Source organism: Bradyrhizobium ottawaense (assembly GCF_002278135.3).
GTDB classification, from domain to species: domain Bacteria; phylum Pseudomonadota; class Alphaproteobacteria; order Rhizobiales; family Xanthobacteraceae; genus Bradyrhizobium; species Bradyrhizobium ottawaense.
Genome location: NZ_CP029425.2, coordinates 3,317,189 through 3,373,286 on the forward strand (window position 1 = coordinate 3,317,189; position 56,098 = coordinate 3,373,286).

The window sequence follows — 56,098 nt, forward strand, 5'->3', positions numbered from 1 at the left end:
TCATCCTAGTCAAACCAGTTGTGATTGGCCAGTTGCTGCGTCCCGTCTAAGGTCGCGGCAGGATCTGCGAAAAAGGAGAAAAAGGATGCGGATGCTGATGGTGGGAGCGGCGCTCGTCATGATGACATCTGCTGCCATGATATCTCCAGTCATGGCGGATGACGACGATGCGAAGGGCGCGCAGAAGCTCGCCATGCAGGGCCGCGACGATTACTGGCATTGCCTGGCGCGGGAATATTCGCGCGACAGCAATCGGGGAATGACGGAACAGGATTTTGGCCGCTCGGTCGCGGGCGCCTGTTCGTCGGAGCGGCAATATTACCGAGTGGCGCTGCTCGACTATCTCACCACGCAGTACCCGAGCATCGATGCCGGCGCCCATCTCGCTACCGCGAACAGGGCAGTGGAGGCCGCGCAGAAGGACATCGTGACGGCCTTCGTCAAGCAGAGGCCGCCAGCGAAGTAGGCAACGGCTAATAGCGAGCAGGGCAGAAGCCTGGACCGCCTCATCAGCCATTCGCCTCACGGCAGCCCTTCCGGCTCCGCGCGCATCCGTGATATCACGGGGCGTATCTGGAACGGGGATGGGTTTCCATGGCGTCTGAGTCGGTAGGGGGCATTTTGGGCGTGATCGCTGCCGCGATCGTGCTTGCAGTCGCCGTCGTGTTCGGGCCGATTGGCCAGTACGGCAAGCCGCCTAAGCCGGCGAAAGTCGAGCCGGCGCCGGCTGCCGCACCCGCGGCTCCCGCCGCGCCGGCGCCGCGCGGGCCGATCATCCGGGAAGTGCCCAACCAATAAGGCACGAAAATCGTCCTTTTCGCCCCTTGCGAAGCGGTCTTGTCATTCCTATCTAGCTTTTAACGGCGCCGTTGAGCGAAAACTCCGGCGTTGGAACGACCTTGGAATAGCTTGGGCTCGCGCCGGATGTACGCGCGGCCCGCCGTTCCGGGGTCGTTGGCATTTTAGGGCCTCTTTTGGCCAAATTCCCTTGGAAACCCCGGCTTGGCAGCGCAGGACGCGGCGGATATACGCTGCCGTCATGAATGAAGCGATCAGACCGGGCTCCGACAATCCGCTGCAGGCTCAAGCAGGGCCGGAACTGTCGGTCATCGTCCCGACCTTCAATGAGCGCGACAATGTCACGGTGCTGTACCGGCGGCTGGAGGCGGTGCTCGCCAACGTCGCCTGGGAAGTCGTGTTCGTCGACGACAATTCACCTGATGGCACCTGGGACGTCGTGCGCGCGCTGGCGCAGCAGGACAGCCGCGTGCGCTGTATCCGCCGCATCGGCCGCCGCGGCCTGTCGGGCGCCTGCATCGAGGGCATCCTGGCGTCCAGCGCGCCCTTTGTGGCCGTGATCGACGCCGACCTCCAGCACGACGAGACGCAACTGCCGAAGATGCTGTTGCTGCTCGCAAGCGACGAGGCCGACCTCGTGGTCGGCAGCCGCTACATCGAGGGCTACAAGAGCGAGGGCTTCAACAAGCAGCGCGCCGGCGCCAGCGCGCTGGCAACCGAGTTCGCCAGGAAGATGCTGCGGGTCGAGATCGCCGATCCCATGAGCGGCTTCTTCATGATCCGCCGCGATCGTTTCGAGCAGCTCGCGCCGAAGCTCTCCGTGCACGGCTTCAAGATCCTGCTCGACGTCGTCGCGACCGCGCACGGCGGCTTGCGGGCGGTCGAGATTCCCTACACTTTCGGCGCCCGTCAGCACGGCGAAAGCAAGCTCGATTCCATGGTCGCGCTCGATTTCCTCGGCCTCGTGCTGGCCAAGCTGAGCAACGACATCGTCTCGCTGCGCTTCATCCTGTTCGCGATGGTCGGCGGCATCGGCCTCGTGGTGCATCTCACCACGCTGTTCATCGGACTTCAGCTGTTCAAGGTGCCGTTCGCGGAGGCGCAGGCCGCCGGCGCCATCGTCGCCATGACCAGCAATTTCATCCTCAACAACTTCCTCACCTATCGCGACCAGCGGCTGAAGGGCTTTGCGCTGCTGCGCGGCCTGATCGCCTTTTACATCGTGTGCAGCGTCGGCCTGCTCGCCAATGTCGGCGTCGCCTTCTCGGTCTACGACCAGGAGCCGATCTGGTGGCTGGCCGGCATGGCCGGTGCGCTGATGGGTGTGGTGTGGAACTACGCGATGTCAGGCCTGTTCGTCTGGCGCAAGAAATAACCCACGATGGGCGGGGCTGACGCGCGGATCGTCCGCAATACCGTGCTGCTGATTCTGGCGCTGGTGGCCCTGCGGCTCGTCGCGGCCGCGTTCACGCCGATCACCTTCGACGAAGCCTATTACTGGATGTGGTCGAACAACCTCGCCGGGGGCTATTACGACCATCCGCCGATGGTCGCCTATGTCATCCGCGCCGGCACCATGATCGCCGGCGATACCGAACTCGGCGTCCGCCTCGTCTCGATCCTGCTCGCACTGCCGATGAGCTATGCGATCTACCGCTCCGCTGCGATCCTGTTCGGCGGCGCGCGCGTGGCGGCGACCAGCGCCGTCCTGCTCAACGTAACCATGATGGCCTCCGTCGGCACGCTGATCGTGACGCCGGATGCGCCGCTCCTGGTCGCATCCAGCTTCGTGCTGTTCTTCCTCGCAAAAGTACTGGAGACCGGCCGCGGCGTCTGGTGGCTTGCGGTCGGCGCGGCCGTCGGTGCGGCACTGCTGTCGAAATACACGGCGATGTTCTTTGGCGCCGGGATCCTGATCTGGCTCGCTTGCGTGCCGAAGCTCAGGCGCTGGTTCCTCTCGCCCTGGCCCTATCTCGGCGGTCTCGTTGCGCTGGCGCTGTTCTCGCCGGTGATCCTCTGGAATGCGGACCATCAATGGGTCTCGTTCGCAAAGCAGCTCGGGCGCGCGAAGATCGAGGACTTCCGACCCGTCTTCATCGCCGAGCTGATCCCCACCCAGATCGCGTTCGCAACCCCGCTGGTCTTCATCCTCGGCGCGATGGGTCTGCACGCGCTGACCTTGCGCCGGGCCGGCGCACTGGCCTCGCGTGTGCTGATCGAGGCGATGTTCTGGACCATCGTCGCCTATTTCGTCTGGCATTCGCTGCATGCCCGCGTCGAGGCCAACTGGTTCGCACCGGTGTATCCGCCCTTCGTCGTCGCCGCGGCCGCTGCCGCCAACCTCGTGCAATGGAAGCCGCGCCAGCGCCGCCTGGTGGATTTCTGCCTGCGCTGGGCCGCGCCTGTCGGCATCGTGATGTTTGCAGCGCTCATCGTGCAGGCCAACACCGGCTGGCTCTCGGGTTATCGCCGCGATGCCACCGTGCGCAGCGTCGGTGTCGGCTGGCGCGAGCTCGCTGCCGAAATCGAAGCCGTGCGCGCGCGCCATGGCGCGACCTGCGTGCTCGCGCAGGACTACGGCACCACGGGCTGGCTGGCCTTTTACTTGCCCCGCGGCACCTGCGTGGTGCAGCAGAACCAGCGCATCCGCTGGGTCAACATGGGCGAGCCCGATCCAAAGCTGCTCGCGGGCAAGCTGCTCTATGTCGACGAGCTGCGCCCGGACGGTCATCCCGTCCTCAACGACCTCTTTGCGAAGGTGACGCAGGTCGCGCAATTGCAGCGCAAGCGCGGGCCCCTCGTGGTCGAGACCTACAGCGTCGATCTGCTGGAGGGCGCCAAGGGCGACGTTCTCGACCGCTCGCCGCCGCCGGAAGCGCGGTAGTAGGCCGCAATGCTTCCACAGCGTCGTCCCCGCGAACGCGGGGACCCATACCCCCAGGGAGCAGTTTGGCGAAGACTGTTCGTGGGCGATCTTTCAGTTGGTATGGCCAGCTGTGCTCATCGACAGATCACGCGGTATGGGTCCTGGCGTTCGCGGGGACGACAGCCGAGTGCTGGGTCGATAGCAACGACTATCAGTCGATCATCTCAGCCTTTGTCGCACCCTGGCCCGGCCCACTGTGATCCCGCCAGAACCACACGGTCACGACGCCGGAGCGGCCACGGACCTGGGCGAGCAGGGGGCCCGACAGGACGCCGTCGGGAGCCCCGTGGAAGTCGGCCGTATCCAGCAGCGTATTGCTCAGGGCGAGTCGTGCATCGTTCTGGACGGCGACTTCCATCAGCCGGCTCGCGACGTTGACCGTGTCGCCTGTCGCCGTGATGTGCTGGTGACTTTCGCCGAGGCGGGAGGCGACGATCTCGCCGAAATGCGCGCCGATCTTGAAGCCGAGCTGACCGCCGATCGCTGACGGCAGCGAGGCGATCCAGTGTTCGACACCGCGATGCAGGTCGATCGCGCATTTGAGCGCGCGCGCGGCGTCATCGGGCATCGCGGCCGGCAGACCGAACAGGATCATGGCGCCGTCGCCGAGAAAGCCGGTGATCATGCCGCCGCAATCGACCGCGGCCTTGTCGATCCGCGCGTGAAACGCCTGCAGGATCTCCTGAAGCGCGTCCGGATCGATCCGTTCGCTCAAGGAAGTGAAGCCGGAGAGATCGATGAAGACGATCGCGGCGTCTTGCCGGACCGGTTTGGACAGGAAATTCGGATCGCGCGCCAGCCATTCCTGCACGGCCGGTGCCTGGAATTGTGCGAGAGACCTGCTCTTGGCGGCGAGATATTGCGTGCGGCGGCCTCCGGCCCACAGCTGCACACCGGCAAAGATCGCAACCGGCGGCACCGCGGCGGCGAGCGTGGTTGCCGCATTCAGCCAGACGCCATGCGTGAACGCGAAGGCATTGAGGCCGGCCCAGGCGATCATCACCGCGGCCGCCGCCATGATGCCGAGCGCGCTACGCCGCCAGGCCAGCAAGCCGACCAGCAGCATCGGCAGCAGGATCGCAGCGAGCGCGTCGGCGATATGGACCCTATGGTCGCGCACGATGCCGTCGCCGGAAACGAGGTGGGTGATCGCGGTCGAGACCACCTCGACGCCGGGCATCAGGGAATCGAACGGTGTCGGGTAGAAGTCGCCGCCGCCGGCGACCGAGGCGCCGATCACGACGATCCGGTTCTCGATCGCGGCGCGATTGAGCGTGCCGTCGAAAATGCTCTGCGCGCTCACGGTGCGGATGGTGCGGCGGGGACCGTAATAGGTGATCGGCAGCGCGAAATCGGTGTCGGTCGGCACCGCGCGATCGCCGAGCATGAGGTGATCCGGCGCGATCGTCAGCGGCTTATCGAGCGCGCGCGTCGCGACGCGCAACGGGAACGACAGCTCGACCTTGTCGCGGGTCCGGAACAGCATCGGTACCGAGAGCGGCGATCCCGATTGTCCGGTCGCGACATTGACGATGCCGACCTCGGCGTGGTCGGCGAACGCTGGCAGCGGCAGCAGGAAACGTTCGGCTTGCGGCAGCACGGCGAGGGGACCTGCACTGCCGGGCGCCACGTTCTCGCTGGCGGAGGGGAAGATCGCGGCGGCGGCGAGCACCATGGGGCCGGTGGCGAGCGTGTTTGCGAGCGTGGCGTCGCCGATCGCAGCGCTGCGGTCGACGAGCAGGAGATCGATCGCGACGACCTTCGGCTTGAACTGCACGATGGTGTCGACGACGCGGGCGAGATCGGCGCGCGGCAGCGGATAGCTGCCGCCGCGCTTCACCACGGTGTCGTCGATCGCGACGATGGTGACGAGATCGGGCGGACGCTGCACCCCGCGGACCTGTGTTCGCCAATCGGTCAGCGTTGCTTCGAGGCGGTCGAGAAAGCGCAGATGGCCGCCTGCGTGCGCGGCAAAGATGCCCGCGCCCCACAGCGCGGTGAGGGCGAGTGCCACCAGGATCTGAACGCGTCTCGTCATTACGTCGTACTGCAATCTTCTTTTTCTTCGGCCCTGTGGGCCGAGGTCTATTGACCAAGTCTTATTGACCAAGTCTTGCCATGAGAGCGTCGATGCGCGGCTGGCCCCACTGCTTCACTGTCAAAGGTCCGGTCGCTTCCACGTCGACGCCTTGGCCGGGGCCCAGCACGACGCCGCGCCCACGAGCCCTGCGGCTGACGTCGACACGGCCGTCGGCGACGAAGACGGAGGTCTTGGCCTCAGCGACGTCGACGGCCCATCTGGTGCCGCGCACCGCGGCAATCGCCTGCGGCGTCAGCACCTTGAAGGGATTGCCGCCCGGCTTCCTGGGCACTTCGACCAGCAGGGCTTTGCTGCTCAACTCGACGGAGTCAATATGTCCGTCGCGGTTGGCGTCCTTTAGTTCAAATCTGGCGCCGTTTTCTGCAACGATGGTGATGCCGTTGTCGCAGCGCCAGGTCTGCGTGCCGGCGGCCGAGGCCGACGATGTGCAAGCTGCATTGGCAGGCTGCGCGGCCGCGTATCCCATCAACAACGACGACGCCAGAGCAAGATATCCGGCGCGCGCGAACCTTCTCATGCCAGCCTCCGTTTGCATGCCCGGCACAATTCAAGGCGATGTTGATACGGTACCGTATCACACGCAGAGGCTGCTGAAAAGTGCCGCTTTACGAGCTATTTTCTTGCCGAGGCCTTTTCCAGAGCGGTGCGATCAACTTTCGGTCAGGGCGCGGTCGCCGTGTGGGCGGTCCGAGCGCTGTGTGATGTGCGTGATCTTGCCCGCCGTTCTCGTGTCACCCACGCGCCGGCGGGAAGGCCGGCGCACCAGCCTCGCGCAACGCTTCCCCGCTATCTTCCGGGTATCGAAGGCCACGAAAACGACTTGGTTGGGTGGCCCTAGAGAGGCGGCGGGAGACGATCGCTGAATGCGCCGCTCCTGCCGAGAATTATAGTTAACAGACGCGGCTAAGTCCGTGGTTCTGCGGGCTTTTTTCTCGAAATGGGACGACGCTAACGAGCTGCCGCACATCTGCCCGAACTTAATCCGCATTTAACTAAAAGTCGCCTTAATGACGCTCCGACCCTCTGCGAGATGCTGTTCCCGGATCGTGACCAGCGGCACTTCGAAGGGGGACTGAGTGACACCGTCCTGGACGCAAGGCGAATGAGTAAGAGTATCGCTGCGCAGAGTAACGCGGCACGGAAGTCCAAGAATTCTCTTCGGAAGTCTTCCCGGAAAATGACCACGACCAATTGGCTTGGCGCCGCGGCCATCGGCTGCGTCGTGATGGGTGCCGGCTGGACTATCTACAGCAACGTCTTCGGCGCGAGCGTCTATCCGACCGTCGGCGGCATTGGCTACGACGAGCCGGTGATCAAGCGTGCGCCCAAGGTCGCGCTGCGCGAGGCCGGCGACGCCATCAAGGAAGCTTTTGCGCTCCTGCCTGACCGGTTGCAGGTCGCCGCCCCGATCTCGCGTGAGATGTTCAACGAGCGCTTTGCTGCCGCTGCGACCCAAGGCGTGGCATCGAACGCGGCCAGCGCGGCGCCAGCGACCCAGGTTGCGGTGGCCAAGGACGCGCCGAAGCAGAGCGTGATCGCGAAGGTCGCGGAAGCACTGAAGCCGTCGGCCCCGGCCAAAATTGCTGAGAAGTCCGCTGACAAGACCGGGGACAAGGCCAAGCGCGCTCCGGATGCCCAGATGCAACTCGCCTCGGCCGATCCGGCCCAGATCGTGCCGGCACCGGAAGCGAAGAAGTCGTTCGCCGATCGCGCCAAGGCCGCGGTGATGTCGATCACCGGTCCGCGGCAGTCGATGGTCGAAAAACTCTGGGGCAAGCGCGAGCCGTCCGGCGGGCTGCTGGCCTACGCCTCGGCCGATGCCAGCGTGACCGCGTCGATCGCGCCGAAGGAGCAGAACCCGATGTTCGGCGGCGCGCCGCCCTATGAGCGTGACACCGCGGTCTACGACATCACTGCCAAGACGGTGTATCTGCCCGACGGCACCAAGCTCGAGGCGCATTCCGGCCTCGGCTCCAGTCTCGACGATCCGCGCTCCCAGCGCACGCGCATGCGCGGCGTGACGCCGCCGCACATCTACACGCTGAAGCCGCGCGAAGCGCTGTTCCACGGCGTGCCCGCGTTGCGCCTGACCCCGATCGGCGGCGAGAGCGCGATCTACGGCCGTGACGGCCTGCTTGCGCACACCTTCATGCTCGGGCCGAACGGCGATTCCAACGGCTGCGTGTCGTTCAAGGACTATTACGCGTTCCTCGACGCCTACCGCAACAAGGGCATCCGCAAGCTCGCGGTGCTGGCGCGGGTGGAGTGAGGCGCAGCGCGCCTCACTCTTTCTGCACGATCAGCGCTTGACGAAGACCAGGTTGCAGGCGCGCGCCTCGTTGCGCTTGCCGGTGCCGCGGGTGCGATCGAACTGCGCGTCGACCGTAAAGGCGTAAGGCGAGCCGGGCGCAAGGTTGTTGAGCGTGTACGCGCTTGCCCCCGTTGTGCCGCGCGCGCTCAACGTCGTCTTGCCGTCGGCCTGGATTTGGCCGTCGATCTCCAGGCGGTTGACGCCGTCCTTGCTCTGAGCCTCGGCGTGAAACACGCCGTTGGTCACGGTGCCGGCGAGGGGCCTGGTGAAGCCCTGCGCCTTGCCGGAAGCCGGGCAGTTCAGCGTCACGTCCCAAGTGCCGTCGAAGTCCTTGCTGCCGCCGGCGCGGGTATTGGTCGCAGGCGCCAGCGCCACCTTCTGCTTCAGGCCCTCGATCCGCGCCTTGGCGAGATTGGCGAAGCTGCAACTGGAAAATCGCGTCAGATGGTCCTCGAAGGCGCTGACGGTGCCGATGGTGTCGGCAGCCTTCCAGTGCGCCTCCGCGGATGCGCACGGGTCGGCCCGCGGCGCGGCCTGCGGAGCTGCGGGTGCGATCGTGACCGACACCGGTCCGTTCAGGTAGAACTTGCCGATGATCGATAGCGACAGCTCCGGGAGCTGCGTCTTGCCGCTGGCATCATAGACGTCGCTGCTGATGTCGCGAAACACATCGCCGATCTCCTGCGGCTCTTCGATGTGCTTGAGGAACGCGGCCGTGTAGGGGCTGTTGCGGCCGACGCCGTCCGCCGCGGTCTGCCCCGATTGCGTCGAGAACGACACGATCGTGCCGCGCGGAGCTTCGACCTTCGACAGGCCGCGCCCGATCGAGGCGGCCCGCGTCGCCGAGCGCTTGAGAGTTTCCGCCAGCGGATTGTCGCGGCAGGAATCGAGCACCAGGATGCGGAGGTTCTTGGCTTGCTGCAGATCGTTCACGATGTCGTCGACCCGCACGAAGCGCTTCAGGTCGGCCTCATCGGTGAGCGTGGCGTCGACAGGCATCAAATAGTTCACGCCGTTGTACTGCATCGCATGGCCGCTGTAATAGAATATGGCAACGTCAGCTCTGCTCGCGGCGCGCGCGAAGCGGATGGTCAGATCCTGCATGTCGGCCTGGCGCAGGTCGATGCCCTGGATCACCTCGAAGCCGCTGCGCTTGAGTGAGGCTGCGACGTCCTCGGCATCGTGTGACGGGTTGGGCAGCTGCGCCGTCGATGTATAGGCGCCGTTGCCGATCACCAATGCCACGCGCGTGTCCGCAGATGCAGTATCGGGAGACAGCCAGCCGGCGAGGAGGCCCAGGCAAAATAAAGATGAGGACAATCTGGAAAGAGCACGCATGAATGCCTTCCAAGAAAATATCGAAAAATATCCCTCCAGATTAGCGTAAGCCGCGCCGACTTCAATGCCCTCGCCGGGAAAACGATCAGATTTCGCGACCGTGATGTCGGGTCACGCTGCCATCGCCTTGCGCAGGGCCATTTCGGTCGCGATCGCTTCCCGCACGGCCGGCCGCGCCTGCATGCGCCCGAGATAGGCTGACAGAGACGGCCATTGCGCGATGTCGACGCCTGCGGGACGGAGCAGCAGCAAGGCCCAGGTGAGGTGGGCATCCGCGACGGTGAAGCCGTCACCCACGAGGAATTCGCGCTCCGCCAGATGCGCCGACGGCACCGACAATGTCTGCGTGATTCTGACGCGCGGCTTGGCGAGCGAGCCATCGTCCTTGTACCAGAAGGCCGGAAACAGAAACGCCTTGTGGATCTCGGCGCCGATGAAGCTCAGCCACTCCTGCAGGCGATAGCGATCGGGATCCCCGAACGCCGGCGCAAGGCCCGCCGTCGGCTTCACGTCTGCGATGTATTGCAGCACTGCCGCGCTCTCGGTCAGCCGTTCGCCGTTCTCCAGCGCCAGGACCGGCACCGCGCCCTTCGGCGACACGCCGAGGAAATCGCTGCCGTCGTCCACGACCTGCTTGGTCCAGATATGGGCGAGGTGATACTGCGCCTCGATACCGGCCTCCATCAGCGCGATGCGACTCGAGAGCGAGCAGGCCATCGGAAAGAAATAGAGTTGCAGCATCGGATGCTCCGTCAAATCAGCGCATCGCTGCGCGCGATGATCGCGAAGCGGTCCGAGAGCTCGGCCAGCGCGACCTCGTGAATCGTCCGGGCGTCCAGTGTGCCGCCGCGGCCATCCGGCAGGTCACGGGTGGCGCAGGCATCGGCCGCGATCGTCGTCCGCAGGCCGAGGTCGAGCGCGGCGCGGGCGGTCGAGGAGATGCACATGTGGGTCATGAAGCCGGCCAGCACGATGTTCTTGCATCCGGTCGCGGCAAGCCGGGCTTGCAGATCGGTGCCGGCGAATGAGTTCGGCAGCGCTTTCTCGATCACGGGCTCGCCTGCTTGCGGCGTCAGGCGATCGACGATCGCGCCGCGCGCCGCCTCGCGATCGAACAGGCTGCCGGCGCGGCCCTTGTGCGCGACATGGATGATCGCAGCGCCGCTCTCCCGTGCCCGCGCCAGCAGGCGCGCCGCCGCGGCGATCGCCGGCTGTGCATCGGGAAGGGCCAACGGGCCGGCGCAATATTCGTTCTGGATGTCGATCAGCACGAGGCAGGCCTCGTTGAGCTTCGGCGGATTGAGATCGGCGCCGGCGAGTTCGAGCAGGGTCTTGGGAGCGGTCATGCTGGTCAGGCCTTCCAGGGAGATCGGATGGCGTCACATTAGCGCAGCATGGGCCTGCTATTGTGCAGGACTATTGCAGCTAATGGCTGCAGATTTGCAGGACGCGGCATCGCCTGCTAGGCTCGCCCGGATGAACTGGGACGATCTGCGCATCATTGCCGCGGTGAGGGACGAGGGCACCTATGCCGGCGCCAGCGCGCGGCTGCGCATCGACGAGACCACCGTCGGCCGCCGGCTCGCACGCATTCAGCGCGATCTCGGCGTGCTGCTGTTCGATGCCGTGGACGGCCAGCGCCGTCCGACGCGCCATTGCGAGGCGGTGCTCGAGCATGTCGGCGCGATGGCCGTCCATGTCGCGGCGATCGACCGCATCAAGGAGAGCCAGCCCGGCCCGGTCGGCCGCCTGCGCATCGCCTCGACCAACGCGGTCGCCGAAGAGTTGCTGGCGCCGCACGCGAGCAGCTTCCTGCGCGATCATCCCGGCCTGACCCTGCAATTCCTGACGTCCAGCGGCAACGTCAAATTCTCGCGCTGGCAGGCCGACCTCGCCATTCGCCTGCGCAAGCCGGAGAAGGGCGACTTCACCATCTCCAAGCTCGGCGATGTCAGGCTGTATTTCTTCGAGCCCGCCGACCGCGCCGGCGGCGAGCCGGTCGCCTGCATCTATCCCGATGAGCTCGACACCATTCCCGAACAGCAGTTCTTGCGCGCGAAGCGGCTGACGAACGTTCGCTGCATCACCGACAATGTCCGCATCATCAGGACCTTGATCCAGTCGCATCAGGCCGTCGGCGTGCTGCCCGAGCACAGCTGCGAAGGCCTGTTCGCCGACCGCAGCCTGCGCGCGACGCTGCTGCCGAGGCGGCGCGACGTCTGGCTCTTGGTGCAGAACCATCTCAAGCGCGATCCCGCGACGCGCGTGACGATCGACTGGGTGAGGGCGTGTTTCCAGGAAACTTCGCGCCCTTGACGCACATGGCGCTGTGATCCTCGCGTCACACTGCGCAAGCTGTGTCGAAAAATCTTCGAGCTCCCCCTTGCAACCCGAACGTGCCTGGTCTATTAGCCCGCTCCTTCGCTAGGCCATGTGTCCGGGCTCTCTGAGATCCCGGCTGGCGCGAGCCGGTCTCCGGTTTCGTGTTCCGCCGAATGAAGACGCAGGATGTAGCTCATGGAGAGCGCCGGAGTAAAATTCGGAGGCATCGGTTCGATTCCGATTTCTTGTACCAACCAAAGGATAGCTCAGTGGTAGAGCAGATGACGTTTAATCATCGTGACGCGGGTTCGAATCCCGCTCCAGCGCTACGGGTCAGCCTGAAAAACTGACACCTCTGACGAGGACCGGACGCGCGCTTCAGTCGCAGTCCGGCCGTTTTGCCGCAAGGCTTTCCGTCCGAACCTAGACACTGTGAGACCGGCTTTGCGCCGCGGGTAGATACCGCTTGCGTTGATGCCGGGTGGCTCCGCTCGGCCGCGCGACATCCGTCGCGCGATCGCGCGCGTGCGCCCGTCGTCATGCGAGCTCAAGCCTCGGTCCGTCGATCTCTCAGGAAGCGTCGTCCGCGTCCTCAAATCCTTTGCAAACGAAACCTGTTGTCCGGCATCCGGCCGGACGCAAAACGATGGAGGCGTGCCATGACTTCGAACAAGGGCTGGCATTTGCTGATGCTGAACGTGACGGTCAAGGATGGCGAGCGTGCGCTGCTCACGCGCAACGGGCAGCTCGTGCGCGTGCTCGCGCCCGGCAGGCATCGTCTGTTCGATCCCCTGCACGAGCTCAAGGCCGAGGTGCTCGATGTGGTCCGCAGCGAATTCTCTGCGGATCGCTACGCGGTGCTGAAGGCCGCACGGCCTGATCTCGCCGCCGAACTGTTCGAGGCGGTCGAGACCAAGGCGGACGAGATCGCCATCGTCAGCCTCGACGGCCGGCCCGTGCATCTGATGACGCCCTGGCAGGTGCGCGTCTACTGGAAGGTCGCAACGAGCGTCGATGTCGAGCGCATCGACGTGTCCAGCGATGTCAGGGTCGGCGCGCGGCATCTGGCCATGATCGAGCGTAACCGCTCGGCCGTGACGTCGGAGACGGTGGTCGAGAACCACGAGGCGGGCCTGCTCTATGTCGAGGGCCGGCTCGTCGAGCGGCTCGTGCCCGGTCGGCACGCCTTCTGGACCGTCGGCCGCAAGATCGAGGTGAAGCGCCTCGACCTGCGGCCCCAGGCGGTCGAGATCACCGCGCAGGAGATGCTGACCAAGGATCGCATCGCGCTGCGGGTGACGCTGACGGCGTTCCGTAAGGTGGTCGATCCCGAGCGGACGGTTGCGACCGTGCCCGACGTGGATGCGTGGCTGTACCGTTTGGTGCAGTTCGCGATCCGCGAGGCGGTTGCGGGCCGGACGCTGGACGAGGTGCTGTCTGCGAAGGCGGCGCTGGATGCGGAGCTGCGCGACTATGTGCGGGCACGCGTCGCGGAGTCCGGTGTCGAGGTCACCGAGCTCGGCGTCAAGGACGTGATCCTGCCCGGCGAGATCCGGGAGTTGGTGAACAAGGTGGTGGAGGCGGAGCGGGTCGCCAAGGCGAACCTGATCCGCCGGCAGGAGGAGACCGCGGCGACGCGTTCGCTTCTGAACACCGCCCGCCTGATGGAGGAGAACCCCCTGCTGCTGCGGCTCAAGGAGCTGGAGTCGCTGGAGCGGCTGGTCGAGAAGGTCGGCCGCATCGACCTCCACGCCGGCAACGGCGAGGGCCTCGATGCCCTTCTGACCCGGCTCGTGCGCCTGAAGGCCCCCGAGAGTGCGTAAAACCGAAGGGCCGCCCACGGGCGGCCCTTCACTTATCCGTCGTCGTCGCTTGCAATGAACGCCGAACCGCGCCTGTGCGACCAAAATCACGGAGCCGGGATTGCGCGCGCGCGAAGGTTGCGTAATCTCGCGAAGACCACGGGTTTGATCAGGGCAGGCGCATGACGATTCTTCAGGACTCCATCCGGCCGTCGCGAGCGCAATCGCGGGAATGGAAGGTGATCGTCATCCTGATCCTGCTGGTCCCGGTGCTGTGGTCCCCGCTGATCCTGTTTCGCTTCGTCCTCTATCAGCCGTTCAGCATCCCCTCCAATTCGATGGCGCCGACGCTGATGGTCGGTGACTACGTCTTCGCCGCCAAATATGCCTATGGCTACGGCCGGTATTCATTGCCGTTCGCGTCGTCCTGGATCTCGGGTCGCGTCTTCGCCGCCGACCCGGAATACGGCGACATCGTCGTGTTCCGGACCGCAAAGGACAGCTCGGTCGACTACGTCAAACGCGTGGTCGGGCTGCCCGGCGACCGCATCCAGATGCGGCAGGGCCAGTTCATCCTCAACGACCGGCCGGTGACGCGCGTCGCGCTCGAGGACGGGCTCGCCGACAACGCCTGCGGTGGGGATGGCGGCGTCAGGGTCAAGCGTTGGCGCGAGACGCTGCCGAGCGGCGCGTCCTATGTCACCAACGACTGCCTCGACAACGGTTTCCTGGACAACACCAACGTCTTCACGGTGCCCCCGGGCCATTTCTTCGTGCTCGGCGACAACCGCGACAATTCCACCGACAGCCGCATGCTGTCGACGTTCGGTTTCGTGCCGATGGACAATCTCGTCGGCAAGGTGACGCGCATCTTCTGGTCGCTCGACGAAGACGGCGAGCCGCACATGGAGCGGCTGGGCAAGGTAGAGTGAGGGCCGTCGTCATTCCGGGGCGCGCGAAGCGCGAGCCCGGAATCCATAACCACAGGCGGATGGAATGGCCTATTACGTCTACATCCTCGCGAGTAAGAAGCATGGCACGCTCTACATCGGCGTGACCAACGACCTCGTGCGCCGTGTATACGAGCACAAGACGAAAGCCGTCCCCGGCTTCACGACGAAGTACGGCGTCGACAAGCTCGTCTTGTTCGAAATCTACGACGATCCTACGACGGCGATCGCCCGCGAGAAAGAACTCAAGAAGTGGCGGCGGGATTGGAAGACGCGCCTGATCGAAGAGCAAAACCCGAATTGGGATGATCTCTATCCGGGGATAGCCAACTGAGTTTAGTGGTTATGGATTCCGGGCTCGCGCCCAAGCGGGCGCGCCCCGGAATGACGAGCGGAGAGTGTTTGCCCCCCAAACAAAAACCCCGGCATCGCTGCCGGGGTTTCGTAGTTCTTGAGGTCGTTGGACCTTAGAAGTCCATGCCGCCCATGCCGCCGCCCGGGGGCATCGCCGGACCGGCGCCGCCCTTCTTGGGCAGCTCGGCGACCATGGCTTCCGTGGTGATCAGGAGCGCGGCCACCGAGGCAGCGTTCTGGATCGCGGTACGGACCACCTTGGTCGGGTCGATGATGCCCTTCTTGACGAGGTCGGCATATTCGCCGGTCTGGGAGTCGAAGCCGTAAGCGTAGGTCTTGCTCTCCAGGATCTTGCCGACGATCACCGAGCCGTCTTCACCGGCGTTGATCGCGATCTGGCGAGCCGGAGCCGACAGCGCCTTGCGCACGATCTCGACGCCGGTCTTCTGGTCGTCGTTCTTGGTGCGCAGGCCCTTGAGCTGCTCGGAGGCACGGAGCAGGGCGACGCCGCCGCCCGGAACGATGCCTTCTTCCACAGCCGCGCGGGTCGCATGCATCGCGTCATCAACGCGATCCTTGCGCTCCTTCACCTCGACCTCGGTCGCGCCGCCGACGCGGATCACCGCGACGCCGCCAGCGAGCTTGGCAAGACGCTCCTGGAGCTTCTCACGGTCGTAATCCGAGGTGGTCTCCTCGATCTGCGCCTTGATCTGGGCCACGCGCGCCTCGATGTCGGCCTTCTTGCCGGCGCCGTTGACGATCGTGGTGTTCTCCTTGTCGATCATCACCTTCTTGGCGCGACCGAGCATGTTGAGCGTGACGTTCTCGAGCTTGATGCCGAGATCTTCCGAGATCGCCTGGCCGCCGGTCAGGATCGCGATGTCCTGCAGCATGGCCTTGCGGCGATCGCCGAAGCCCGGAGCCTTGACGGCCGCGACCTTCAGGCCGCCACGGAGGCGGTTCACGACCAGGGTCGCGAGGGCTTCGCCTTCGACGTCCTCGGCGACGATGACCAGCGGCTTGCCGGTCTGCACCACGGCCTCGAGCAGCGGCAGCAGCTCGTTCAGCGAGGAGAGCTTCTTCTCGTTGATGAGGATGTAGGCGTCGTCCATCTCAACGCGCATCTTGTCGGCGTTGGTGACGAAGTAGGGCGAGATGTAGCCGCGGTCGAACTGCATGCCCTCGACGACGTCGAGCTCGGTCTCGAGCGACTTGGCTTCCTCGACGGTGATGACACCCTCGTTGCCGACCTTCTTCATGGCGTCGGAGAGGAACTTGCCGATCTCCTGGTCGCCGTTGGCCGAGATGGTGCCGACCTGGGCGATCTCGTCGTTCGAGGTGACCTTCTTGGAGTTCTTCTGGAGGTCTGCAACGACGGCCTCGACCGCGAGGTCGATACCGCGCTTGAGGTCCATCGGGTTCATGCCGGCGGCAACCGACTTGGCGCCTTCGCGCACGATCGCCTGGGCCAGCACGGTGGCGGTGGTGGTGCCGTCGCCGGCCGCGTCAGCGGACTTGGAGGCGACTTCGCGCACCATCTGGGCGCCCATGTTCTCGAACTTGTCCTCGAGCTCGATCTCCTTGGCGACGGTGACGCCGTCCTTGGTGATGCGGGGAGCGCCGAACGACTTGTCGAGCACGACGTTGCGGCCCTTCGGACCGAGCGTGACCTTTACCGCGTTGGCGAGGATGTCGACGCCGCGCAGCATCTTGTCGCGCGCTTCAACCGAGAATTTGACTTCTTTGGCTGCCATCTGGAATTTTCCTTGAGGTTGACTGGAGGGAGAGAGGGGCTCTTAGGCCGCCTTCTTCTTGGAAGCGGGGACGTCGAGGACGCCCATGATGTCGCTTTCCTTCATGATCAAGAGATCGACGCCGTCGATCTTGACTTCAGTGCCGGACCACTTGCCGAACAGCACGCGGTCGCCGACCTTGAGGTCGATCGGGATCAGCTTGCCGGCTTCGTCGCGGCCACCGGGGCCGACGGCGACGACTTCGCCCTGGGAGGGCTTTTCCTTGGCAGTGTCGGGGATGATGATGCCGCCGGCGGTCTTCTCTTCTGCGTCGATGCGCTTGACCACGACGCGGTCGTGAAGCGGACGGAATTTCATGCAGCTCTCCTAAGCATTTGCACGAGTTGATGATTTTCGTCTGTTAGCAATCTGTGCCCGCGAGTGCTAGCACAGGCGAGGCTGAAATAGGACAGGAATTTTGCGGGAGCAAGGGCTTCTAGCAGAAAAATCAGCACCCGGAAGCGCGGACTGCCAGAATCTCTTTTCCATCGTTAACCGAGGCCGAGCCGTATTAGCACGGTGATCCATCTGCTGCTAACGCATTGAATTTCAACAGCTTGTTAAACTTTTGGGCTTGAGATGGGTTGTCAGTTTGCGTCACATTTCTCTCATGTGAGCGCATCAGTACCGGGTGGCTCGTAAGGCGCACACCGACCAGGCCGCCCCTTGAATGCGCTCCTGCAAAGGAGGTTGGCATGGGCGTGCGGAGTGGGGGCGTTTCCGAGGACTTTCGGAAACAGCTTTTAGGTTACGGGCTGACGACGGCACAAATCCTCTACCGGATGCCGGATCATCCCTCGCTGCTCCAGACCTACGTCTGGCAGAACTACGACATGTTTCCGAAATTCCCGGCGCTGAAGGATTTCCTGGCCTTCTGGCAGGAAAAGCTGGACGGTCCCCTCCATTCGGTCACCGTCGCGCACTCCAAGCTGATCAAGCCGGCCGAGCTGCGCGCCGTGGATGGCGTGTTCCGGCTGCATTGAGACGAATATCGGTCTCGTAGGGTGGGCCAAGGCGCTTAAGCGCCGTGCCCACCATCTCTCCATGATCGCGCGCGGAAGGTAGGCACGCTTCCGCCGTCGCTCTTCGAGCTATGGCGGACCAGTCGTTTTGCCAACCCTACCGATATCTCCCTTGCAGCTCGTCGGACGAACGCACTATTCCCGGGATCGCCTGAGGGGCGATCAGGCGCCCTCGCTGCAATAGCGTCTCCACATCGCGCGATAGGCCTCGTCGACCGCTCGCCCGTATGAGACGGGGTTGCTGGCGGCTGCGGCCCGGATCTTGTCGGGCAGCTCGCGGCGCAACCTGTCGAGCTCGCTGATCTCAGAACCTCGGCTCGTTGCGATTTCGATATACGCCTCATGGCTGTCCGTGACCCAGTCCGGCAAGCCGAGAGCGGTGAGGATGGAGCCGGCAGCACGGCTGGGCAGGCTGTTGCCGAGCTTCGCCACCACCGGCACGCCCATCTGCAAGGCTTCCCACGTGCTGACGCCGCCGTTCTGCGGGAACGGGTCGAGGCAGATATCGACGCGATTGAACGATGCCAGATGTTTGCTTCGCAAGGTGGCGCCGAGCAGATCGACGCGTTCGGCCGGCAATCCGCAAGCCTCGAACCGCGCCAGCAAATTTTCGCGGACCAGCTGGTCGTCCAGCGCAACATCCTTGATCAGCAGTCGCGAGCCCGGCACCCGCTCGAGAATCCTGGACCAGACTTGCGCCGCCTCGTCCGAAATCTTGCTGATGCGGTTGAAGACGCCGAAGGTGACGAAGCCGTTCGAGATCGCCGGCGTAGGTGCCCGCGGAATCTCGGTCGGCAGCGAGGCCAGCGTCACGAAGCACGGCAGGTCGACAACGGTCTCCGCAAACAGATGCCGAACCTCGAAGGGAATCGCGACCGGGTCCGAGAACAGATAATCGATCGTCGGCAGCCCGGTGCCAGTGCCGTGACCCCAGCCGTGCACCTGGATCGGTGCAGGCTTGCGCGCAAACACGCCGAGGCGGTTGCCTCTGGTATGGCCGGACAGATCGATCAGGATGTCGATGCCGTCGGCGCGGATCTCGGCGGTGAGGCGATCTTCGGTCCATTGCGAGGCGTCGCGCCAGCGATCGGCGATCCCCTGAAATTCACCGGTCGTCGCATCCACTTTCGACGAACAAGCGTAGCACACGACCTCGAACTGTGCCCGGTCATGGTGTTGGAGCACCGGCTTGAAAATCAACGCAGCCGAATGCGCGTTGAAATCCGACGAGACATAGCCGAGCACCAGACGGCGGTCCGGATCGCGGTTGTTGTCATGCGGGCCCGCCGCGCCTGAAGCGATTTTCGCGCCGACACGCTCCCACCACACCTGACGCGCCTGCTGATGCCGTTCAACGGTGGCGTCCCCCGCAAAATCGAGCGTGAATATCTTGTTGGAGATCGCGCTCTGCAGGTCAGGCTGGATGTCGAGGGCTCTGTCGAAACTGGCGAGGGCTTCGTCGACCCGGCCAAGTCCGGCGAGGCAAAGACCCAGCACCAGGTGAGCTTGAATGGAATCGGGATCGATCGCCAGCGCCTGCTGGCAGTCGTGGGATGCGTGGGCAATTTGCTGGATCTGGAGCAGGACACTGGCCCGCGCGAGCCACCCATTCGCGTCGTCGGGTGCCAGCGCAATTGCCTGATTGCCGTCTGCCAGCGCTTCGTCAAATCGCTGAAGTTCCCGTAAAGCCGTGGCACGGTTCGCCAGCGCCGCGGCATAGTCGGGCTTGATCGACAGCGCGCGGTTCAAGCTTGCGACGGCCTCGTCATAATTGCGTTGACGGCACAGCGCCCAACCCCGGCCGTTGTGGGCTTCGGCAAGGCTTGCGTCGAGTGCGATCGCCTTGTCGTAGCTGTGAAGCGCCTCCTCGTGAAGATCGAGGGCCACGCTCGCGTTACCGAGATTGGAGAGGGTTGCGGCGTGGTTGGGCCGCAAGGCGAGGGCCTTTCGATAGCTCGCGCAGGCCTCGTCGTGACGGCGCAGCCCGTTGAGCGCGACGCCCAGCCTCATATGAGCATCGGCAGATTGCGGATCCACGGCGACCGCCCGGCTCAGCAGGATTTCGGCTTGCTGAAAATTCTTGGCGTCGGACTCCAAAGCACCGAGCATGTGCAGCGCCATGAATTGGTTGGGCGCGAGCTGCAGGAGTTGCCGATAGGCAGCCTGGGCCTCGGCGAGAAGCCCCATCTTGTGTAGCTGGAGCGCATGCCCGAGCAACGGCAGCACTTCGGCTTTTTGCCGTTTCTGAAGCCGGGCATTTTGAAATGCACGCTGACCTACGCTGTTGCCCATGGCTTCAATCCCCCAGAATCTCTCTTCGAGATTAATTCAGCGGGAGAACGAATACGAGACGACGGCCGTTCGCCACGACAGCTTGGGACAAGCTACGACCGATCGGGTCATTGAGCCGCTAGCCTTGCGCCCGGCAATTGCCGCCTCATCCAAGACTGGATAATCTGTGCTCGGGTTGTACCCGTCCGGCGGGCGCGCTCAGATCAGGGAGGCAGACAATGGCCAAGCAAAAGGCATCAAGACCCGCAACGAAGACCGCAGTGAAGAAGCGGAGCGGCGCCAAAGCGGCGGCGCGATCCTCGGCACGCAAGGCGGTGAAGGCAAAGGCTCGCACTGCCGTACCGAAGAAGCCCGCACGTCCCAGGCAGCGCATCGCGATCAGCCATCACCGCGAGGAAGACTTCAAGGCCGATGGCCTGCGCGCTTACGCGAAATACCGCGACCTCGGCATCGCCGACGCTAGCCATGGCCTCGCGCAAGCGCACGTGATCCGGCTGCAAGGTCCTTGCGATCCGGCTGAGGTGTCAAAGCTGCATTTTCACGACGTCGACTTCCAGATGGTCTACGTGCTCAAGGGCTGGGTGAAGACTTATATGGACGGGCAGGGCGAGACGTTGATGAAAGAAGGCAGCGCCTGGACCCAGCCGCCGAAGATCAAGCACATGATCCTGGATTATTCGGATGACGTCGAACTGCTGGAGGTGATCCTGCCGGCGGAGTTCAGGACGGTGGAGTTGAAGGCGTAGGCGATCTCTCTCCTTCGTCATTGCTGTGACGGGTACGTAGCCCGGATTGCGCTGCATTCCATCCGGGCTGCAGGACTGTCGCGACTCCAGCCCCAACACCGCCCATCAAACACGTCGTCAGCGTTCCCGTCACGATCGCTAAAAAGCACGCGATCTGGGAAACCGGGCAATTACCAGTCGGATGGTTTCAGCTGACCTGCAGGGCGGGCGCTAACCAATCGAAAATACCTCTCGCAGCAACTCAAGGATGTGAAAACGCGGGAGTGCTTTCATGGCGACCAACACTTTTGGCCGACGCGGCGTTACGGCGCCACCGTCAAGAGCGTCGTTTCAACCCGTCGCCGCGCCGACCGTGCGGGAGATCGTGCGCGACCCCGCTCGGCCCTTGCCCAGCGAAGGGACGCTTTTTGGCGATAACAGGCTTCTGGCCGATATCCCTTTCCTCACCATTGGCCTGATTTTCGGTCTGCTTTTGATCTTCGCTCTGCAACGCAGTCTGGCCATCGACGTTGCGCGGGATGGTGACCTCGACGTCCGCTCGCTGATCGCCCAGGGCGCGTCGGGCTACGATCTCGTTGTCGGACGAGGAGAGTGGTGGAGGATTGGCCTTGCGCCGCTGCTGCACGGCAGCGGGTGGCACCTCGTCAGCAACTGCATTGGGTTGTTCATCGTCGGCGTCAGGCTGGAGTCTCTGATCGGCCGTGGCTGGTTTGCGCTGATCTTCGTCGCCAGTGCAGTGGCGGGCGAGGTCGGCTCTCTGCTGGGCAATGGCCCCGGCACGGTGGGCGTGGGCGCGTCCGGCGCCATCACCGGGCTCATCGCCGCGCTGTTCGTCGCGAGCTTCGAGCCCGAAGCGGACGCCGATCAAACCATATCGAGACTGAAGACGTCGCTCTTCTTCGGTGTTCCCGCACTGCTGCCGCTGGCCTTCGGCGCCTCGGGCAATGTCAACTATTATGCCCATGCAGGCGGTGCGGTGGCCGGTGCCGCGCTTGCGATTACGCCGTGGCTCGCCTTCTGGTCCTATGACAGCCTGCCGCGGAGCGCCGGCATGACGTTGCTTGCAGCATCCCTCGGATCTCTGATCTGCGCCGGCTTCGCCGCCGTTCATTATTCGTCCTACATGGCCGATGCCGTGCATTATATCCGCGCGTCGGAAGTGCCGGCGAAGGCTGACGAGATGGTCAGCCGGTCGTTCGATCTCGTCACCCGCTACCCAAAAGATGCGCGGGCCCACGTGTTCCGTGCGGTCTTCTTCCTGGAACAAGCCAACCTCAGTGCCGCCGAGACGGAGGCGCGAACCGCCCTGTCGCTCGCCGCTTCAGATGTGGCGGGTGGGCCGGTGCGCTCCGGGGCGCAAGGCTTGATGGCGGTGTTGCTGTGGGCGCAGGGACGAACGAGCGAGGCGAAGGCCATGGCGGTCGAGCCCTGCCGTGCCAAGCTGGCCGAGGTGCGCCGCATCTTGCAGAAGTCGAAATTGTGCAGTTGACCAGGCTACGGCATCACCACGGGTCACGTTATGACCCCCACCACCGCGCCCATCACGCACGTCGTCAGCGTCCCTGATACGATCGACTTCAATCCCAGCGCGTTGATCTCCTCGCGCCGCTCCGGCGCCATCACGCCCAAGCCGCCGATCATGATGCCGAGGCTGGCGAAATTGGCGAAGCCGCACATCGCGTAGAGCATGATCAGGCGCGAGCGCGGCTCGAGCGCATCACCCGGCAGCTTCGCAAAGTCGACATAGGCGATCAATTCGTTGAGCACGGTCTTGGTGCCCATCAGGCTGCCGGCCGTCACCGCCTGATCCCATGGCAGCCCCATCAGCCAGCACACCGGCGCCATCACGAGACCGAGCAGGCGCTGCAACGAGATCGCGGCGCCGCCAACATTCGGCAGCAGGCCGAGCATGGCGTTGACGAGATAGACCAGCGCCACCAGCACCAGCAGCATGGCGACGATGTTGATCAGCAGCTCGATCCCCGCGCTGGTGCCTTTCACGATCGCATCCATCGTGCTGGAGACTTCCATCTCCGGATCTTCGAGCGTGCCGCCGGTACGCGTGTTGGAGGTTTCAGGCACCATGATCAGGCTGACGAGGATCGCGGCCGGCGCGCCCAGCACGGAGGCGATGACGAAGTGCGCGGCCGCGTCGGGAATGAGAGGAGCAAGGAGCGTCGCATAGAGCACCAGCACGGTGCCGGCGATGCCGGCCATGCCGCCGGTCATCACCAGGAACAATTCGCTGCGGGTCATCTGCTTCAGATACGGCCGCACGAACAGCGGCGCCTCGACCATGCCGAGAAAGATATTGGCGGCGGTCGAGAGGCCCACCGCGCCGCCGACGCCGAGCGTCCGCTCCAGCAGCCAGGCCATGCCGCGCACGATCGGCGGCAGCACGCGCCAATAGAACAGCAGCGTCGTCAGCACGCTCATGACCAGCACGATCGGCAGCGCCTGGAACGCCAGGATGAAATCGGCGCCAGGCACCTTGAGGTCGAAGGGCAGGGCGCCGCCGCCGACATAGCCGAACACGAAGGCGGAGCCGGCGCGCGAGGCCGCCGAGATCGCGCCGACCGCATCGTTGATGGCGCCGAAGGCGTGCGCGACGACCGGCAGCTTCAGGAGCACGATCGCGGTGACGAAGGTGGCGACGAGGCCGATCGCCGCCTGCCGCAGCGACACGGCGCGCCGATTCTCCGCCAATGCGAAGGCGATCAACAGCAATGCGAAAATGCCGAGTGCCGATTGCAAACGCAGCATGATGTCCCCAAACCCTCAATGATTATGGCCGGGCCGGCGCTGCAAAGGCAATGCCGGCAGCCGCCAGAAGCGCCCCACTGTTGACAAGCGGGGCCACCTCGGCCACGCGGGGGCCTTCGACAGTGAGGGGGAGAGCGGTCCGAGGGTGACCCAAAAGGCGATGCCAGAGCAGCTAAATTCCGGACATCCGCCGGTCAGCGCCCGTGCGCTCCTCGCCCACCGCGCGTTCCTGTTCTTCCTGCTCTCGCGCAGCCTGTCGCGCTTTTCCAGCCAGATCGCGGCGGTCGCGATCGGCTGGCAGATCTACGATCTCACCGGCTCGGCCTTCGACCTCGGCATGGTCGGCCTCGTGCAGTTCCTGCCCACCGCGCTCCTGGTGTTCGTCGCCGGCCACGCCGCCGACCGCTATGAGCGCAAGCGGGTGGTCCAGCTCTGCCAGTTCGTTGAAGCGGCGACCGCGCTCTATCTCGCAATCATCACCTATCTCGGCGCGGTCGGCGAAGTCCAGATCTTCATCGCGACCTTCGTGCTCGGCATTGCCGGCGCGTTCGAGAGCCCGACCACGGCGGCGCTGCTGCCGCTGATCGCGCCGCAGGGCTCGCTTCAGCGTGCCACCGCAGTCTCCAGCGGGGCGGCGCAGGTCGCGACCATCACCGGCCCGGCGCTCGGCGGCTTCGCCTATGCGGTCGCCCCGCATCTTGCCTATGCCATGATGGTGCTGTTCTGGATCTTCGGCATGATCCTGACCGGCTTCATCCGGCCGCGTCCGCAGGCGATCGCGAAGCAGGGGATGGACTCGGACAACATCTTTGCCGGCGTTCGCTTCATTCGCAGCAATCCGGCGATCCTTGGCACCATCTCGCTGGACCTGTTCGCGGTGCTGTTCGGCGGCGTCACCGCGCTGCTGCCGATCTATGCCCGCGACATCCTGCAGACCGGTCCGGTCGGGCTCGGCGTGCTCCGTGCCGCGCCGGCGGTCGGTGCGCTCCTGATGACCATGGTGCTGGCACGTCACGCCATCTCGAGGCACGTGGGCCTGCGCATGTTTCAGGCCGTGATCGTGTTCGGCCTCGCCACCATCGTGTTCGCGCTGTCCTCCTGGATGTGGCTGTCGGTGCTCGCGCTCGCCGTGCTCGGTGCTGCCGACACGATCAGCGTCGTGATCCGCTTCTCGCTGGTGCAGCTGTCCACGCCCGACGAGATGCGCGGCCGGGTCGGCGCGGTGAACTTCCTCTTCATCAACGCCTCGAACCAACTCGGCCAGTTCGAAAGCGGAGTGGCCGCCGCACTGCTCGGCGCCATGCCGGCCGCCGTGCTCGGCGGCGTTGCCACCGTTGCGGTGGCGCTTTTGTGGATGAAGCTGTTTCCGAGCCTGCGGCAGGTGGAGAGTTTGGAGTAGGGGAATGTCTCGTGTCCCGGACGCGGTGCGGCGCGAAGTGACGCGCCGCTGAGCCGGGACCCAGGAGCACAAGCACGAGATCGCGGAGGCATGGGCCCCGGCTCAGCAGCGCGTCATTGCATGCCGCACCGCGTCCGGGGCACGGGACTGGATGCCCCCCGAAAGTCTCGGACAAAGCACAGAGGAATCAAAGAGGTCCCTACTGTGCATGGGGTTGTTTTCGCAGTTTTGAGTTCAGCCCCGCCCCACGAACGGCATCTTGGTCGCCATGACCGTCATGGTCAGCACGTTGGCATCGAGCGGCAGGCCGGCCATGTAGGCCACGGCATCGCCGACCGCTTTCGCATCCATGCGCGGCTCGTGCTTGGTGGTGCCGTCAGGCTGCAGCACGCCGGGGCCGTTGACCATGCGATCGGTCATCGGGGTCGCGGCGTTGCCGATGTCGACCTGGCCGACGGCGATGTCGTACATGCGGCCGTCGAGATTGCTGGCCTTGGTCAGGCCGGTGATGGCGTGCTTGGTCGAGGTGTAGGCCGCCGAGAACGGCCGCGGCGCGTGGGCCGAGATCGAGCCGTTGTTGATGATGCGGCCGCCGCGCGGGGTCTGGTCCTTCATGATGCGGAAGGCGTGCTGGGTGCACAGGAACGGCCCGGTGAGGTTGGTGTTCACCACCGCCTGCCACTGCTCGAGGCCGAGATCCTCGAAGTTGACGGCGGGGGCGCCCATGCCGGCATTGTTGAAGAGCACGTCGAGGCGGCCGTAGGTCGCCTTCACCTTGTCGAACAGTGCCGCGATCGAATCAGGCTTGGTCATGTCGGCGGTGACGCACAGGCTTTTGCCGGCGGGGCCGAGCTTTGCCGTCTCCTCGAGCATGTCGAGCCGGCGGCCGACCAGCACCACGGTGAAGCCGGTGTTCATCAATGCCAGCGACGCGGCGCGCCCGACACCGGTGCCGGCGCCCGTCACCACTGCGATCTTCTTTGCTTCGCTCATTGTTTCCTGCCTTTTCTCATGCTGTCAGGTTTTGGGTTCTTTTTCGTTCTTGTAGGGCGGCCGCGGAATGTTCTGGTGCGCCGCGCGCAGCGCCGCCGACCAGCGCGAGCGCAGATCGTGGAAATAGGGCTCGCCCGCCTCGATGCGATGGTTGAGATCGGCCTCGCAGGCATCGGCGCGCACCACCAGCACGTCGATCGGCAGGCCGACGCCGAGATTGGAGCGCATGGTCGAATCCATCGAGATCAGGCCGGTCTTCAGCGCCTCGTACAGCTCGACGTCGTAATGCATGGCGCGGTCGAGCACGGGCTTGCCGTATTTGTGCTCGCCGATCTGCAAGTACGGCGTATCGGTGGTGCACTCGATGAAATTGCCGGCGGTGTAGATCATGAACAGGCGCATGCGCGAGCCCTTGATCTGGCCGCCGAACAGGAACGAGACGTCGAACGAGACGTCCTCGGATCTCAGCGCGGGACCTTCGGTGGCGTGCACGGCGCGGATCGCCCGGCCGATGCGCTGGGCGGCCTGGAACATGGTCGGCGCGTTCATCAGCGTCTCGACCTCACCCGTGTTGGGGTCCTCCAGACCTTCGGTCAGCGTGGACAGCACCGACTGGCTGATGGCGAGGTTGCCGGCGCTGGCGATCGCCATGATGCGCTCGCCGGGCTTCGAGAAGATGTGCAGCTTGCGGAAGGTCGAGACGTTGTCGAGGCCGGCATTGGTGCGGGTGTCGGCGATCATCACCAGACCGTCCCGAACCAGGATTCCGCAACAATAGGTCATTTCCAGTCCCCGAACGCGTTTGCGCGGAATTACTAGCCAATTTCGGAGGCCGGTCCAACCCCCGATTCCCATGGGAAGGTCGTCATTCCGGGGGAGCGGCAGCTAGCTCTGTCACTCAATCCGCCGCATCCACGAGAAACGCCTCGTCAACCGGCACGCCGAGTGCCGTGACCAGCCGGTTGGTCTCCGCGGCCATGCCGACGATGGCGAGCATCTCGGCATATTCGGCCTCCGTCATGCCCTTGGCCCGTGCAGCGGCGGTGTGCGAATGGATGCAGTAGCTGCAGCCATGCGCGATGGAAACCGCGACATAAAGCATTTCCTTGACCTTGGGATCGAGTGCGCCGGGAGCCATCACCTCCTTGATGCTCTCCCACGTCCTGCGCAGCGTCTTCGGATCATGCGCCAACGCGCGCCAGAAATTGTTGACGAAGTCCGACTTCCGCACCTTGCGGATATCGTCGAAGACGGCGCGCGCTTCGGTGGAGAGTTCATCGTCCGAAAGCAGCTTTACAGTGGCCATTGGTACCTCGCGGGGGGCAGCTTCGATCCCCGCGAGTGTAGCACGACCCATGCTTCGGACGGCTGCGCCTAGCTCTGCCGTTGGGATTGCGATTGCGACGGCCCGCCGCGGCCGGCCTGCTCGACCTTCACGGCCACGGCCAGCGTCTCAGCGCCGCCGCCATAGCGGGTGCCACGCACCGGGGCTGCGCCGAGATAGTCGAGGCCGATCGCGACGCGGACATGGGCGTCGGTGGCGCAGATGCTGTTGGCGGGATCGAATCCGACCCAGCCGAGATCGGGAACGTAGGCTTCAGCCCAGGCATGGCCGGCGTCCTGATGCACCGTGCCGTCCGAGCGCAGGAAGTGGCCGGAGACGAAGCGCGCCGGTACGCCGCCGGTGCGGGCGCAGGCAATGAAGATGTGCGCGTAGTCCTGGCAGACCCCGCGCTTGAGCGTGAACGCCTCCGCCGCCGAGGTTCCGCTGTTGGTCGGGTCCTCGTCGAAGGTCATGTGATCGCCGATCTCGGTCATCAGCGTATGCAGGAAGCCGAGCGTGTCGCTCTCGGCCTCGCTGCGCAACTGGCGCGCAACCGCCATCATCGCCGGATTGACCGAGGTGAGATCGGTGGCGCGCAAGAACATGCCGGCCGGAAAACGCTCGTCGGTCCCGCGCAGCACGCCGCCGGTGTCGTGGGTCTCGATCAGGCCTTCTGCGGTGATCTTGATGTCGCCGACAGGCCCGCAGGACAGCACATGGGTGACGTTGCCGAAGGCGTCCTCGTGGGTGTCGAGCTTGGTGTCGGTGGAGACGTCGATCTGCCATTCCGCCACATACTGCCCGTCATGGCTGCCGGGCGTCATGCGCAGGATCTGGATCACGCTGGTGGCCGCCGGCTCGTAGCGATAGGTCGTGGTGTGCAGGATTCGCAGGCGCATGGTGGACCGTGTCGTTAGTGGTTAGGCCCGACTGTCGCCGCAAAGAAGCTCGTCGTGCCCGGGCTTGTCCCGGGGATCCACTTTCTTCCTCGTCGCGCGAAAGCAAGAACGTGGATGGCCGGGACAAGCCCGGCCATGACGGTATCCCATGTCGTCAGCCGGGTGACATCAGATCAAATACTGCTTCGTGATGATTTCGCCCAGCCTGGAATTGTCGGTGATGAATTCCTGAATGAATTCATGCACGCCATGCTGGAAAATGTCGTTCATATTGCTGTGGTCCAGCCGGTTGCGGATGCCGCGGGCGTGGCGCTGGGCCGGGCCCTGGCGGCCATAGGCGACACCGATCTGGTCGAGGTTGCGCACGAGATTGCCGTAGCAGCTGGCCAGCGAGCGCGGCAGCGTGTTGTTGAGGATGAGCAGGTCCGCGATCAGCCACGGCTTCAGCGTCTCGCGATAGACCCAGTGATAGGCCGTCAGCGCCGAGACCGAGCGCAGGATCGAGCTCCACTGATAGAAATCGAGCGGGCCGCCGACATGCTCCTCCTCGGGCAGCAGCACGTGATACTTCACGTCGAGAATGCGCGCGGTGTTGTCGGCGCGCTCCAGATGCACGCCCATCCGCGAAAACCAGTAGGCGTCGTTGCGCAGCATGGTCCGGTACGCCGAGCCGTCGAAGCGCAGCGAGGTCTCCTGCACGAAGCGCAGGAATTTTGCGAGGTCCTCGCGCGTCGAGGTGCCCTTGCTCCAGACCGCCTGAAGCTCGATCCAGGCCGAGTTGATGGTGTCCCACATCTCGCTGGTCAGCGCGGTGCGGACCGAGCGCGAGTTCAGCCGCGCCGCCTCGATGCAGTTCCTGATCGAGGATGGGTTGTCCACGGAGAACGAGAGGTAGTCGACGACGTTGTGCTCGTTGGCTTCCTCGTAGGTCTGATAGAAGCTGGCAGCGACGCCGGCGGTGAGCAGCGCCGAGTCCCATTCATTGGTCTTGCCAATATAGGCGGCGGGAAGCGCGGTGACGCGCAGCGTCGCATCGATGGTGCGCGCGAGATACTCGGCCCGTTCGACGTAGCGGGCGAGCCAGTAGAGGTTTTCGGCGGTACGCGACAGCATCTGACTACTCGTCCAGGATCCAGGTGTCTTTGGTGCCGCCGCCCTGGCTCGAATTCACCACCAGGGAGCCTTCCTTCAGCGCGACGCGTGTCAGGCCGCCCGGCACGATGGTCGTGCTCTTGCTGCCGGTGAGCACGAAGGGGCGCAAATCGACGTGGCGCGGGGCGAGGCCGCTTGCGGTGCAAGTCGGGCAGGTCGAGAGCGCCAGCGTCGGCTGCGCGATGAAACCTTCGGGCTCGCGCTTGAGCTTCTCGCGGAACGCTTCGATCGTCGCCTTCGTCGCGGCGGGCCCGATCAGCATGCCGTAGCCGCCGGAGCCGTGCACCTCCTTGACGACGAGCTCGCTCAAATGATCCAGCACATAGGCGAGGTCCTTCGGCTCGCGGCAGCGCCAGGTCGGCACGTTCTTCAGGATCGGCTCCTCGCCGAGATAGAATTTCACGATGTCCGGCATGTAGGAGTAGATCGCCTTGTCGTCGGCAATCCCGGTGCCGACGGCGTTGGCGAGCGTGATGTTGCCGGCCGCATAGGCCGACATCAGCCCGGGCACGCCGAGCGCGGAATCGGGACGGAAGGTGAGGGGATCGAGGAAGTCGTCGTCGACGCGGCGATAGATCACGTCGACCCGCTTCACGCCCTCGGTCGTCCGCATGAACACTTCGTTGTTCTTGACGATGAGATCGCGGCCCTCGACCAGCTCGATGCCGAGCTTGTCGGCGAGGAATGAGTGCTCGTAATAGGCCGAGTTGTAGACGCCGGGGGTGAGCAGGGCGACCGTCGGCTCGCCCGAGGCGCTGAGCGGCGCGACGGAGCGGAGCGCCGAGAGCAGCTCGTCCGGATAGCGCTCGACCGGCGCCACCTTGTGGCGGGCGAACAGATCCGGAAACAACCGCATCATGATCTCGCGGTTTTCCAGCATGTAGGACACGCCGGACGGCGTGCGCGCATTGTCCTCCAGCACGATGAAGTCGTTGGCATCGACCCGGACGATGTCGATGCCGGCGATGTGCACATAGACGTCGTGCGGCACCTGCTGGCCGTTCATCTCGGGCCGGAACACCGGGTTCTGGAAGATCAGATCGTCGGGCACGATCTCGGCGCGCAGGATGTCGCGGCCATGATAGATGTCGCGCAGGAACATGTTGAGCGCGCGCACGCGCTGCTTCAGGCCCTTCTCCAGCAGTGCCCATTCCTTGCCCGACATGATCCGCGGGATCACGTCGAAGGGGATCAGGCGCTCGGTGGATTCGGCCTCTCCATAGACCGCGAAGGTGATGCCGATGCGGCGGAACAGCAGCTCGGCCTCCTGGCGGCGATATTCAAGCGCCTCGGGAGGCGTCTCCTTGAGCCAGCGCGCCAGCTCCTGGTAGGCGGGGCGAAGGTCCCCGCCCGGAATATTCATTTCATCAAACGCGACTGCCATAGATGCCGACTGTTCTCCGCAAGGCGTTGCGCCAATGGACAGGTCGCCAGGCCCTGGTGAAGCCGCAACGTCCTGACCATGCGGCAAGAGTGCATGACTTTCATGTGGTAGCAAGGGCCGGGCCAGCGCGATAAGCATGGACTGGCAGCATTTGTCGGGGATGGCCGGCGGCTTGCCTGAAAAAATGGCTGAGGACTGCTTATTTCGACAGCAAAACCGCGTGACTTCAACGCGTTACCTCGGCAAAGTCGGCGCCACAGGTGAGGGACTTAAGTTATGAGCGAGATCGTCACGGCGGGCATTCTGGTCATTGGGGACGAAATCCTGTCCGGCCGGACCAAGGACAAGAATATCGGCTTCATCGCCGAATACCTGACCAATATCGGCATCGACCTGAAGGAGGTCCGGGTCGTCTCCGATGACGAGCCCGATATCATCGCTGCCTTGGATGCACTGCGGCATCGCTACACCTACGTCTTCACCACCGGTGGCATCGGGCCGACCCATGACGACATCACCGCCGACAGCGTCGCCAAGGCGTTCGGAGTCGGCATCGACCACCATCCGGAGGTGGTTGCCCGTTTCAAGGAGCGCTGGAGCGAGCAGGATCTCAACGAGGCCCGGTTGCGCATGGCCCGCATCCCCGACGGTGCCGAGCTGATCCAGAGCGCGACCATCCTCGCGCCCGGCTTCAAGATCGGCAATGTCATCGTGATGGCCGGCGTGCCCTCGATCATGCAGGCGATGATGGACATCGTCTCGCCCAAGCTGAAATCGGGCGTGCGCATGCTCTCCGAATCGGTCCGCGCCAATGCGCGGGAAGGCGACATCGGCAGCCCCTTGCGCGCGATCGCCGCCGCCCATCCCGACACCATCATCGGCAGCTACCCCTTCATGGACGAAGAGCAGAAGCCGAATACGAACCTCGTGGTGCGGTCGCGCGATGCGGACAAGCTCGCGGCAGCCATGAGCGCGGTGAAGGAAATGCTGGCAGGATTGAACATCACTCGTTAGCAGGGAATTTGCCGGCAGGCGAAGCAGGAGACGACAATGGCAGGTGAAGCACCGGAACTGAGTGCGCAGGAGCGGGCGGGCAGGGCCTTCCCGGTCTCGTGGGACCAGTTCCACCGCGACTGTCGGGCGCTGACCTGGCGGCTCAACGAGGTCGGCCCGTTCCACGCCGTGATCGCGATCACCCGCGGCGGCTTGGTGCCGGCCGCGATCGTGGCGCGCGAGCTCGGCGTGCGCATCATCGATACGGTCTGCGTCGCCAGCTACGACCACGACAAGCAGGGGGACCTCCAGGTCCTCAAGGGTATTTCGGAACAGGCCATGAAGCTTGGTGGTGGCACTGGCAAGGGGCTGTTGATCGTCGACGATCTCGTCGACACCGGCAAGACCGGCAAGCTGGTGCGCGAGATGCTGCCCGACGCGCACTTCGCCACGGTCTACGCCAAGCCGAAGGGGCGCCCGCTGGTCGACACCTTCATCACGGAAGTCTCGCAGGATACCTGGATCTTCTTCCCCTGGGACACCGCGCTGTCCTACCATCCGCCGCTGCGCGACGGCGCGGCGTGACTGCCGTCGTCATTGCGAGCGAAGCGAAGCAATCCAGAGATGTATCCGCAGAAGCAGTCTGGATCGCTTCGTCGCTTCGCTCCTCGCAATGACGGGGAGAGACGGCCATGCCCCTGCAAAACCGCGTCACACCGCTCGGCGACATCATCGCCACCCCGCATCGCGGCACGTTCACCGGCAATCGCGGCATCATCCACGATCCCGCGACGAAGACGCTCCTGAAGAAGCGCTGGTCGTCGCCGGCCTGGATCACATGCCTGTGTGAATTCCGCGGCTGGCGCCGGCCGGTGATGGCGCGGCGGAGCTGGACCGAGCTGTTCTTTCTCGACGAGGCCACCGCCTTTGCCGCAGGTCACCGGCCCTGCTTCTTCTGCCGGCGCGAGGATGCCAACCGCTTCCGCGCGGCGTGGGAGACGGGGAATGGCGTCAGCAAGGTGAGTGCGAAGGCGATGGACGCCCAGCTCCACCTCGAGCGTCTGGATCATGGCCGCAAGCGCCTGCACGCAGTGCCGGTGCCGCTGGCAGAATTGCCCGACGGCGCGATGGTTCAACGGGGCGAGGAGAGCTTTCTGGTGGTGCAGGGAAGGGCGCTGTTATGGTCGCCAGCCGGCTATGCCCGCGCAAGGACCGAGCTGGACAGCCCAATGCTGCTGACGCCCCCGTCCACACTGCATGCGTTGCGCGCCGGATATCAACCGGCGCTGCATCCGACCGCGCTGGACTAGCAGGGCGGCCGGCGGATCACCGCCATCACCCCAGCTTCTCGCGCGCCAGCGCGGCGCCGGCGCCGAGCGCCATCAGCTTGGCTTCGGCGATCTCGCGCCGCATCGGGGCCATGCCGCAATTGGTGGTGGCGATGATGTTGCTCTTGGGCACGAATTTCGACACCGCGTCGATCACCTTCACGACATCCTCTGCGGTCTCCACGGTGTCGCTGGCAACGTCGATCACGCCGGCCTGCACGATCTTGTTCTTGAGCAGCGCCAGCAGATCGAGCGGCACTTTCGAATTGCGGCATTCGATCGCGACCTGCTGGATCGGGCTGGCGTCGATCGCCGGAAAGATCTGCTCATACTGCCGCCATTGGCTGCCTAACGTTTCCTTCCAGTCGGTGTTGGCCTTGATGCCGTAGCCGTAGCAGATGTGCACGGCGGTGGCGCAGGTGAGGCCCTGCGCAGCGCGCTCCAGCGCCTTGATGCCCCAATCGTTGACCTCGTCCATGTAGACATTGAAGGCGGGCTCGTCGAACTGCACGAGATCGACGCCGTCGGCCTGCAGCGCCCGGGCCTCCTCGTTGAGCAACTCGGCAAAGGCAAACGCCATCTTGACGCGATCGCCATAGTAGCGATCGGCAATGGTGTCGATGATGGTCATCGGGCCGGGCAGGGTGAACTTCAGCTTCCTCTTCGTGTGCGTGCGCGCCGCGCGCGCCTCGAAGGCATGGACGCGGCCCTTGAGCCGGAGCGGGGCGACCACCTGCGGCACCATCGCCTTGTAGCGGTCCTTGCGGATGCCCATCTCGACCTTGTGCGCGAAATCGATGCCGTCGATCTTCTCCAGAAAACCGTGCACGAAATGCTGGCGGGCCTGCTCGCCCTCGGTGAGGATGTCGATTCCGGCGTCCTCCTGGATCTTCAGCCAGATCAATGTCGCGTCGCGCTTGGCGCGGAGCAACTCGTCGCCCTGCGACTTCCAGGGCGCCCAGAGCATATTGGGCTCGGCAAGCCATTCCGGCTTCGGCAAGGAGCCGGCGATCGTGGTTGGAAACAGCATGGCGGCCCTCCCGGCAGGTTGTGTTGCGCCCCTTCCTGCCATGTCCTAACGTCGAGGTACAGAACAACAAAAGTCGTTATTTTAGCTGGCGGCATCGACAGGGAAGGCCAAAGGATGCCGAGGGAAAGGTCATGATCGATCTCCATTACGCGCCGACGCCGAACGGCTGGAAAATCTCGATCATGCTGGAAGAGCTCGGACTTCCCTATACGGTGAAGCCCGTCGACATCCGCGCCGGCGAGCAGTTCAGTCCCGAGTTTCTGGCGATCTCCCCGAACAACCGCATCCCCGCGATCGTCGATCACGCACCCGCCGACGGTGGCGGCCCGTTCTCGGTGTTCGAGACCGGCGCAATTCTGATTTATCTCGCGGAAAAGACCGGCCGCTTCCTGGCCGCCGACTTGCGCGGGCGTTCCGCCACAATTCAATGGGTGATGTGGCAGATGGCCGGCCTCGGGCCGATGCTCGGCCAGCACGGGCATTTTGCGCTCTATGCGGCGGAGAAGATCCCCTATGCGATCGAGCGCTACCGCGACGAGGCGGCCCGGCTCTACGGCGTGCTCGATCGGCAGCTGGAGAAGACCGGCGCCTATGTCGCCGGCGACTATTCCATTGCCGACATCGCCTGCTTCCCCTGGACCATGACCCACAAGGCGCAGGGCTTTACGCTCGACCACTATCCGAACGTCAAACGCTGGTATGCCGAGGTCCGCGCCAGGCCGCAGGTGCAGGCGGGGCTTGCGATCGGAAAATTCGTGAAAGAGCCGTTCGACGAGGAATCACGCAAGATCATGTTCGGCCAAAGGGCTAAGGAAGTGTTGGGAAGGAAGTGACGGCCACGCCGTCATTCCGGGGCGCGACGAAGTCGCGAGCTATGGTGCGCAATTGCGCACCCGAGAATCCATCGGGCCGCAGAGCCAGGAGCGAATGGTTTCCGGGCTCGCGCCCAAGAGGGCGCGCCCCGAAATGACGAGAGCAAAGGAAACGCCATGATCGAATTCTTCTTCGACTGCTCCAGCCCCTGGACCTATCTCGCCTTCCACAACATCCGGCCGCTCGCCAAGGAGCTGGGCGTCGAGATCGTCTGGCGGCCGATCCTGGTCGGCGGCATCTTCAACACGGTCAATCCGAGCGTCTACGCGCAGCGCGAGACGCCGGTGCCGCTGAAGGCGCGCTACATGAAGAAGGATCTTCAGGACTGGTCGCGGTCGGCTGGCCTTGCGATCAAGATGCCCCCGACGGTGTTTCCGGTGAACAGCGTCAAGGCGATGCGCGGCTGCATCTGGCTGGCCGCGGACATGGTGCCGTTCGCGACCGCCGTGTTCGAGGCCTATTGGGGCGAGGACAAGGATATCTCGCAGGACTCCGTGCTCGCCGAGATCTGCAGGAAGGTCGGCATCGACGAGCCGAAATTCTTCGCCGGCATCGCCGAGCAAGCGATCAAGGATCAGCTCAAGGCGAATACGGAAGAGGTCGTCGCGCGCGGCGGCTTCGGCTCGCCGACGATTTTCGTCAACAAGACCGACATGTATTTCGGCAATGACCGGCTGCCGCTGATCCGCGAGGCGCTCAAGCGCAGCAAGGCGAGTGCGGCCTGATGGTGCGCGCCGTCGTCTGCCACTCGCTCGGCGAGCCCGAAACCTTGCGGCTGGAAGAGTTTCCGTCGCGCGCTCTGAAGCCGGGCGAGGTGCGGGTCGCGATCCGCGCGGCCGGGCTGAATTTTCCTGATGTGCTGATGGCCGCCGGCCAATATCAGCTCAAGCCGGAGCTGCCGTTCACGCCCGGCATGGAAGCTGCCGGTGACGTGACCGAATTGGGTGCGGAGGCGAAGGGCGTTTCTGTTGGCGACAAGGTCATCGTGAAGATGCGGCACGGCGCATTCACCGACGAAGCCATCGTCGCGCCGTCGCAACTCACCCCTAAGCCGTCGACGTTCGACTACGCCGAGGCTGCGACTTATCTTGCCGGCCATGGCACGGCCTATCATGCGCTGATCGATCGCGGCCGGATCGAGCCGGGAGAGGTGCTGCTGGTGCATGGCGCCGGCGGCGGCACGGGACTGGCGGCCGTCGAGATCGGCAAGATGCTGGGCGCGACCGTGATCGCGACGGCGTCCAGCGACGAGAAGCTCGCCATCGCCAAGGCCCGCGGCGCCGATCATCTCGTCCGCTATGACCGCGAGCCGTTTCGCGACGCCGTTAAACGCATCACCGACGGTCGCGGCGCGGACGTCGTGTTCGATCCCGTCGGCGGTCAGGTTTTTGAAGACTCGATGCGCTGCATCGCCTGGGGCGCGCGGCTGCTGGTGATCGGCTTCACCGGCGGCATCGGCTCGGCCAAGACCAACCTCCTGCTGATCAAGGGCGCCAGCGTGCTCGGCGTGCGCGCTGGCGAGGCGGTACGAAAGAACCCTGCGCTGGGAGAGGCGCGCCTGAAGGCGCTGCTGCAATGGGCGGAGGAGGGCAAGCTGCGCCCCAACGTTTCGCATCGCCTGCCGCTGGAAGGTTACGCGAAGGCAATGCGGCTCTTGATGGACCGCAAGGCGATCGGGCGTGTGGCGCTGATGATGGAGTGAAAGTGCCGTAGGGTGGGCAAAGGCGCTCTTGCGCCGTGCCCACCATCTCTCTCGATGGCGAAAAGTGCGTGGGCACGCTTCGCTTTGCCCACCCTACGAGAGCGTCACTTGTACTCCCGTTCCGTCCACCACGGGAAATAGTCCGGCATATCGCTGGACACCTTGTTCTTGAACTGCGCGGGGCGCTTTTCCAGGAACGACACCACGCCTTCCTTGACGTCGTCGGAGCGGCCGCGGGCGTAGATGCCGCGGCTGTCGACCTTGTGGGCTTCCATGGGATCGTCGGCGCCCATCATGCGCCACATCATCTGGCGGATCAGCGCGACCGACACCGGTGCGGTCTTCGCCGCGAATTCCTTGGCGAGCGCGCGGGCGGTCGGCAGGAGATCGTCAGGGGCGACGACCTTGCTGACGAGACGACCCGCCAGTGCCTCCTGCGCCGGGAAGACGCGGCCCGAATAGCACCATTCCAGCGCCTGCGAGATGCCGACGATGCGCGGCAGGAACCAGCTCGAGGCCGCCTCCGGCACGATGCCGCGCTGGGAGAACACGAAGCCGAACCGCGCGGCATCCGAAGCGATGCGGATGTCCATCGCGAGCTGCATGGTGACGCCGATACCGACCGCAGGGCCGTTCACTGCGGCGATGACGGGCTTGAGGCACTTGAAGATGCGCAAGGTCACCTGGCCGCCGCCGTCGCGCACCTGCGGATCGCTGTAGTCCACCTTGCCGTCGGCGAAACGTTTGACGGGGCCGCGCCGCGCGTCGCGGTCGAACGTGTCGGCGCCGGACGACAGATCCGCGCCCGCGCAAAAACCGCGGCCGGCGCCGGTGACGATAATGGCGCGGACGTTGTCGTCCTTGTCGGCGGCGTCGAACGCGTCGATCAGCTCTCCTTGCATCTGCGCGTTGAAGGCGTTGAGCTTGTCGGGCCGATTCAGCGTGATGGTGAGAATCTGCTCGGCGACCTCGTATTTGATCGTCTCATACGCCATGGCGGTTTCCTTCCTTGTTTCTTTATCGGTCTCTCTACCACGTCATTCCGGGGCGCGCGAAGCGCGAGCCCGGAATCCATCTCTCGGCATCAGTAGTGCCGATGAATGGATTCCGGGCTTGCGCCAAGAGGGCGCAACCCGGAATGACGACGGTGCGATTAGTTAGCCGGCGGCTTCGGCCAGGGTCGTTGCGGCCCGCGTAGGCCCTCAAAAGCCTTGGCCATGCCGAGCACGCCGATGTCGTCGAAGCGGCGGCCGACGATCTGCACGCCGATGGGAAAACCCTTGGCGTCGAAGCCGCCGTTGATCGAGATGGCAGGGTTCTCCGACATATTCCATGGCACGGTATAGGCGATGTGCTCGAACGGTTTCATGGGGTCGTTGGTCGGCGAGGCCCAGTCCGCCGGATAGTTCACGTTCGGTGCGGTCGGGGAGATCACGTAATCGAGCTCGCAGAAAAGCTTCGACGCCGCCGCGCGGATCGCCATGGTCTGGTTGAAGCCGCGGATGACATCCACGCCCGACAGCTTTGCGCCGGATGCGCCCCATTTGAAGATATAAGGCAGCACCTTCGCCTGCTCGGCCGGCGTCAACCTGGCCAGATCATCCCACATCCGCGCGCGCCAAAAGTTGTCGAGGCCGTCGAGCATCTCGCGGGTGAGGATGCCGTCGACCTCGGTCACGACGCTGCCCGCGGATTCGAACGCTTTCGCCGCCTTCACCGCGACCTCGCGCACTGGTTTCTGCAGCGCCAGGCCGCAGCCGGGATCGAGCATCAACCCGATGCGGAGTTTGCGCGGAGACTTCTCTGCTCCCTTCCAGTTCAGCGGCTCGGCGGGCAGGCTCATGCCGTCGCGCCGGTCGGGCTTTGCGATCACGCTCATCATCAGCGCGCAATCGTCGACCGTGCGGGTCATCGGACCGGCGACGCGGCCGACATAGGTGGGGTCGATCGGCACGCGGCCGAAGCTCGGCTTCAACCCGACGAGGCCGCACCAGCCCGCGGGCAGGCGGACCGAGCCGCCGATATCGGTGCCGAGATGCAGCGGACCGTAGCCGGCCGCGGCCGCAGCGCCTGCGCCCGCGCTGGAGCCGCCGGGATTCTTCGAGAGATCCCAAGGATTGCGCGCGAGTGCGTGGAAACTGGAGAGTCCGGACGACAGCATGCCGTAATCGGGCATGGTGGTCTTGGCGAAGATGACCGCGCCGGCCTCGCGCAGGCGCGCGGCGGGCGGGGCATCCTTCTCGGCCGGCACGAGCTTGACGCTGGCGGCGCCCAGCGGCACCGGCACGCCCTTGGTCGCGATGTTGTCCTTCACCGTGACCGGCACGCCGTCGAGCGCGCCGGACGGCTCGCCGCCGGTCCAGCGCGCGGTCGAGGCCTTGGCGGCCTCGCGTGCGTCGTCGGGATCGAACGCATAGAGCGCCTTCAGATGCGGCTCCCACGCAGCGACATGCGTGAGCAAATCCTCCAGCACCTCGCTCGGCGAGAACTGCTTGGCGCGATAGCCCGCGATCAGATCGACCGCGGACAGATCGTGCAGCGAGGTGACGGCATCTTCGACGCTCTTCTTATGCATCGCTAGCCCACCGGCATGCGCGTTTCGATGATCCGGGCGAACATGCTGGCGCCGATCGGCAGGATCTTGTCGTCGAGCACGAAGCCGGGATTGTGCACGGGCACGTTGCCATCATGGCCGACCCAGAAATAGGCGCCGGGAATCGTCTCCAGCATGTCGGCGAAATCCTCGCTGCCCATCTTGGGCTGGGCGCGGGTGATCACGTTGGCGGGGTCGACGATGGTGCGCGCGACGTCCTCGACCACCTTGGACTGCTCGACCTGGTTGACCAGCACGCCAAAGGTGTCGCGGATGTCGACGTCGATCACGCACTGGTAGGCGCTTGCAATGCCGGCGCAGATGGTGCGGATGCGTTCGCTGACCAGGGTGCGAACTTCCTTCGAGAAGGTGCGGATGGTGCCGCAAAGATGCGCGTCGCCGGGAATGACGTTGTAGGCGGAGCCCGCGTGGATCTGGGTGATCGACACCACCGCGGCCTGCAGCGGCTCGACATTGCGGCTGACGATGGTCTGGATCGCCTGCGCCAGCGTGGTCGAGATGATCACCGCGTCCTTGGAGCGCTCGGGCATCGCGCCATGCGCGCCATAGCCGGTGATGCGCAGGTCGAAGAAGTCGGCGCTGGCCATCGCCGGGCCCGGCAGGATCGCGATCTCGCCGTGGTTGAGGTCGGGAGCGTTGTGCAGGCCGTACAGCTCGTCGCAGGGGAATTTTTCGAACAGCCCGTCCTTGATCATCGCGCGGGCGCCGCCGAGGCCTTCCTCGGCCGGCTGGAAGATCAGGTGGACGGTGCCGTCGAAGTTTTTGGTCTCGGCGAGGTAGCGCGCGGTGCCGAGCAGCATGGTGGTGTGGCCGTCATGACCGCAGCCGTGGAAGCGGCCGGGGATTTTCGAGCTCCACTTCAGATTGGTGTTCTCTTCCATCGGCAGCGCGTCCATGTCGGCGCGGAGGCCAATGCGCTTGTTGCCCGAACCCTTGCCCTTGATCACGCCGATCACGCCGGTGCCGCCGAGACCGCGATGCACCTCGATGCCCCAGCTCTTCAGCTTGTCGGCGACGATGCCGGAGGTGCGCACTTCCTCGAATCCGATCTCGGGATGGGCGTGCAGGTCGCGGCGGATGGCGGTGAGCTCGTCGGCGTAACCGTCGATGCGGTCGATCGTGGGCATGGGTTCTGTCCAGTTAGCTTGAGGGAGGCGAGAAAACGGGGCCGTTCGGCTTGATGCGAATGCCCGGCCGCAAACGCGTCCAGGGCAGGGTGGCGGTGTCGGCCGGCATCGCGCCGGGCGCGGCGCAGATCATCAGCTTTTCCGCGATCGGCTCGAAATCGGCGCGGAAGTGCACCGAGCTCTTGTTGACCAGAATCTTCTGTTCGGTCGGCTCGATGCCGACATAGCGGTACATCGCCTGGTCGGCGAGCTGCGCCTTGTGCGAGGAGACGACGACGCGGACGTCGCCGATGCGCAAGGCTGCCGAGGGGCCCATCTCCATCTCGCGGCCGCCATAGTAAGGGCCGGGTGCGATGAAGCGACCGTCGGACAGCTTCTCGACCACGAAGGTCTCGCGATAGGGCTCGTCGCCGGGGATGCCTGACTTGCCGCCGAGCGACAGCGTCACGGTGGCACCGACGCCGGCATCATGCGCGGCCTTGGCCGAGACGGGATCGTAGATCGCGCCAGTCGCGGCGCTCGCTCTGTTGCGCACCAGCGCGCGCAGCATGCCTGTGGTGTCGGAATCGCCGCCGGCGCCGGGATTGTCCTGGGTGTCGGCGATGATGATCGGCTTGCTCGCGCTCTTTGAAAGTTCCATGGCGTGGCGCACGCCCTCGTCGGGCGACCAGATCTTGCCGTCGAAATCGTCCTCGTGGCTTTCGATCAGCTTCACGATCGCGTCGGCGGCGCGGTCGGCATCCGCTTGCGTCCTGCCATAGGCGAACACGCTGGGGCCGCAATCGCGGAAATCGGCGGCGGGAAAGCCCGGCGCGAAAGACAGCGTCGGAACCGCATCGCTCTCCAGCGCGGCGAGCTGTTCGTAGATGCCTTTGGTCGGCTGGTCGTTGGTGCATTGCCAGCTGATCGGGATCAGGAACGGCAATTGCCGGAACGATTTGGCAAAGCGCTGCTTGGACTTGAGCAGCAGCGCGAGATGTCGCGCAGAGGCGCGGCCGGTCTCGGCCATGTCGACATGGGGGTAGGTGCGGTAGGCGATCAGCGCGTCGGCATGCGCGATCATTTCGGGCGTGACGTTGGCGTGCAGGTCGAGGCTGGTAACCAGCGGAACATCGTTGCCGATGACGCGGCGCACGCGCGCCAGTATCTCGCCTTCGCCGTCGTCGAGATGCTCGGTCACCATCGCGCCGTGCAGGTCGAGATAGACCGCATCGAGCGGGCCGGCAGCTTTGATGCCGTCGACCATCACCTTCACGATGCGCTCGAAGGCGTCCCTGGTGACGTGCGCCGACGGGCTCGCGCCGCAGGCGATCGTCGGAACAAGTTCCCAACCGTTGGCCTCGGCGCTGTCGACGAAGCCGGCAAGGCCGACATTGATGCGCCGCATCACCTTCAGCACGTCGGCGCCTTCAGTCATCGCCGGCCAGCCGCCGCCATGCTGGAAGTCGGCGAAGGTCGCCTTGGTGGGAGCGAAGGTGTTGGTCTCGTGCAGGAAGCCGCCGACGGCGATGCGTGTCATTCAGTTCAGTCCAATCAATCAAGAGGGCGCGACGTTAGCCTTGGCCCTGCGGCGAGAGCAAGGTGGGACGCACTCGCGCCGCGCATAGGGTCAAGCTGTTTTGGGAATGCTGCTCCGCCGTCATTCCGGGGCGCGCCCGCTTGGGCGCGAGCCCGGAATCCATCCGACGACAGACTCTGAGGCGCGATGGATTCTCAGGTGCGCAATTGCGCACCGTAGCTCATCGCTTCGCGATGCCCCGGAATGACAGCGGTGAGTGTCGCTACGCCGTGGCCGCCACGCCCTCCGACACCGGCCGGAAGTTCGCAAAATCCCAGTCGCGCCCCGGAGCGGCGTCCAGCAGAGCCCTGGTGTAGGCCTCCTTCGGATGCGTCAGCACCTCGGCAGCCGGGCCTTGCTCGACGACGCGGCCGTGCTGCATCACCACGACCTCGTCGCAGATCTGCGCTGCGACACGCAGATCGTGGGTGATGAACAGGATCGCGATGCCGAGACGTTTCTGGATCTCGTCGAAGAGTTCCAGCACCTGCGCCTGCACCGAGACGTCGAGCGCGGAGACAGCCTCATCCGCGACCAGCACGTCGGGATCGAGCGCGAGCGCGCGCGCAATGGCGATGCGCTGGCGCTGGCCGCCGGAGAACTGGTGCGGATAGCGCGATACCGCGTCAGCGGGCAGGCCGACGAGCTCGAGCAGCTCGCGGGCACGTTTCATCGCATCGGCATGCGCGACGCCGTAATTGATCGGGCCCTCCGCAATACTCTCGCCGACGGTGACGCGCGGGTTGAGCGAGCGATAGGGATCCTGGAACACGATCTGGATCTTTTGCCGGTGCGGCTGCAGCAGGCGACGCGAGATGCCGGCGATCTCGCGGCCGGCGAGGCGCACGCCGCCGGAGGTCGGATCGATCAGGCGGACGATGCAGCGCGCCACGGTCGACTTGCCGGAGCCGCTTTCGCCGACGATGCCGAGCGTGCGGCCCTTGCGCAGCGTCAGCGTCACCTTGTCGGCGGCGACGACTTCGCGGCCTTTGCCGAAGAAGGCGCGCTCTTTATAGACCTTGCTGAGATCGTTGGCCTCCAGCACCACCGGTTCGCGGCTCTCCTCGCGCGGCGGCCGCGGCACCAGGCTCGGCACCGCCGAGAGCAGATTGCGGGTGTATTCCATGGTCGGATTGCGCAGCACGGTCTCGAGCGGGCCGGTTTCGACCAGCCGGCCCTGCCGCATCACCGCGACGCGGTCGGCGATCTCGGCGACCACGCCCATGTCGTGGGTGATGAACAGAACGGCCGTGCCGTGATCGCGCTGGAGCTCGCGGATCAGGGACAGGATTTGCTTCTGCGTGGTGACGTCGAGCGCGGTCGTCGGCTCGTCCGCGATCAAGAGCTTCGGCTCCAGCACCAGCGCCATCGCGATCATGATGCGCTGGCGCTGACCGCCGGAAAGGCGGTGCGGGTAGGAGGCGAAGATGCGCTCGACCTGGGGCAGGTGGACCTGCTCCATCATGTCGAGGATGCGCTTCTTGCGGGCCCTGGCGTCGAGATTGGTATGCGCGCGCAGCACCTCGTCGATCTGGCGGCCGACCGGCACCACCGGATTGAGCGCGGTCATCGGTTCCTGGAAGATCATCGCCATCTGCGTGGCGCGGAGCTGGCGCAAGCGGCGGTCGGTCGCGGTGAGCAGCTCTTCGCCGACCAGCTTGATGCTGCCGCTGGTCGGAACCAGCGTGCCCTTCGGCAAGAGGCCCATCGTGGTCAGCGAGGTCACCGACTTGCCCGAGCCGCTTTCGCCGACGAGGCACAGCGTCTCGCGCTCGCGGACCTGGATCGAGATGCCGTCGATGATCTTTGGGCCACCCGGCTTCTTGCCGACGGAGACGACGAGGTTGTTGATGTCGAGGACGGTGTTGGTCATCAGGTCACTCCATCGTCATGGCGAGGAGCGAAGCGACGAAGCAATCCAGAAGTCCTTCCGCGGATGCAGACTGGATTGCTTGGCTTCGCTCGCAATGACGGAATAAGGGGCAGGGCCGGCGAGACAAATCACTTGCCTTCCCGCTGCTTCATGCGCGGATCGAGTGCGTCGCGGGCGGCGTCGCCGATCAGATTGATGCTGAGGATGGCGATCGAGAGCAGAAGGCCCGGCCAGAAGATCAGCGACGGCTTGATCTGGAAGTACTGGCGGCCCTCGGCCATGATGTTGCCCCAGGTCGGCGTCTCCGGCGAGATGCCGGCGCCGAGGAAGGAGAGGATCGCCTCGGTGAGGATGGCGCTGGCGCAGATATAGGTGCCCTGGACGATCAGCGGCGCCACCGTGTTCGGCATCAGATGCCGCCACATGATCTTCGGCAAGGACGAGCCGACCGAGATCGCCGCCTCGACGTAAGGCTCCTCGCGCGCCGACAGCACGACCGAGCGGACCAGGCGCGCCACGCGCGGAATCTCGGGGATCGTGATCGCGATCAGCACGGTCCAGAGGCTGGCACCGGACAGCGACACCACGGCGATCGCGAGCAGGATGCTCGGCATCGCCATCAGGCCGTCCATGACCCGCATCAGCACGGCATCGACCAGCTTGAAGAAGCCGGAGACGAGGCCGATCGCAAGGCCGATGACGATCGACAGGATCGCCGAGCCGATACCGATCAGCAGCGAGATGCGGCCGCCATAAACGACGCGCGACAACAGGTCACGACCATAGGCATCGGTGCCGAGCAGGAATTGCGCGGACGACGGCTTGAGCCGTTGCGACGGCGCGAGCTGGATCGGATCATGCGGCGCGATCAGCGGCGCCAGGATCGAGATCAGGATGATCAGTGCGAGCAAGACTGTCGCCGTGGCGATGATCGGCGTCGAGGTGAGGAAGCCGAAGCGCGGCCGTAGCGGCGACGTGATCGGAATGGAGGACTGGGGAAGGGTATCGACCGACATGTTTGTCCTTATCCTTGCCTCAGTACCGGATCCGGGGATCGAGCAGGGTGTAGGCGACGTCGATGAGAAGGTTGACGACGACATAGATCAGCGACGTCAGCAGGATCATCGCCTGGATCACCGGATAGTCGCGCGCCAGCACCGCATCCACGGTGAGGCGGCCGATGCCGGGAATGTTGAACACGCTCTCGGTGACGACGACGCCGGAGATCAGCAGCGCAAAGCCGGTGCCGATCACGGTGATGACGGGCACGGCGGCGTTGCGCAGCGCGTGCCGCATCATCACGGCGACCTCGTTGATGCCCTTGGCGCGCGCCGTGCGCACATAGTCCTCGCCGAGCACATCGAGCATCGCCGCGCGCGTCATGCGCGCGATCAGCGCGATGTAGATGAAGGAGAGCGCGCAGGTCGGCAGGATCATGCGCTCGAAAAACGGTCCGAAGCCGTTAAAGATGCTGCGGAAGCCCTGCACCGGCACCCACCGCAGTTCGATCGCGAAGATCTGGATCAGGATGTAGCCGACCACGAACACCGGCACCGAGAAGCCGAGCACGGAAAGCCCCATCACGAAGCGATCGATCCAGGTGCCGTGCTTCCACGCGGCGATCACGCCGAGGGGAACCGCCACGATCACGGCGAGGATGATGGTACACAGCGCAATCGAGATCGACGGCTCGACGCGCTGGCCGATCATCTTCATGACAGGCAGATTGGAGATCAGCGAGGTCCCGAGATCGCCGTGCAGCAGCTTGTTCACCCAGGTGATGAACTGCACGATCAAGGGCTCGTTGAGGCCGAGCGAGGTGCGGATGCGCTCGAGCCGTTCCGGCGTTGCATTGTCGCCGGCGAGGATCGCGGCGGGATCGCCGGGGGTGAGGCGGAGCAGGAGGAAGACGAACAGCGCGACGACGCCCATCACGGGCACGGCGGCGAAGATTCGGCGAAGGAGATATCCGAGCAAGTTGGATCCGTCAGATTAGAGTAAATCGGCGGCAGCGGTCATAGCCTATTCTGCCACCAGCCTAACATTTCAGCAATTCCCGTGCCATCAGGGCCACAGTTTTTGCAGTGCGGTCAGCTGTTTTGGCGACCCCTCTTCAAGGGGGCCAGCGGAGCGTGCCCGCCAGACGAAATATCGCGGCGCGCCACGCGCGCTCATCCAATCCGGTCACTCCAACGTCGCAAGCAGCCCGGCCATCAGCCGGCCGCGCTCAACGAGACTCTCGACTTCGATATACTCCTCTAACGTGTGGCCATTGGCTCCGCGCACGCCCAGGCCGTCGAGCGTCGGGATTCCCATCGCACCGGTGAAGTTGCCGTCGGAGCCGCCGCCGGAACTCGCATGCGGCAGTTCGGCGCCAAGCGACTTGGCGATGCCGCGCGCCTTCTCATACAACGCCATGGTGCCGGCATCCGGCTCCCACACCGGACGCGTCACCCCGCGCGTGACCTTGAAGGAGACATCGTTGGCCGTGCCCGACAGCGCCAGCATCCGCTCGACGCCGCGATCGAGATCGGCCTGCCGCTTGGCCATGGAGAGCGCTTCGCCGGTGGCGGTCGTGGCAACGCAGTTGACCCATTGCCCGCCATGCACGACGCCGACCGAGAAGGTGCAGTCCTCCGTCGTCATCGCGTCGATGGCGAGAATCTGCCGCGCCATCTCGCGGATCGCCGAGCGTCCCGCCGACAGCGTCGCGCCGGCGTGGCTCGGCCGGCCCGTCGCCTCGAGATTGAAGCGCGCGATGGCGTAACGTCCGGTGGTGACGCCGTTGTCGGCACGGCCGGGCTCGGGCACCAGCACATATTTGTTGCGCGCGGCTTCCGCCTCGATGATGTCGCGCGTCGAGGGCGTGCCGACTTCCTCGTCCGGCGTGAACAGCACGGTGATCGGCAGCGGCGTGGTGAAGGATGCACGCGCCAGTTGCCGGATCGCTTCCAGCGAGAGGTAGTTGCCGCCCTTCATGTCGTAGATGCCGGGGCCGTAGCACCGGTTGCCCTCGCGCCGCCATTTCAGCTTCTCGATGGTACCGACCGGGTGGACGGTATCCATATGGCCGGCGATCAGGATGCCCGGCTCGCCCTGTTTCGGATGCGGAAAGCGCGCGCGGATCACGCCGCCGAAACCTTGCCGGCCGGCGATGCGCTCGATCGTCGCACCCATGATCGCCATATCCCGCGCTGCGATATCGAGCATGCGATTCACCGCACCGGCGTCCCAGGTCGGGCTTTCGCATTCGACCCAGCCGCGCAGACCCTGGAGCATCGCCTCGGAATCGAAAGGAAGATTGGCTGGATTCATCTCAATGTCTCTCAAGCTTCGAAAGATGGAATGCGCATTGCATTGCTGCGGGGCAGGACGAGTGGAGAGTGTTGTAGAGCCAAACCGATCCTTGTGGAGCCCGTGCCCGCGCCGCCAGGGCTTGCAGCGAAACCGGATTGACGCGCTCGGCACTGTCTGCAAGTCTCGAAAGATAAAGGCATTGCATGAGGTTAGTTCGCCCAAGGAACGAGCCGCATGCTTAACCAATAACCTGCCTTTGAACAGTTTCACGTCAGGAGAAACTTTTTATGTTCCACTTCATGCGCCGGGGGCCTCGCGCGTTTGCCTCCAAACTTGCGCTGTCTGTCGTTGCGCTTTCGACGGCGCTTGCCTCGCCAGTGCTTGCAGCCGGCAAGACCATTACGGCGGTGATGCATTCGGATCTGCGCATCATCGATCCGATCTTCACCACGGCCTACATCACGCGTGACCATGGCTACATGGTCTACGACACGCTGGTGGCTCCCGATTCGAGCTTCAAGATCCAGCCGCAGATGGCGGACTGGAAAATCTCCGACGACAAGCTCACCTACACCTTCACGCTGCGCGACGGCCTGAAGTGGCATGACGGTGCGCCGGTGACGGCGGAAGATTGCGTCGCCTCGCTGAAGCGCTGGGCCGCGGTCGACGGCATGGGCCAGAAGCTCCTGGACTTCACCGCGAGCATCGAGGCGACCGACGCCAAGACCATCACGCTGAAGCTGAAGGAGCCCTACGGCCTCGTGCTCGATTCCATCGGCAAGCCGTCCTCGCGCGTCGCCTTCATGATGCCGAAGCGCCTCGCCGAGACGCCGCCGGACAAGCAGATCCCCGAGCAGATCGGCTCGGGCCCCTTCAAGTTCGTGGCATCGGAATTCCAGCCCGGCGTGAAGGCCGTCTACGTCAAGAACACCGACTACGTGCCGCGCAAGGAGCCGGCGAGCTGGACCTCCGGCGGCAAGGTGGCGAAGGTCGACCGCGTCGAATGGATCACCATGCCGGACTCGCAGACCGCCGTGAACGCGCTGCAGTCGGGCGACATCGACTTCATGGAAAACCTGCCCTACGACATGCTGCCGGTGCTGGAGGCAAACAAGGAGATCACGATCGAGGTCTCGAACAAGTTCGGCTTTCAGACGCTCGGCCGGATGAACTTCCTCTATCCGCCGTTCGACAACGTGAAGGTGCGACGTGCCGCTCTTCTGGCGATGAACCAGAAGGACGTTCTCGACGCGCTGGTCGGCAATGCCAAGTACCAGAAGATCTGCGGTGCGTTCTTCGTTTGCGATACGCCGTTCGCGACCGAGGTCGGCGCCGAGACCCTGGTGAAGGGCAATGGCATGGCGGAGGCCAAGAAGGCGCTCGCCGAGTCAGGCTATGACGGCACCCCGGTCGTGGTGATGGCGCCCGGCGACGTCACCACGCTCAAGGCCCAGCCCATCGTCGCGGCCCAGCTGCTGCGCGAAGCCGGCTTCAAGGTCGATCTGCAAGCGACCGATTGGCAGACGGTGGTGAGCCGCCGTGCCAGTCAGAAGCCGCCGAAGGAGGGTGGCTGGAACATGTTCTTCACCAACTGGGTCGCGGCCGACGTCTCCAACCCGATCGCCAATCTCTCGATCGGCGGCCAGGGCAAGAAGGGCGGCTGGTTCGGCTGGGCGGAAAGCGCCAAGATCGAGCAGCTCAAGGACGCGTTCGTCCGCGCGCCGTCGATCGACGAGCAGAAGAAGATCGCCGCCGACATCCAGAAGGAAGCCTATGAGCAGGTGATCTACATCCCGCTGGGGCAATACCTGCTGCCGAGCGGCTGGCGCAAATCGCTGACCGGCGTGCTCGACGGCCCGGCGACGCCGCTGTTCTGGAACGTCGACAAGTCGGAGTAAGGGAGGCGAATTCACGTAGCCTTCGTCGTCTTCACCACGCGGCGCCGCTGTCATCAGCGGCGCCGTTGTCTTTTGTGGTCTTGCGCCGGCGGAAAAGGCGTTGCGGCTTTTAACCTTTCCAGTTTCCAGTCATTGCTATTTGTTTCAATCTTGAAATAGATGCGTCGTCCTTACGCATCACTTTCCCTCCTCAACCTGATTCCCGTGCCGATCGATTTTGCATTCCAGGCGATGGCCGAACGGTCCGATCGCGCGCCGGCACGTTGGCGGCGGCCTTTCCTGCATTGGCTCGATGGCGTCGAGGCGGGCTGGGCCGTTCCGCTCCTCATCGGCTGCTTCGTCGCGATCTGGACGCTCTATCTGGCGATCGCCTATGCCGGCGGCGGCCTGCACCCTGATACGCTCGAGGCCTGGATGCTGGGGCAGCATTTCGCCTGGGGCTATCACAAGCATCCGCCCTTGACCGGTTGGATTGCCGCCAGCTGGACCTCTGTCTTTCCGCTCAGCGATTGGTCGTTGCAATTGATGGCGATGGCCAATGCCGGGCTTGCGCTGATCTTCGTTGATCGGATCGCGCGGCAATTCGTGACCGGGCACGAGCGCATCCTGGTGCTTTTGCTCCTGATGCTGACGCCGGTCTATCAATTCCATGCCCAGCGCTTCAATGCCAATTCGGTGCTGCTGGCGGTCTGGCCGCTGGCGACCTGGTGCTTCCTGCGCGCATTCGAGACGCGCGCCCCGCTGTGGGCGGTCGCAATGGGATGCACGACGGCGCTGGCGATGGTCGGCAAATATTATTCGATCTTTCTCGTCACGAGCTTCGCGTTTGCCGCGCTGGCGCACCCGGCGCGGCGCGCTTATTTCACCTCCGCTTCGCCCTGGATCTCGGTCGTCGTCGGGCTCGCGGCGCTGTCACCTCACGTCTATTGGCTCGCGACGACGGGCGCGTCGACCTTCACCTACGCGCTGGCGCACACCGGCGGCAACGCTGCGACCTCACTCGGCGAGGCGAGAAACTTTCTGCTGGGGCTGGCGGCGGCGATGAGCATGTCGGCCGTGTTCTGGGTGCTCGTCGCAGGAACGCGCTTGAAGCGGTTTCCCGCGGACTTCGCCGCAATGGGCCCGGGCCTGCGGCTCTTGTTCTACGTCACGATGGGCACGATCGTGCTGCCGGTGGTGACGTCGCTCGTGATGGGCACCGATCTGCCGTCGCTATGGGCGCTGCAGGGACTGTTCCTCTTCACCGTTCTCGTGGTCTGCGGGACGAGCTACCCGATCGAGCGCTTCTACACGGTCAACCTCACCGTGATCGTGGCCGGCGTCGCGCTCGCGGCCGTCCTGATCGCCGCGCCGATCCATGCCGTCTATCGCAATGATCACGGGTATGAGGAGGGCCGGAATCTTTACGCCCAGGCGGCTAGTGAATTGACGCGCGAGTGGCGGGAGCAGACCGGCGTGCCGCTGAGCGCGGTGAGTGGTGATGGTTCGCTGGCCTTCGCCTCCGCGTTCTACAGCCCCGACCATCCACGTCATGCGGCGCCCTTCGAGTACGAACAGACCTTGGGCTTGCCGCGCAAGACGTCGCTCGACCGCGGCTGGGCCGCGCTGTGTTTCCGCGACCAGGAATCTTGCACGCGGTGGATGGCGTGGGCGTCCTCGCAGACCGGGCACTTCGTCAGGCGCGAGTTCACCGTGCGGGCCACCCTGTGGGGGCGGCCCGGTCTCTCGCGGGAGGTGGTCGCTCTGATCGTGCGGCCCCGGGGAATGCGGATGATACCCAAGAGCGCTGCGGATGATTTCAGCGCCAGCAGGCGCGGTTCGGAATAGGCTCCGCGCTCAGCAATGACTGTCGCGGATCTGCTCGAGGCCCTCGCTCGCCAAAGGCGTCGTCAACGTGGCCTGCTCTGCGCTCGGCTCCGAACGTTCCGTCTTCCGCCGTTCGACGTCGTGGTGGTCGTCCCGGTGTTCCGGTTCCATTGAATGTGACCTCTCGAATTGCTGCAGGACAACATCGAGGCGATCGGGAAGTTCCTTAAGCGACGGGACGATGATACGGCTTGAACAGCCGGCCCTTTTCCACCACCAGCACGATCGCGAGCGCAGCGAGCGTCGACAGGAAGAAGCCGATCGAGAACGGCAATAGCGTTCCGTCGAAGCTCTGTCCGATCGCCATGCCGACCACGATTCCGATCAGCGTCGTGATCGAGCCGTAGAGCGAGGAGGCGGTCCCGGCGATGTGGCCCTGCGGCTCCATCGCGAGCGCCGTGAAGTTGGCAACCATCATGCCGAACGAGAACATCATCAGAGCCGAGAGCACCATGAACAGAGCAAGCGGCAGGATGCCGAGCATTTCCGTCAGCAGCATCACGGCAGCGACGATTGTGTAGAGCGTCAGCGCGCCATGCGAGATCACGCGCATGCCGAGCCGCCCGACCAGTCTCGCATTGAGGAAGCCGGCGACGGCCGTGCCGGCTGCAATCGCGGCAAAGGCGAGTGGGAAGTAATGGCCGAGGTGATAGATGCCGGTGAAGACCTGCTGGGCGCAGAAGACAAAGGCAAAGAGCGCGCCGATGACGCTGCCGGCGGCCGTGGCATAGCCGATGGTCTGGCGATTGGTCAGGGTCTGCCGGAATGCCGAGAGCACATCGGCGGGCGCCAGCGATCTACGTCCGGACTCGGGGAGGGTTTCCGGCAGCCGCAGCACGCACCAGGCGAGTGCGAGCAGGCCGTACAGCATCAGTACGACGAAGATGCCGCGCCACGCCGTCACCAGCAGTACCGCCTGTCCGAACGAGGGGGCGATCACGGGCACCGCGATGAACACCATCATGGCAAGCGACATCACGCTCGCCATGCGGCGGCCGACATAGCAGTCACGCACGATCGAGGTCGCGATCACGCGCGTGGCCGAGGTGCCGAGCCCCTGCAGCGCGCGCGCCAGCAGCAGCGTCTCGAATGAGGGTGCCGCGACCGCCAGCACGCTCGCCACCGCATAGACCGCCATACCGCCGAGCAGCACCGGCCGGCGGCCGAAGCGGTCCGACAGGGGACCCATGACGAACTGGCCGGCGCCGAAACCGATCAGGAAGGTCGACAGCACCAGCTGGAGATGGTTGGCGACGGGGATGTTGAAGGCTGCCCCGATATTGGGCAGTGCAGGCAGCATCATGTCCATCGCAAGCGGATTCAGCGCCATGATGGACGCGATCACGATGACGAATTCTGGAAATCCCATCGGGCGGTGTCCCGCGGACACCCAATCGTCGGCATTGACGTCAGACAAGAAGCTCACCTCTGAAATTGAGCGACTTTATCCATCGCTCATGCTGCGTTGCACAACCCATGTTTCGGGATGGCTGGCAGGCGGAGGAGGGGCGGACAAGAATTGGTGAGGGGAAGCCCCCGCGCGAGCCGACCGCGGGTCCTGCTATGGCCCGGAAACCAGTGATTCACCATCCCTCCCTAAAGATCGGCGCCGAGCGGGGCAGGTCGGGTCCGGCGGGATGAAACGGAAACGCCTCCTGTCCACTGTGGCGGCCGATCGATGAGGCGCCGCGCCGGCGCCGAGAGAAACCAGGCCAAACAAGGTATCCGATTGTGTCTGATGTCAGCGGTACAGCACGTTGGTTGGAGCCCTCGGCCGACATGGCTTCGAGGCGTAACCTCTGGCTTGCCTGCCTGATCGCACTGACCGCGCTTCTGGTGATCGGCAATCTCGCCAGCGACGTCGGGCTCGATGTGAAATATGGCTGGGACACTCGCGTCAATTGCGCGGCGGTGGATGCCTATGCCGGCGGACTCGATCCCTACTTCGTCAAGAACCTGAAGGGCACCAAGCTCTCTTACCCCTATCTGCCGGTGACGCTGGAGGCCTTCCGTCCCTTTTGCGCGGATGGCATTCTGGTCGCTCATTACAAAACTATCTTTCCCGTGCTGGCCGTGCTCTGCGGCCTTCTCTTGCCAGGTCTTGGCTTGCCCGGTCTTGGCGTGCCCGGTCTTGGCCGAGCGCGCCCGAGCGCTCGCGACGTTGGGCTCAGGGTGCTCTGCGCGCTCGGCGCATTCGTCGGTTTCGAATGGGTCCAGGCGTCGGGCAACTTCGCGATCCTGAGCGGCGTGCTGACCGCGATCGCGCTGAGGCTTCTGCTTTCTCCGCCCGCATCCGGAGCGGCAGAGGACCGCAGCTTTCCGTCGCGCCTCGCCGGCGCCGCGCTGCTCGGCCTCGTGATGTCGTTCAAGCTGGTGTTCTTTCCCGTGCTGGCCGCGCTGTACTTCCTGCCGCTGCCGCGCCGCCGCAAGCTGATGCTGATCGCGATGGCTGTGTTCAGCTTCGCCTTGCCGATCCTGATATCGCGGCTGGCATACCCCGATCTGTTCGCGAGCTGGCAACTTGCGGTGGCCGGAAAGATTCCGGACCAGCACCTCGTCGAGCTGTTCGAGAGCAATCCGTCCCTGCTGCTGCTGGCGCGGGATCTGATGGGGCATGTGGGCCTGATCGATAGCAAACCGGCGATCTTCGCAACCTATGCCTTCGCCGTGACCGCACTGGTGCTCGTGCCGTTCGCCCTGTCCATCCTGCGCTTGATCGGGAGCCGCCCGGCGCACGAGGGAGATTCGCTTCCTGCGCGAGTGGATCGCTGGCTGATGGATCACCCCCGTGCAGCCATGCGCATCACGGTGCTGGCGATGTTTGCGCTCTATCTCAGCTCGCCGCGCCTCAAGGAATATGCCTTCTTCGAGCTCGCGCTCTATGCCGCGATCCTGCTGGTCGATCTTCCAGCCAGGGCACTGGCCGCCGCGCTCACCGTCGGTCTCCTGATGCCCTCATTGATCTTCGTGACGGGGAGTTCCCCCGAGGACAATTCCATCCAGCTCTTCAGCGCGCTGATGTTCTTCTGGGTCCTGCTGCTCGACGCCCGTCATGCGGGCCGGGTGCCGGACACGGTCCAGCTATAGCCGTGGCGGTGGTAGAGCCGAACATCCCCGAATCCGCCATCCGACAGCAGTGCCTCCGCTTCGGCGCGCGTGTAGTATTTCGCGTAGGCGGGATTGAGCTGATCGTAGATGGTCAAGCGGCGAACGCTGCGCGGAAACTTCGCCAGCACCGAACGCATGTAGGACCGCATCGGTAGCGGCAATATCCGGCACAGCCCGATATAGGCTGTCAGCGCCCATTCCAGACCATGCGACAGCACCACCAGCAGCCGGTGCGGCAGCAGCACGGTGAGCTTGCGCAGCGGGATCGCGAGCGACAGATAGGTCTCGTTGCCTTCGTAGCCGTAGAGCCAGACGATGCAGCGTCCGCCGGGGCGCAACGCATCATAGGCCGCGTGAACCACCGGCGCCGGCTCGGGGATGTGATGCAGCACCCCCATCGAAACCACATAGTCGAGCCCGAGATCGGGCGGCAAGCGGTCGCCGGGCGCCTGCAAATAGTCGATGCGCTCCGCGCGGGCCGCCGTGTTGTCCTTCAGGACCAGCATGGCATCGGAGGGTTCGACCGCGACGACACGATCCGCTCCGGCATCGAGCAGCATGTTGACGATGCGTCCCGTGCCGCTCCCGATATCGGCGATCCACTTGCCCTTGACCTCGTCGAGGGAAAGCAACGGACCGAACAGATCGGCAAGCAGGTCCGCCGAGCCGTAATAAGCGGGGTTTTCGCGGAACGCGGTCCATTGCTCGCCGAAATCGTTGATCGTCTGGTCCTTCAGGTCCGGCATGTGCCCGCTCCCTACGCTCGGCGCGGCGAGGGGGTCGCAAGCCCCGTCAACCAGATGCCCAGCGTCAGGATCGGCCACAGCGCGAACGCATTGTCGCTCCTGGCCTCGCGATGCGCAGTCCACAGCAGCCGGATCGCCTCCGGTTTCAGGAAGGGCGCAAAAACGTCGGCCTCCCTGTCGAGCACCCGGTCGCAGATCGGCCGCAGCCCACCGCGTCGCATCAGTTGCGCGATCGGCACGTTGAAGCCGCGCTTGCGCGACCATGCGGCCTCTCCCGGCATGCCCAGGCGCTCGGCGAGTTTGCGCAACACATATTTCGGTGCGCCCTTGGGCCAGGGATTGAGCAGCGAGACATCGAGGCTGCCGGCGAGGTCCATGACCCGTCGATCGAGGATCGGCACGCGCACTTCGAGACCATGCGCCATGCTCATGGCATCGACCTTGGTGAGGACGCTTTGCAGATGGAAGCGCTGGTCGGCGATCAGCGCCCGATCCAGCACGTTGTCATGCGGCTCCGAATAATATTCGGCGTATTCCGCGAACGGGTCAGTCGATGCAAGATCGGCCATACCGCGGTCATAGATCTTCTCGGCGAGAAAGCGGGGAACGAGCCGCCGCCATTGCAGATGCGGGCTGTTGCCGGCTTCGCCCAACCCGAGTGCGAAGCGGGCGAGTTGCGCCGCTGCCGGAAGCCGCTTCTCGTTGCCGCGCACCGACGCATAGGCGAGGCGTCCGGTCAGCCCGGCAAGGCCGCGCGGAACGACGTGGCGCGCGCGCTCCGCCATCATGGTCGCGGCATAGGTCTCATATCCGGCGAAGAACTCGTCGCCGCCATCGCCGGACAGAACCACCGTGGAATGCCGGCGGACCGCACCAGCCAGATGATAGAAGCCGAGCGCGCCCGTGTCGGAGCATTGGCCGTCGAAATGATAGACCACCGCCCGCAGCGACGCCTCGGCATCCTCGCCCGCTTCCCCGTCGATGACGTTGAGCGACAGGCCGGCGGCGGTGGCGATCTGCTGCGCCACCGCGGTTTCATCATGGCTTTTCTCGGTGAAGCCGGCCGTGAACAGCGGCGGCTTCAAGCCGAGCCGGCCCAGCGTCAGGCTGATCAGCGAACTGTCGATGCCGCCGCTCTGCAGCACGGCGAGCGGCACGTCGCTCACCATCTGGCTCTTGACCACGGTCTCGATCGTCGATTGCAGCCGGACAACGGCTTCGTCGAGGTCGCGGATCGCAGGCGCACGCACCGGCCGCCAGAAGCGTCGCTCGGTTCGCTCGCGCTCGGTGAATCCGATCATCGTGCCGGGCGGGAGCTGCTTGATGTCCTGGTACAGGCTCGTTTGCGTCCCTGGATGGCCTGCGGCGAGATAGGTATGCAGGGCCACGGGATCGATCCGCGCGGTGAGGTCTCCG

Annotated in this window: 49 protein-coding genes and 2 tRNA genes (1 of these 51 only partly in view); 24 read left to right on the forward strand and 27 right to left on the reverse strand. The window is 64.7% G+C overall.

The genetic code is table 11. The features are described from left to right. The first annotated feature begins 85 nt into the window (after window positions 1-85). The 4 genes from CIT37_RS15680 (at window position 86) to CIT37_RS15695 (ending at window position 3,682) form a co-directional block, all read left to right on the forward strand. Entirely contained in the window at window positions 86-466 is a 381-nt protein-coding gene (locus CIT37_RS15680; RefSeq protein WP_028142921.1) for a hypothetical protein, read from the forward strand. Between the two features lie 128 nt (window positions 467-594). Next, a complete protein-coding gene (locus CIT37_RS15685) occupies window positions 595-798 on the forward strand; it encodes a hypothetical protein (RefSeq protein ID WP_028142922.1) in 204 nt (67 codons plus the stop codon). A gap of 241 nt (window positions 799-1,039) precedes the next feature. Then, the gene (locus CIT37_RS15690; RefSeq protein WP_028142923.1) at window positions 1,040-2,173 is read left to right on the forward strand and encodes a glycosyltransferase family 2 protein; all 1,134 of its coding nucleotides are present in this window, start codon (window positions 1,040-1,042) and stop codon (window positions 2,171-2,173) included. A 6-nt stretch (window positions 2,174-2,179) separates the two neighbouring features. Then, entirely contained in the window at window positions 2,180-3,682 is a 1,503-nt protein-coding gene (locus CIT37_RS15695) for a glycosyltransferase family 39 protein (protein WP_095426155.1), read from the forward strand. Window positions 3,683-3,875: 193 nt separating this feature from the next. On the opposite strand, the gene CIT37_RS15700 is transcribed toward CIT37_RS15695, so the two are convergent. Next, window positions 3,876-5,762, reverse strand: coding sequence for a CHASE2 domain-containing protein (locus tag CIT37_RS15700; RefSeq protein WP_095426156.1), 1,887 nt, complete (start codon window positions 5,760-5,762; stop codon window positions 3,876-3,878). Window positions 5,763-5,823: 61 nt separating this feature from the next. Continuing rightward, window positions 5,824-6,342 carry a FecR domain-containing protein gene (locus tag CIT37_RS15705; protein WP_028142926.1) on the reverse strand — a complete coding sequence of 173 codons (519 nt, stop codon included), beginning with the start codon at window positions 6,340-6,342 and terminating at the stop codon, window positions 5,824-5,826. Window positions 6,343-7,002: 660 nt separating this feature from the next. Between CIT37_RS15705 and CIT37_RS15710 the strand changes: the two genes are divergently transcribed. Continuing rightward, a complete protein-coding gene (locus tag CIT37_RS15710; RefSeq protein ID WP_028142927.1) occupies window positions 7,003-8,094 on the forward strand; it encodes a DUF2778 domain-containing protein in 1,092 nt (363 codons plus the stop codon). Window positions 8,095-8,124: 30 nt separating this feature from the next. On the opposite strand, the gene CIT37_RS15715 is transcribed toward CIT37_RS15710, so the two are convergent. The 3 genes from CIT37_RS15715 to CIT37_RS15725 form a co-directional block, all read right to left on the reverse strand. Then, a complete protein-coding gene (locus CIT37_RS15715) occupies window positions 8,125-9,474 on the reverse strand; it encodes a caspase family protein (protein ID WP_028142928.1) in 1,350 nt (449 codons plus the stop codon). Window positions 9,475-9,585: 111 nt separating this feature from the next. Next, on the reverse strand, window positions 9,586-10,215 hold the full coding sequence (locus CIT37_RS15720; RefSeq protein ID WP_038971689.1) for a glutathione binding-like protein: 630 nt from the start codon (window positions 10,213-10,215) through the stop codon (window positions 9,586-9,588). 11 nt (window positions 10,216-10,226) lie between these two features. Further along, window positions 10,227-10,820 carry a cysteine hydrolase family protein gene (locus CIT37_RS15725; RefSeq protein WP_028142930.1) on the reverse strand — a complete coding sequence of 198 codons (594 nt, stop codon included), beginning with the start codon at window positions 10,818-10,820 and terminating at the stop codon, window positions 10,227-10,229. 130 nt (window positions 10,821-10,950) lie between these two features. Between CIT37_RS15725 and CIT37_RS15730 the strand changes: the two genes are divergently transcribed. The 6 genes from CIT37_RS15730 to CIT37_RS15755 all read left to right on the forward strand — a co-directional run bounded on the left by CIT37_RS15730 (window position 10,951) and on the right by CIT37_RS15755 (window position 14,882). After that, a complete protein-coding gene (locus tag CIT37_RS15730; protein WP_028142931.1) occupies window positions 10,951-11,790 on the forward strand; it encodes a LysR family transcriptional regulator in 840 nt (279 codons plus the stop codon). A gap of 187 nt (window positions 11,791-11,977) precedes the next feature. Beyond that, a tRNA-Leu gene (locus CIT37_RS15735) sits at window positions 11,978-12,049 on the forward strand. 7 nt (window positions 12,050-12,056) lie between these two features. After that, window positions 12,057-12,122, forward strand: a tRNA-Lys gene (locus tag CIT37_RS15740). 333 nt (window positions 12,123-12,455) lie between these two features. Then, on the forward strand, window positions 12,456-13,619 hold the full coding sequence (locus CIT37_RS15745) for a slipin family protein (protein WP_038948003.1): 1,164 nt from the start codon (window positions 12,456-12,458) through the stop codon (window positions 13,617-13,619). Between the two features lie 161 nt (window positions 13,620-13,780). After that, entirely contained in the window at window positions 13,781-14,530 is a 750-nt protein-coding gene (lepB, locus tag CIT37_RS15750) for a signal peptidase I (RefSeq protein ID WP_095426157.1), read from the forward strand. Between the two features lie 64 nt (window positions 14,531-14,594). After that, complete coding sequence (locus CIT37_RS15755; RefSeq protein ID WP_028142934.1) at window positions 14,595-14,882, forward strand: GIY-YIG nuclease family protein; 288 nt, start codon at window positions 14,595-14,597, stop codon at window positions 14,880-14,882. A gap of 133 nt (window positions 14,883-15,015) precedes the next feature. Here CIT37_RS15755 and groL read toward each other — a convergent pair whose 3' ends face one another. Then, the gene (gene groL / locus CIT37_RS15760) at window positions 15,016-16,656 is read right to left on the reverse strand and encodes a chaperonin GroEL (protein WP_095426158.1); all 1,641 of its coding nucleotides are present in this window, start codon (window positions 16,654-16,656) and stop codon (window positions 15,016-15,018) included. 42 nt (window positions 16,657-16,698) lie between these two features. Next, window positions 16,699-17,013, reverse strand: a complete 315-nt coding sequence (locus CIT37_RS15765; protein ID WP_014494241.1) for a co-chaperone GroES — start codon at window positions 17,011-17,013, stop codon at window positions 16,699-16,701. A 377-nt stretch (window positions 17,014-17,390) separates the two neighbouring features. On the opposite strand from CIT37_RS15765, the gene CIT37_RS15770 reads away from it, so the two are divergent. Beyond that, window positions 17,391-17,678, forward strand: a complete 288-nt coding sequence (locus tag CIT37_RS15770; RefSeq protein ID WP_028141201.1) for an usg protein — start codon at window positions 17,391-17,393, stop codon at window positions 17,676-17,678. A gap of 201 nt (window positions 17,679-17,879) precedes the next feature. Here the strand turns inward: CIT37_RS15770 and CIT37_RS15775 are convergent, their stop codons facing one another. Further along, complete coding sequence (locus CIT37_RS15775) at window positions 17,880-20,009, reverse strand: O-linked N-acetylglucosamine transferase, SPINDLY family protein (RefSeq protein ID WP_095426159.1); 2,130 nt, start codon at window positions 20,007-20,009, stop codon at window positions 17,880-17,882. Window positions 20,010-20,227: 218 nt separating this feature from the next. Between CIT37_RS15775 and CIT37_RS15780 the strand changes: the two genes are divergently transcribed. Together CIT37_RS15780 and CIT37_RS15785 are read left to right on the forward strand one after the other, a co-directional pair. Next, window positions 20,228-20,755: a cupin domain-containing protein gene (locus tag CIT37_RS15780; protein ID WP_028141199.1), complete on the forward strand. Its 528-nt coding sequence runs from the start codon at window positions 20,228-20,230 to the stop codon at window positions 20,753-20,755. Window positions 20,756-21,026: 271 nt separating this feature from the next. Then, a complete protein-coding gene (locus CIT37_RS15785) occupies window positions 21,027-22,244 on the forward strand; it encodes a rhomboid family intramembrane serine protease (protein ID WP_038973679.1) in 1,218 nt (405 codons plus the stop codon). Between the two features lie 23 nt (window positions 22,245-22,267). On the opposite strand, the gene CIT37_RS15790 is transcribed toward CIT37_RS15785, so the two are convergent. Beyond that, complete coding sequence (locus CIT37_RS15790) at window positions 22,268-23,518, reverse strand: NupC/NupG family nucleoside CNT transporter (protein ID WP_095426160.1); 1,251 nt, start codon at window positions 23,516-23,518, stop codon at window positions 22,268-22,270. 160 nt (window positions 23,519-23,678) lie between these two features. Here CIT37_RS15790 and CIT37_RS15795 point away from each other — a divergent pair, with 160 nt between their 5' ends. Further along, on the forward strand, window positions 23,679-24,917 hold the full coding sequence (locus CIT37_RS15795) for an MFS transporter (RefSeq protein WP_095426284.1): 1,239 nt from the start codon (window positions 23,679-23,681) through the stop codon (window positions 24,915-24,917). A gap of 234 nt (window positions 24,918-25,151) precedes the next feature. Here the strand turns inward: CIT37_RS15795 and CIT37_RS15800 are convergent, their stop codons facing one another. The 6 genes from CIT37_RS15800 to CIT37_RS15825 all read right to left on the reverse strand — a co-directional run bounded on the left by CIT37_RS15800 (window position 25,152) and on the right by CIT37_RS15825 (window position 30,669). Further along, the gene (locus CIT37_RS15800; RefSeq protein WP_028141195.1) at window positions 25,152-25,910 is read right to left on the reverse strand and encodes an SDR family oxidoreductase; all 759 of its coding nucleotides are present in this window, start codon (window positions 25,908-25,910) and stop codon (window positions 25,152-25,154) included. Between the two features lie 24 nt (window positions 25,911-25,934). Continuing rightward, window positions 25,935-26,693 (reverse strand): proteasome-type protease, encoded by a 759-nt coding sequence (locus tag CIT37_RS15805; protein WP_028141194.1) that lies wholly within the window; start codon window positions 26,691-26,693, stop codon window positions 25,935-25,937. A gap of 115 nt (window positions 26,694-26,808) precedes the next feature. Beyond that, window positions 26,809-27,216, reverse strand: a complete 408-nt coding sequence (locus CIT37_RS15810) for a carboxymuconolactone decarboxylase family protein (RefSeq protein ID WP_028141193.1) — start codon at window positions 27,214-27,216, stop codon at window positions 26,809-26,811. Window positions 27,217-27,284: 68 nt separating this feature from the next. Beyond that, the gene (locus CIT37_RS15815; RefSeq protein ID WP_038949940.1) at window positions 27,285-28,133 is read right to left on the reverse strand and encodes a transglutaminase family protein; all 849 of its coding nucleotides are present in this window, start codon (window positions 28,131-28,133) and stop codon (window positions 27,285-27,287) included. Between the two features lie 168 nt (window positions 28,134-28,301). Beyond that, window positions 28,302-29,246 (reverse strand): alpha-E domain-containing protein, encoded by a 945-nt coding sequence (locus CIT37_RS15820; protein ID WP_095426161.1) that lies wholly within the window; start codon window positions 29,244-29,246, stop codon window positions 28,302-28,304. A 4-nt stretch (window positions 29,247-29,250) separates the two neighbouring features. Beyond that, window positions 29,251-30,669 carry a circularly permuted type 2 ATP-grasp protein gene (locus CIT37_RS15825; RefSeq protein ID WP_038949939.1) on the reverse strand — a complete coding sequence of 473 codons (1,419 nt, stop codon included), beginning with the start codon at window positions 30,667-30,669 and terminating at the stop codon, window positions 29,251-29,253. Window positions 30,670-30,945: 276 nt separating this feature from the next. On the opposite strand from CIT37_RS15825, the gene CIT37_RS15830 reads away from it, so the two are divergent. The 3 genes from CIT37_RS15830 (at window position 30,946) to CIT37_RS15840 (ending at window position 32,972) form a co-directional block, all read left to right on the forward strand. Further along, window positions 30,946-31,683 (forward strand): competence/damage-inducible protein A, encoded by a 738-nt coding sequence (locus tag CIT37_RS15830; RefSeq protein WP_095426162.1) that lies wholly within the window; start codon window positions 30,946-30,948, stop codon window positions 31,681-31,683. A gap of 36 nt (window positions 31,684-31,719) precedes the next feature. Beyond that, window positions 31,720-32,247, forward strand: coding sequence for a xanthine phosphoribosyltransferase (gene gpt, locus CIT37_RS15835; protein WP_028141188.1), 528 nt, complete (start codon window positions 31,720-31,722; stop codon window positions 32,245-32,247). A gap of 107 nt (window positions 32,248-32,354) precedes the next feature. Beyond that, window positions 32,355-32,972, forward strand: a complete 618-nt coding sequence (locus CIT37_RS15840; RefSeq protein ID WP_038973674.1) for a hypothetical protein — start codon at window positions 32,355-32,357, stop codon at window positions 32,970-32,972. A 25-nt stretch (window positions 32,973-32,997) separates the two neighbouring features. Here the strand turns inward: CIT37_RS15840 and CIT37_RS15845 are convergent, their stop codons facing one another. Continuing rightward, window positions 32,998-34,020, reverse strand: coding sequence for a methionine synthase (locus CIT37_RS15845; RefSeq protein WP_095426163.1), 1,023 nt, complete (start codon window positions 34,018-34,020; stop codon window positions 32,998-33,000). Window positions 34,021-34,151: 131 nt separating this feature from the next. Between CIT37_RS15845 and CIT37_RS15850 the strand changes: the two genes are divergently transcribed. The 3 genes from CIT37_RS15850 (at window position 34,152) to CIT37_RS15860 (ending at window position 36,595) form a co-directional block, all read left to right on the forward strand. Beyond that, complete coding sequence (locus tag CIT37_RS15850; RefSeq protein WP_095426164.1) at window positions 34,152-34,853, forward strand: glutathione S-transferase N-terminal domain-containing protein; 702 nt, start codon at window positions 34,152-34,154, stop codon at window positions 34,851-34,853. A gap of 156 nt (window positions 34,854-35,009) precedes the next feature. Further along, window positions 35,010-35,618, forward strand: coding sequence for a 2-hydroxychromene-2-carboxylate isomerase (locus CIT37_RS15855; RefSeq protein WP_095426165.1), 609 nt, complete (start codon window positions 35,010-35,012; stop codon window positions 35,616-35,618). Beyond that, window positions 35,618-36,595, forward strand: a complete 978-nt coding sequence (locus CIT37_RS15860; protein WP_095426166.1) for an NADPH:quinone oxidoreductase family protein — start codon at window positions 35,618-35,620, stop codon at window positions 36,593-36,595. The genes CIT37_RS15855 and CIT37_RS15860 overlap by 1 nt, the downstream gene beginning before the upstream one ends. Before the next feature lie 104 nt (window positions 36,596-36,699). On the opposite strand, the gene CIT37_RS15865 is transcribed toward CIT37_RS15860, so the two are convergent. From CIT37_RS15865 to CIT37_RS15900, 8 genes are all read right to left on the reverse strand, one after another. Then, a complete protein-coding gene (locus tag CIT37_RS15865) occupies window positions 36,700-37,590 on the reverse strand; it encodes a crotonase/enoyl-CoA hydratase family protein (RefSeq protein ID WP_028141182.1) in 891 nt (296 codons plus the stop codon). A 158-nt stretch (window positions 37,591-37,748) separates the two neighbouring features. After that, window positions 37,749-39,170 (reverse strand): amidase, encoded by a 1,422-nt coding sequence (locus CIT37_RS15870; RefSeq protein ID WP_095426167.1) that lies wholly within the window; start codon window positions 39,168-39,170, stop codon window positions 37,749-37,751. A 2-nt stretch (window positions 39,171-39,172) separates the two neighbouring features. Then, window positions 39,173-40,336: a M20 aminoacylase family protein gene (locus tag CIT37_RS15875; RefSeq protein WP_095426168.1), complete on the reverse strand. Its 1,164-nt coding sequence runs from the start codon at window positions 40,334-40,336 to the stop codon at window positions 39,173-39,175. A 13-nt stretch (window positions 40,337-40,349) separates the two neighbouring features. After that, a complete protein-coding gene (locus CIT37_RS15880) occupies window positions 40,350-41,855 on the reverse strand; it encodes a M81 family metallopeptidase (RefSeq protein WP_038949931.1) in 1,506 nt (501 codons plus the stop codon). Between the two features lie 262 nt (window positions 41,856-42,117). Beyond that, window positions 42,118-43,767 carry an ABC transporter ATP-binding protein gene (locus CIT37_RS15885; RefSeq protein WP_095426169.1) on the reverse strand — a complete coding sequence of 550 codons (1,650 nt, stop codon included), beginning with the start codon at window positions 43,765-43,767 and terminating at the stop codon, window positions 42,118-42,120. A gap of 128 nt (window positions 43,768-43,895) precedes the next feature. Next, window positions 43,896-44,783, reverse strand: a complete 888-nt coding sequence (locus CIT37_RS15890; RefSeq protein ID WP_028141177.1) for an ABC transporter permease — start codon at window positions 44,781-44,783, stop codon at window positions 43,896-43,898. A 19-nt stretch (window positions 44,784-44,802) separates the two neighbouring features. Next, window positions 44,803-45,744, reverse strand: a complete 942-nt coding sequence (locus CIT37_RS15895) for an ABC transporter permease (protein ID WP_028141176.1) — start codon at window positions 45,742-45,744, stop codon at window positions 44,803-44,805. 207 nt (window positions 45,745-45,951) lie between these two features. Next, window positions 45,952-47,082 (reverse strand): M20/M25/M40 family metallo-hydrolase, encoded by a 1,131-nt coding sequence (locus CIT37_RS15900; RefSeq protein WP_028141175.1) that lies wholly within the window; start codon window positions 47,080-47,082, stop codon window positions 45,952-45,954. 269 nt (window positions 47,083-47,351) lie between these two features. Here CIT37_RS15900 and CIT37_RS15905 point away from each other — a divergent pair, with 269 nt between their 5' ends. Continuing rightward, window positions 47,352-48,962 (forward strand): ABC transporter substrate-binding protein, encoded by a 1,611-nt coding sequence (locus tag CIT37_RS15905; protein WP_028141174.1) that lies wholly within the window; start codon window positions 47,352-47,354, stop codon window positions 48,960-48,962. Between the two features lie 231 nt (window positions 48,963-49,193). After that, window positions 49,194-50,789, forward strand: a complete 1,596-nt coding sequence (locus tag CIT37_RS15910; protein ID WP_334262654.1) for a glycosyltransferase family 39 protein — start codon at window positions 49,194-49,196, stop codon at window positions 50,787-50,789. Window positions 50,790-50,994: 205 nt separating this feature from the next. Here CIT37_RS15910 and CIT37_RS15915 read toward each other — a convergent pair whose 3' ends face one another. After that, window positions 50,995-52,245 (reverse strand): multidrug effflux MFS transporter, encoded by a 1,251-nt coding sequence (locus CIT37_RS15915; RefSeq protein ID WP_038949929.1) that lies wholly within the window; start codon window positions 52,243-52,245, stop codon window positions 50,995-50,997. A gap of 362 nt (window positions 52,246-52,607) precedes the next feature. Here CIT37_RS15915 and CIT37_RS15920 point away from each other — a divergent pair, with 362 nt between their 5' ends. Continuing rightward, the gene (locus CIT37_RS15920) at window positions 52,608-53,915 is read left to right on the forward strand and encodes a hypothetical protein (RefSeq protein ID WP_049802011.1); all 1,308 of its coding nucleotides are present in this window, start codon (window positions 52,608-52,610) and stop codon (window positions 53,913-53,915) included. Here the strand turns inward: CIT37_RS15920 and CIT37_RS15925 are convergent. Next, the gene (locus CIT37_RS15925) at window positions 53,879-54,682 is read right to left on the reverse strand and encodes a class I SAM-dependent methyltransferase (RefSeq protein ID WP_095426171.1); all 804 of its coding nucleotides are present in this window, start codon (window positions 54,680-54,682) and stop codon (window positions 53,879-53,881) included. The genes CIT37_RS15920 and CIT37_RS15925 overlap by 37 nt on opposite strands. A gap of 11 nt (window positions 54,683-54,693) precedes the next feature. Then, window positions 54,694-56,098, reverse strand: partial view of an asparagine synthase (glutamine-hydrolyzing) gene (gene asnB, locus CIT37_RS15930; RefSeq protein ID WP_095426172.1) — the 3' portion only. Its footprint extends 506 nt past the window's final position; 1,405 of the gene's 1,911 nt are visible here — the last part of the coding sequence; the start codon falls outside the window, past its right edge — the gene reads right to left on this strand; the stop codon is at window positions 54,694-54,696.

What these genes read in the sequence shown, in the direction of transcription:
- CIT37_RS15815 (WP_038949940.1), bottom strand. Translation starts at nt 28,133, where the DNA reads ATGCGCCTGCGAATCCTGCACACCACGACCTATCGCTACGAGCCGGCG.
- CIT37_RS15830 (WP_095426162.1), top strand. Translation starts at nt 30,946, where the DNA reads ATGAGCGAGATCGTCACGGCGGGCATTCTGGTCATTGGGGACGAAATC.
- CIT37_RS15790 (WP_095426160.1), bottom strand. Translation starts at nt 23,518, where the DNA reads ATGCTGCGTTTGCAATCGGCACTCGGCATTTTCGCATTGCTGTTGATC.
- CIT37_RS15900 (WP_028141175.1), bottom strand. Translation starts at nt 47,082, where the DNA reads ATGAATCCAGCCAATCTTCCTTTCGATTCCGAGGCGATGCTCCAGGGT.
- CIT37_RS15780 (WP_028141199.1), top strand. Translation starts at nt 20,228, where the DNA reads ATGGCCAAGCAAAAGGCATCAAGACCCGCAACGAAGACCGCAGTGAAG.
- CIT37_RS15685 (WP_028142922.1), top strand. Translation starts at nt 595, where the DNA reads ATGGCGTCTGAGTCGGTAGGGGGCATTTTGGGCGTGATCGCTGCCGCG.
- groL (WP_095426158.1), bottom strand. Translation starts at nt 16,656, where the DNA reads ATGGCAGCCAAAGAAGTCAAATTCTCGGTTGAAGCGCGCGACAAGATG.
- CIT37_RS15775 (WP_095426159.1), bottom strand. Translation starts at nt 20,009, where the DNA reads ATGGGCAACAGCGTAGGTCAGCGTGCATTTCAAAATGCCCGGCTTCAG.
- CIT37_RS15875 (WP_095426168.1), bottom strand. Translation starts at nt 40,336, where the DNA reads ATGCCCACGATCGACCGCATCGACGGTTACGCCGACGAGCTCACCGCC.
- CIT37_RS15755 (WP_028142934.1), top strand. Translation starts at nt 14,595, where the DNA reads ATGGCCTATTACGTCTACATCCTCGCGAGTAAGAAGCATGGCACGCTC.
- CIT37_RS15870 (WP_095426167.1), bottom strand. Translation starts at nt 39,170, where the DNA reads ATGCATAAGAAGAGCGTCGAAGATGCCGTCACCTCGCTGCACGATCTG.
- CIT37_RS15705 (WP_028142926.1), bottom strand. Translation starts at nt 6,342, where the DNA reads ATGAGAAGGTTCGCGCGCGCCGGATATCTTGCTCTGGCGTCGTCGTTG.
- CIT37_RS15865 (WP_028141182.1), bottom strand. Translation starts at nt 37,590, where the DNA reads ATGGCGTATGAGACGATCAAATACGAGGTCGCCGAGCAGATTCTCACC.
- lepB (WP_095426157.1), top strand. Translation starts at nt 13,781, where the DNA reads ATGACGATTCTTCAGGACTCCATCCGGCCGTCGCGAGCGCAATCGCGG.
- CIT37_RS15925 (WP_095426171.1), bottom strand. Translation starts at nt 54,682, where the DNA reads ATGCCGGACCTGAAGGACCAGACGATCAACGATTTCGGCGAGCAATGG.
- CIT37_RS15905 (WP_028141174.1), top strand. Translation starts at nt 47,352, where the DNA reads ATGTTCCACTTCATGCGCCGGGGGCCTCGCGCGTTTGCCTCCAAACTT.
- CIT37_RS15850 (WP_095426164.1), top strand. Translation starts at nt 34,152, where the DNA reads ATGATCGATCTCCATTACGCGCCGACGCCGAACGGCTGGAAAATCTCG.
- CIT37_RS15720 (WP_038971689.1), bottom strand. Translation starts at nt 10,215, where the DNA reads ATGCTGCAACTCTATTTCTTTCCGATGGCCTGCTCGCTCTCGAGTCGC.
- CIT37_RS15855 (WP_095426165.1), top strand. Translation starts at nt 35,010, where the DNA reads ATGATCGAATTCTTCTTCGACTGCTCCAGCCCCTGGACCTATCTCGCC.
- CIT37_RS15880 (WP_038949931.1), bottom strand. Translation starts at nt 41,855, where the DNA reads ATGACACGCATCGCCGTCGGCGGCTTCCTGCACGAGACCAACACCTTC.
- CIT37_RS15910 (WP_334262654.1), top strand. Translation starts at nt 49,194, where the DNA reads ATGGCCGAACGGTCCGATCGCGCGCCGGCACGTTGGCGGCGGCCTTTC.
- CIT37_RS15920 (WP_049802011.1), top strand. Translation starts at nt 52,608, where the DNA reads ATGGCTTCGAGGCGTAACCTCTGGCTTGCCTGCCTGATCGCACTGACC.
- CIT37_RS15680 (WP_028142921.1), top strand. Translation starts at nt 86, where the DNA reads ATGCGGATGCTGATGGTGGGAGCGGCGCTCGTCATGATGACATCTGCT.
- CIT37_RS15730 (WP_028142931.1), top strand. Translation starts at nt 10,951, where the DNA reads ATGAACTGGGACGATCTGCGCATCATTGCCGCGGTGAGGGACGAGGGC.
- CIT37_RS15885 (WP_095426169.1), bottom strand. Translation starts at nt 43,767, where the DNA reads ATGACCAACACCGTCCTCGACATCAACAACCTCGTCGTCTCCGTCGGC.
- CIT37_RS15800 (WP_028141195.1), bottom strand. Translation starts at nt 25,910, where the DNA reads ATGAGCGAAGCAAAGAAGATCGCAGTGGTGACGGGCGCCGGCACCGGT.
- CIT37_RS15770 (WP_028141201.1), top strand. Translation starts at nt 17,391, where the DNA reads ATGGGCGTGCGGAGTGGGGGCGTTTCCGAGGACTTTCGGAAACAGCTT.
- CIT37_RS15825 (WP_038949939.1), bottom strand. Translation starts at nt 30,669, where the DNA reads ATGGCAGTCGCGTTTGATGAAATGAATATTCCGGGCGGGGACCTTCGC.
- CIT37_RS15785 (WP_038973679.1), top strand. Translation starts at nt 21,027, where the DNA reads ATGGCGACCAACACTTTTGGCCGACGCGGCGTTACGGCGCCACCGTCA.
- CIT37_RS15820 (WP_095426161.1), bottom strand. Translation starts at nt 29,246, where the DNA reads ATGCTGTCGCGTACCGCCGAAAACCTCTACTGGCTCGCCCGCTACGTC.
- CIT37_RS15695 (WP_095426155.1), top strand. Translation starts at nt 2,180, where the DNA reads ATGGGCGGGGCTGACGCGCGGATCGTCCGCAATACCGTGCTGCTGATT.
- CIT37_RS15745 (WP_038948003.1), top strand. Translation starts at nt 12,456, where the DNA reads ATGACTTCGAACAAGGGCTGGCATTTGCTGATGCTGAACGTGACGGTC.
- CIT37_RS15805 (WP_028141194.1), bottom strand. Translation starts at nt 26,693, where the DNA reads ATGACCTATTGTTGCGGAATCCTGGTTCGGGACGGTCTGGTGATGATC.
- CIT37_RS15765 (WP_014494241.1), bottom strand. Translation starts at nt 17,013, where the DNA reads ATGAAATTCCGTCCGCTTCACGACCGCGTCGTGGTCAAGCGCATCGAC.
- CIT37_RS15690 (WP_028142923.1), top strand. Translation starts at nt 1,040, where the DNA reads ATGAATGAAGCGATCAGACCGGGCTCCGACAATCCGCTGCAGGCTCAA.
- CIT37_RS15710 (WP_028142927.1), top strand. Translation starts at nt 7,003, where the DNA reads ATGACCACGACCAATTGGCTTGGCGCCGCGGCCATCGGCTGCGTCGTG.
- CIT37_RS15840 (WP_038973674.1), top strand. Translation starts at nt 32,355, where the DNA reads ATGCCCCTGCAAAACCGCGTCACACCGCTCGGCGACATCATCGCCACC.
- CIT37_RS15845 (WP_095426163.1), bottom strand. Translation starts at nt 34,020, where the DNA reads ATGCTGTTTCCAACCACGATCGCCGGCTCCTTGCCGAAGCCGGAATGG.
- CIT37_RS15715 (WP_028142928.1), bottom strand. Translation starts at nt 9,474, where the DNA reads ATGCGTGCTCTTTCCAGATTGTCCTCATCTTTATTTTGCCTGGGCCTC.
- gpt (WP_028141188.1), top strand. Translation starts at nt 31,720, where the DNA reads ATGGCAGGTGAAGCACCGGAACTGAGTGCGCAGGAGCGGGCGGGCAGG.
- CIT37_RS15725 (WP_028142930.1), bottom strand. Translation starts at nt 10,820, where the DNA reads ATGACCGCTCCCAAGACCCTGCTCGAACTCGCCGGCGCCGATCTCAAT.
- CIT37_RS15810 (WP_028141193.1), bottom strand. Translation starts at nt 27,216, where the DNA reads ATGGCCACTGTAAAGCTGCTTTCGGACGATGAACTCTCCACCGAAGCG.
- CIT37_RS15890 (WP_028141177.1), bottom strand. Translation starts at nt 44,783, where the DNA reads ATGTCGGTCGATACCCTTCCCCAGTCCTCCATTCCGATCACGTCGCCG.
- CIT37_RS15860 (WP_095426166.1), top strand. Translation starts at nt 35,618, where the DNA reads ATGGTGCGCGCCGTCGTCTGCCACTCGCTCGGCGAGCCCGAAACCTTG.
- CIT37_RS15700 (WP_095426156.1), bottom strand. Translation starts at nt 5,762, where the DNA reads ATGACGAGACGCGTTCAGATCCTGGTGGCACTCGCCCTCACCGCGCTG.
- CIT37_RS15795 (WP_095426284.1), top strand. Translation starts at nt 23,679, where the DNA reads ATGCCAGAGCAGCTAAATTCCGGACATCCGCCGGTCAGCGCCCGTGCG.